Origin of the sequence: Glycomyces paridis, from assembly GCF_004912155.1 — a bacterium.
GTDB classification, from domain to species: Bacteria; Actinomycetota; Actinomycetes; order Mycobacteriales; family Micromonosporaceae; genus Glycomyces; species Glycomyces paridis.
On record NZ_STGX01000006.1, the window covers coordinates 202675 to 259231 of the forward strand.

Consider the following 56557-nt stretch of genomic DNA (forward strand, 5'->3'; position numbering starts at 1 on the left):
ACGATGGTGGCACACCGCGTGCCAACTTCGACCTCCGACCGGCCGGGCAAACGCGGCCGTACCCGCCTGGAGTCCCATTAGGACGCTGCCGTCGCAGGTCACGGCGGTTCGGGGACCCAGGGCGCGGTCGCGCGACTCGATACTGAGGCGGACCGAACCCTTCGTCAAGGAGTAGTGCCCATGCGCCTCGTCCAACGATTCCTGATCGCGGTCGCGCTCGTCGCCGCCGCGATCTTCGTCATCCCAACGCCCGCGCAGGCGGGCGGCAACTACATGCGCGTCTGCTTCCCCGTCGGCGAGACCCCTTGGGGCACGACCATCTGGGACTGCTACTGGATCGAAGTCCCCGTCCTGGGGCCGAAGAACCCGTGGCCGCCCGAGTGCTGGGTGTGCGACCCCCAACTGGACTTCTGGAAGGACTACGTCGACCCCGCGGTCCTGCACGAGTTCGACGCGCTCCTGGGCAAGGGCTTCGGCCTGCTCGCCGAATCGCACCTGACCAAGGACGAAAAACTCGCCGAGGTGCTGCGCGCCCAGGCGACCGAGGTGCTCCTCGAAGCGGCCGCCGTGGTCGAGAAGTACCCGGCCGAGCTGTACCGGGTCGGCTGGGTCGACGTGGAGAACGGCAAGGAGTACTTCGAGCCCGACCCGCATCCGTGGCTCACGGGGCTCGGCAAGGAGCTCGCGGAGGGCACCGCCCTCATGCAGCAGGCCTTGAACGACCCGAAGAACGCCGACCTCGACAAGGCCATGGCCCACTTCGACGCGGCATACGAGAACCTGGCGGAACTGGCGGCGGTCTGAACGAGGCCGTCACATTCCGCTGAAGACCCGTCGGGGACGGGCCGGACACCGTGCGTCCGGCCCGTCCCCGACGCCCTGAGACCCCTCGCCAGTCACCGCCGATACCCGACGCCGGTCGCTCGACGCCCCGACGCCCCGACGCCCCGTTGGGGCGCACGCGGGTCGTCGCGGCGGGGTCGGCGCCGAGCCTGCGCGCCACCGCCTCGGCGCCGAGGCGCCCTTCGTGCGGGCGGACCACGGTCCACCAGAACGACTCCCCGAAGAACTCGGGCAACCAGGCATCCTGGAACAGGCGCAGGTAGTGGTCGATCTGCTCGGGACTGGGGCCTGCCATGGGCGGTGCCTTTCGACGGACGAGGGTGCGTCGGCGTCGAGGAGTCCTCGCCGGTCGCCGGGAGAGGCGAGCGGGATGCGAGCCGTCGGTGAGCGGATCTCGGACCCGCTGTCGCCGCGGCGAGACGCCCCTGCCTCCGCGCATCCTCGCAGAGTCGCCTTGGACGGCTTGCGGAACGGGGTTCACTTCAGGCCCGGTTTCCCCTAGGGTCGTCAGATGCGAACTCGAACACCCGTGGCGGCATTCGCCGCTCTCGCAATCATTCTGTCCCCCAACGCCTCTGCCAACGCGCACGGTTCGTCGCTGGACGACGAGCTCCTTGAGGAGAAGCTCCGGGCCTATGCGGCCGTGGGCGACTACGCCGCCTTGGCGGCGGTCGCCGACGGCGACGACTCGTGGACCGGCGCGGCCGGGAATCGGACCGTCGACGGCGACGACGAGGCCCGGAGCGACGACCTGGTCCGCATCGCGAGCCTCACCAAGTCGATGGTGGCCGTCATCGTCTTCCAGCTCGAGGCCGAAGGCGAACTCGACCTCGACGACCCGATCGCCGACCACCTCCCCGGCGTCCTGCCGTACGAGGAGGAGATCACGATCCGCCAGCTCCTGGGCCACACCGCGGGCCTGGGCGAGTACTTCTGGAAGCTCTACCCGTCGCTCGGCGAGGGCAGCATCGCCGACCTCGAAGCGCACCAGGAAGAGCACCACAGCGCCGAGGAGCTCATCGCGCTCGCGACCGAGGGGCCGCTCCTGTTCCCGCCGGGCGAGGGCTGGTCCTACTCCACCACCGGCTACCTCGTGCTCGGGCTCCTCATCGAGGATCTCACGGGCGACTCGCTGCGGCACCAGCTCAAGAAGCGCGTCTTCGCGTCGGCGGGCATGGACGACGCCTACTTCCCGCGCGCGAACAGCTCCGGCTTCCACGGCCCGCACACCACGCCGTACATCACGACGGGCGACCCGTCGCGGCCCTACCTCGACACCACCGGCTTCTCCCACTCGGTGTTCTGGGCCGGCGGCTCCGTGGTCGCCGACGTGGACGACGTCAACGCCTTCTACCGGGCCGCCGCCGACGGCACGCTGCTGACGGCCGAGCAGTTCGCCGAGGCCGTGGACTTCCGCGCGACGCCCTGGAGCTTCGACTACGGCCTGGGCTTCGTCGGCCTCAAGCCCGGCTGCCCCGGCGATCCGGACGAGATGTTCATGGGGCACACCGGCGGCGGCGTCGGCCACACCACCTATTCGTTCCATTCGCTGGACGGACAGCGTCAGGTGACGCTGACCTGGAACCTCGACAACTCGCACGGCACGGTCGATCCCGATGAGCTGCAACGCACTCAGGACGAGTTCATCGCCGCGGCGCTCTGCGGCACCGACACGGCCGCGCCTGCCGTGACGGTCGAACAGCTCACGGCACTCCTCTGACGGCTCGGCGCCGGGGCCTGGGCCCCGGCGCCGCTGGGCCGTCTACTCGGTTCGGCCGAGCCCGGCCGCTTCGGCTCCGCTCAACGGCGCCGGATCAGGGCCGTGACGTCGTCGGCGAGCTGGTCGGGGTTCCTGTCGCTCGTGTCGATGCGGTGGTCGCCGATCCGGTCGTTCTCCAATCGGGCCGCTTCGTCGTGCGCGGCGGCGATGCGGCGCTCCAGGGTCTCCTCATCGAGCCCGCGCAGGTCGTCGCCGGGGAGTTCGACGCCGATGCCCTTGCCTCGCATCCGGATCCGCTCGGCGAGCGTCTCGGGGCGGGCGTCGAGACGGAAGATCGCGGGTTCGCAGTCCGGTAGGGCGTCCAGGTAGTGCCGCGTCGTGGCCGCTCCCCCGCCGGCGCCGGAGACGACGAGGTGCTCCGATCCGGCCTCGCGGTGAGTCCGCCACAAGGCGGCGAGGTTGCGGGCCTTGAGCCGGTGGCCGTCCGGGTCGTCCTCAGAGGAGGGGCGGGACCAGCCGATCTGTGCGAGGTCGACGTACGAGGCCTTCACCCCCGCGTTCAAGAGCCGCAGGAAGACCCCGAAGGCCACCATGGACTTGCCGACGCCGGTCGGGCCGCAGACCCACGTCATAGGCGCCCGCTCACCGGGGCTGGGGAGCGGCGTCTCTCTCGGGGCTTCGATCGGGGTGTCGTCGGATGCCGCCGGGCCGGGCCAGTCGCCGATGCGGTCGCGGACCGCCCGCACCGCCTCCGCGACCGATCGTCCTCCGGTGTCGATGCGCAGCTCGGTGATCGGGTCGCGTTCGAGCGCCGCCGCTCGCGCGTCGGCGGGTTCGGCCAGCTCCTCCGAACCGCGTCCGATCAGCCGCTCACGGCGCTCCTTCGAGCCGACGGTGAGTTCGACGAGCGTCAGGTCGAGGTCCGGGACCTGTGCGGCGTACTCGGCGACCATCGCCGCGGAGCCGACACCGCCGGAGAGGATGAGGCACCTGGCGCCGACGTCGCGGAAGCCGGGCCAGACCGCGCCGACCCCGCGGGCCTTCACGCGCTCGTCGTCCCGGTCGCCGGGCCCGGCGGGGTAGGCCATGCCTACCTGGTCGCCGTCGACGTACGCGACGGGAACGCCTTCGGCGGCGAGCTGGTCGAAGAGCGCCCAAGCGGTCGTGGTCTTGCCGGAGCCGGCCGCGCCGGCGAGCCAGAGGAAGGGGAGGGATGCCATCAGGCGAGCGTAGGGGCCCGCGGGCGCTCCGGCAATCGCATTCTGTCGCGGTCTGAGACCGAGCGCACGGCGGACATTCTCGCTCAGACTTGACCTTGACACGGTGACAAGGTCTTTACTGGGTTCAAGGAGGTGGTCCCCGTCAACACCGCACACACGAACCCGCAGGTCACGAGGCTGATCGAGGCGCTCGCCGCCGAGAAGCCGTCCGCGCGGCTCAAGGCCGCGCTCGCGATCGGCACCGACGCCGACCCGGCGCTGGCCGACGCGCTCGTCGCCCGCAGCGCGGTCGAACCGGACTTCTACGTCCGCGACATGCTCACCTGGGCGCTGACGCGGCTGCCGTCCGCGCTCACCGTGCCGAAGCTGCTCGCCGAGCTGCGCACCGGGGCCTCGCAGGCCCGGAGCCAGGCGCTCCACACGCTCTCCAAGATCGGGGACCAGGCCGCCTGGCCCGCCGTCACGCCGTCGCTGCTGCGCGACCCCGACGACGAGGTCGCCCGAGCCGCCTGGCGCGCCGCCGTCGCACTCGTCCCCGAAGGGCACGAAGCCGCCCTCGCCGAGGAACTCGTCTCACAGCTCGGACGCGGCGACCGCGAGGTGCACCTCAGCCTGAGCCGCGCGCTCGCGGCCCTCGGCGAACCGGCCGAACCGGTTCTGCGGGCGGCCGCGGCGAGCGGCGACGCCGCGGTGCGCGCCCACGCCGAGGCGACCGAGCGGCTCATGCGCGACCCCGAGGCGAGCTTCGAACTCGGCGTCGACCACGCGAAGCGCATCATCGCGCTCGGCGGCGAGGGCTGACCGGTGCTCATCGGCGAGGTCGCGCGCCGCTCCGGCGTGAGCACCAGGATGCTCAGACACTACGACTCGCTCGGCCTCGTGCGCCCGACCGGCCGGACCGTCGGCGGCTATCGCGAATACGCCGAAGTGGACATACGCCGGATCTTCCACGTCGAGAGCCTGCGGACCCTGGGCCTGTCGCTGCGCCAGATCGGACGCGTCCTCGACGACCCCGCCTTCGCGCCCTCAGCGCTCATCGGCGACCTCATCGAGGCCACCGAGGCACGGCTGGAACGCGAACGGGAACTGCTCCGGCGCCTGCGCGCCGTCGACGCCTCGGCACCGGACGGATGGGAAGAGGTGCTCGGCATCGTCGAACTCCTGCAAGGCCTCGGCTCGCCCAGCGCCGCCCGGCGCCAGCAGGCCGTCCTGGCGCCGCAGGCGCAGGCCCCGGGCGACGTGCTGGCCGAGGCGATCCTCGCCGAGTCCGACCCGAACGTGGCGGGAGCCTTGCGTTGGGCCGCAGCGCGGTCCGAACAGGACGTCGCCGAGGGACTCGCGGCGGGCCTGGCCTCGACGGACGTCGAGATCCGCAGGCGCGCCGCGCAGGCGCTCGCCGAACTCCCCGGAACGGAGGGCGCCCTCAAGGAGGCCCTCGCCGACCCGGACACCGCGGTCCGCGCGCACGCGGCGCTGACGCTGGGCAGGCGGGGCGAGGCCGAGGCAACCCCGGTCCTCATCGGACTCGTGGTGGAGGGGGCCAACGACGTGGAGGCCGCCGAGACACTGCGGGCCTTGGCGATCGGAAACGAAGCGGCGGAACGGATCGCGGACGACCTGGCGGCCGAGCTCGCCGCGCCGGGCAGGAGCGCGGCCGAACGGCTGCGCCTGGTCCAGGCGCTCGCCGAACTCCCGGCCGAGACGGCCGTGCCGCAGCTGCGGCGCTGGGCCGCGGACGAGGACCGGGCCGTGGCGAGGACGGCGGCGGCCCTGGCGGACATGATCGCGGCGCGAGAACGCGCTCGCGATTGAATGGGTGTCCGCGTTCGAACCCTGAGAGAGGACGAGACCCATGGCCGATGCCGCGGCACCCCGCACCCCGACCCGACGGCGGATGTGGGAGCTGATCCACGCCGAGCGTGCCGCGCTCGCCCGCGATCTGGCCGGGATCGATGACGAGCGCTGGCGGACGCCGTCGCTGTGCGAGGGGCTGACCGTGCGGCAGGTGGTGGCGCACCTGACCGCGGGCGCGAGCCTGGGCTGGGGCCGGTGGATGGCTGGGGTGGTCAAGTGCCGCTTCGACTTCGACAAGATGGTCGCGATGCGCCTGGCCGAACAGGAGGGCCGGAACCCGGCCGAGACGCTGGAACTGTTCGAGCGGGCGACGACGAGCACCGCCCACGCGATCCCGCTCAAGCCGCTGCTCGGCGAGACGATCGTCCACGGCGAGGACGTCCGCCGACCGCTGGGCATCGCACGCGCCTACCCGATCGAGACGGTGACCCTGCTGGCCGGGTACTACAGCCGGTCGGATTTCGTGGTGGTCGCCAAGAAACGTGTGGCCGGCCTGCGCCTGGTCGCCGACGACGGCCCCTTCGAGACGGGCGCGGGCCCCGTGGTCACCGGGCCGACGCTGGCCCTGACGATGGCGATGACCGGACGATCGGCCTACTGCGACGAGCTCGAAGGCGACGGCGTCCCGATCCTGCGCGAGCGCTGCGAGACGATGTAAGCCGGCGCGAGGACCGCCTTGAAGGTCCGTGCCGCCGCAGTCCACCGGCGTTTCGCGCCGGTGGGCGAAGTGTTCGCGGAGGTCGGCGGCGAGGGTCTCGGGGACCTGGTGGGCGGGGTGGTGGCCGCCGCGCGGGTGGCGCTTCCAGAACACGATGTTCGCGTGGTCGCGTTCGGCGAGCGGGCGGATCGACTCGAACACGTCGCCGTCGAAGACGGACACGCCGAGCGGGACGGTCGTGGGCGGGAGGGGCCGGTGCGCAAGGCGGGGTTCGCGGTAGCCGGTCAATGCGGCCGTTCCGGCGGTGTTGGTGAGCCAGTGCAGGGTCGTGTGGGTGAGGGCGTAGTCGTCGGTGACGCCGTCGTAGAGCTGTAGGTTCCAGGCGAGCTGCCCGGCGGGCGAGTCGGCGAGGGCGTGGGCGAGGGTCTGGGGCTGGGTGGCCTGCATGGCCAGGTAGGCGCCGGAATCGCGCAAAAACCGCTCAGTGCGTTCGAGCCGGGCGAGGTCGTCGGGTCCGAGGCCCGCGACCTCGCGGCGGTCGGGCGAGGGCAGTGAGAACACCTGTGTCACATGGACGGCGGTGACGTGGACGGGGTCGGCGCGGCCGAGTTCGAGCGCGATCGCGCCGCCGATGTCGTTGCCGTGGACGCCGTAGCGCCGATGGCCGAGGCGGGCCATGAGGTGGGCGAGCGCGCGGGCGGTGCGGCCCCGGTCCCAGCCGGGCTCGCGGATCGGCCCGGAGTGGCCGAAACCGGGAAGCGAGGGTATGACCAGGTCGAACGCCGGGTCGCCTTCGGTCAGCGGCGCGATGAGGTCGAGGTGCTCGAAGACCGACATCGGCCAGCCGTGAAGGAGCAGGAGCGGGAACGCTCCAGGAGTCTCCGAGCGCGCGTGTACATAGTGGAGGTCGATGCCGTCGATGCGGATGCGGTACTGCGGGTGCGCGTTGAGGGCCGCTTCGTGCCGCCGCCAGTCGTAGCCGTCCCGCCAGTACCCGATGTGGTCGCGCAGGCGCGCGAGCGGCACGTCCCATGCCCCGTTCGAGGGCAGGTCCTCGGCGAAGCGGGCGCGCCGCAGTCGTGTACGCAGGTCGTCGAGCTCGGACTGATCAATGTGGAGTTCGAAAGGCACGGCGCCGTTCACGTGCCTTGCGCTTCGCCTTCGAGGGCGTCGAGCGTGTCGGCGAGGAGCCGGAGGGCTTCGAGGGCGGCGGCGGCGCGGACGTCGCCGATGGTGTCGCAGAGGCGGTCGGCGAAGGCCGCGTGGGCGGGGTCGATCCGGTGCACGGCTTCGAGTCCCGCCGCGGTGGGCGCGACCAGTTTGGCGCGGCGGTGGGCCGGGTTGGGCCGGTACTCGACCATGCCCTTGGCGGCGAGGAGGTCGGCGATGCGCTGGACGCTCTGGCGGGTGATGCCCATCGCGCGGGCGATGCCGGAGACCGGCAGCGGCGCTTCGAGGACGGCGCCGAGGACCTGCCAGTGCGCGGCGGTGAGTCCGACCGGCGTGGCGAGGGCGTCGGCGACGTCGAGGAAGCGCCCGTTGAGCCGGAAGGTGGTGAGCGCCAGGCCGGACAGGAGTTCCTGGCGTTCGCTCACGCGTCCGCTCCGACCAGCTCGTAGTACCCGGCGGGGTCGCCGAGGCCGTAGAGCTTGTGCCAGGAGGCGAGGACCTCGGGCGTGTACAGGTCGAGCGCGGCGAAGACCTCGCGCGCGAAGTCGACCGGAGCGATGCCGGTGGCGGTGATGAGGCCGCGGTCGGTGACGGCCGGCGCGTCCTGGTAGAGGGCGGCGCCCTTGGAGCCGAACGCCTCGGTGAACTCGCGGGCGTTGCTGGTGTGGCGGCGGTCGTCGAGGAGGCCTTCGGCGGCGAGGCCGCCGGTGGCGCCGCAGATGGCGGCGACGGGGACTCCTGCGTCGAGGAAAGCGCGGGCCTTCGCGGCGAACGCGGCGTTGTCGCCGGTCAGCCACGTGCCAGCGCCCGGCAGGATCAGCATGGCGCTGTCGGCGGGTTCGAGGTCGGCGAGCGCGAGATCGGGCGTGATGCGCATCCCGCCCGCGGTGGTGACCGGAGCGAGGGTCGCGCCGACGGTGCGGGTGGCGTACCGGCCGGGCTCGCGCTGCCACTGGCCGTTGTTGATGTGGGCGGTGGCGTAGCCGACCTCCCAGTCGGCCAGATCGTCGTAGACGGCCACGTGCACGTTGCGGGTCATGGCGGTTCCTCTCTCACGGATATGACAGCACACTACCATGTTGACAACATGCTGTCAAACATTCTCACCGGACCCGGAAGGAGGGCCGCCGGGAGACAGGCGCCTCAGGCGGGCGACTCCCATTCCGGCAGCAGGTCGTCGACCATGCCGAGGTCGCGCGCGGGATAGGCGGCAAGGAGGGCGTCGAGGACGCCGCCCACGTTGAAATCGGCGTCGCCGAGCCGGTCACTGCGCACGATCGCCCCGCCGAAGCGACCGTCGAGCCGTTGAAGGTAGATGTTCTCGCCCTGGAAACTGAGAACCCCGCGGACCTGCGGAAACTCCTCGAAACACGCGGCCGCGGCAGTGAGCATGTCGGCGAAGGCCGCCGCCGCGTCTTCGAGGGGGATCCGCTTGTACTCGCGGAAGCCGACCGAAAGCACGGTGTCGACACCGAGGAGCGCGGTCATGTACGGGTCGTCGTAGTCGGTGCATTCGATGGCGGTGACCTGGAGTTCCCTCCGGGCGGCCATGCCCGGCGAGCCGGGGCTCTCGTACCGGCGGTCGCAGCCGAGCCGGTGGGCGAAGTAGTCGAGCGCCGCGGCGGCGCTCATGAACGGCGTCGCGTCCAGCCGGTACTCGATGGCCAAAACTGCTCCCTTATGGAATGTCAGGTCAGGTCGGCGAGCGCCGTTTCGAGTTCGGCGAGGTAGGCCTGGCTGGCGGGGGCGGCGTCGAGGAGGGAGTCGGTGAACAGGTCGACGTACTGCCGTTCGGCGGCGGCGCTGTAGCCGGCGGTCGCGTCGCATTCGGCGATCACGGCCGCGGCGGCGAACTCCTCGGCCTTGACGGTCTCGTAGCGTTCGCGGTCGGCGTCGGTGATGTCCGACTGGCGGTACTCGGTCACGCCGTCGGCGGTCTCCTCTGCGGATTCGGGCAGGTAGCGGTCGCGCCACTCGTCGCCGAGGTCGAGGCCGCCGAATTCGGAGAAGCCCCATTCCTCGTGCCCGGCGTCGGCGAGGCAGCTGAGGAGGTCGTCGGCCTCGGGGAGGTCGGTGAACGGCAGCGAGGCGAGGTCGCGGGCGTCGAGTTCGATCGCCGGGCCCCACACCCATTGCGAGCCGAAGCCGCTGTCGACCTGGCGCGGCTCGCCGTGGAGGCCGGTGAGGACCTCGCCCCGGCAGCCGCCCGGGCTGTCGGCCACGGTGTCGGCCGAGACCCACTCGCCGCCGGGCAGCCCCAGCGCCTCCCAGTCATCGGAGGAGAGGACGCTCGCGGCCTTGCTGGTCGCGGCCCAGTCGGCGCCACGGTAGGCGGTCTCCCAGGCCATCTGGTCGATCGCGGGAAGGTCGTCCCAGCCCGCACCGGCGGCCTCGAACTGCGAGAGGTCGATGACCGTCCATTCACCAGTGTCCTCTTCAGACTCCGTGCTGCGTTCGACCTCGTTGCGGTCGATGCCCTCCTGGTCGCCGTAAGTGTCGGCGTAGCCGAGCCAGTAGCCGAGCGCCCGTACTTCGGCCTCGGCCGCGTCGGGGAGCCCGACCGGGTCGGCGAGGTGCGCGAGGGATTCGCTCGGCGAGGGGCCCCTGTGGCTCCAGAGGCCGGTCATCGACTCCACGTTGTGGGTCGTGAAGCCTTCGGCCTCAAGGCATTCGATGATGCGCTCGGTCTCGGCCACGCGCAGCGCCGTCTCGGCCTCGGCGACCCCCGCGGCGAGCGCGTCGAGAGCTTCGAGGCCGTCCGGCGGGTCCTGCGCGGGCACGGGGTCCTCGGCTGCGGCGGCGCAAGCGGTTGCGGCGAGGAGGACGAGGAGGGGCGGGCCGATTCGGGGGGATCGCACGGCGGGGGTTCCGTTCGCTTGGCGGACAACGACTGCGTCTCGAAGGGCCGATCCTACCGAAAGCGGGCGGGACCGTCGGGCCGCCGCCGGTCGGCCCCCGCGCGGGGGCCGACCGACTCGCGGTCAGCTCCGGTTGACGGTGACGGTGAACGCCTCCAGGACGCCGAAGCGCTCGAAGTCCCCGTCGCCGGTCTCGCGGTACAGCGCGACCGAGTCCTCCAGTTGGTATACCTGGTCAGGACTGGGCCCGGCCGGACGCTCGTGTAGCGGACGGCCGCGGGCCGGGGCGACCGGGCCGGTGGATACTGGGACGGTGCGAGCGGGACGCCTGGTGTCGATGCTGCTCCTGCTGCAACAGCGCGGGGGCATGACCGCCGAGCGCCTCGCGGGCGAGCTGGGCGTCTCGGTGCGCACCGTCTACCGCGACGCCGAAGCCCTTGCGGCCGCTGGCATCCCGATCTACGGGGAGAGCGGCCACGCCGGCGGCTACCGGCTACTGGAGGGCTACCGCACCAAGCTCACCGGTCTCACCCGCGGCGAGGCCGAGGCGCTGGCGCTCACCGGCGTCCCCGAGGCCGCGGCCGACCTGGGGCTCCAGACCGAACTGGCCGCGCTCGAACTCAAACTCTCGGCCGCCCTCCCGCCCGCGCACCGCGAACGCGCCGAGGAGGCGCGGCGGCTCTTCCACCTCGACGTCACCGGCTGGTTCCAGCGCGCCGAACCCGTGCCCTTCCTGGCGCTCATCGCGAACGCCACATGGGAGCGGCGGCGGCTGCGCGCGACCTACCGGCGCTGGGCCGAACCGCACGTGGTCGAACGCGAGATCGAGCCGCTCGGGCTGGTCCTCAAGGGAGGACGCTGGTACCTGGTGGCGGCGAACGGGGGCGGCCCGGCGCACCTGTACAAGGTGACGAACCTCCTCGCCGCCGAGGCGACCGGGACGACCTTCGAACGGCCCGCGGACTTCGACCTCGCCGACTGGTGGGCCCGCCACCTCGACGACTTCGACGCCCGCCGCTATCTCGGCGAAGCCCTCGTCCGCTTCTCCCCCGACGCGGTCGCCCGCGCCGCCGACAACCTCGACGCCGACACCGTGGCCGCCATCGGCGACGGGCGCCCCGACGAGCACGGCTGGACCGTCGCGACCATCCCCATCGAAACCGACGCCCACGCCGCCGGCGAACTCCTCCGCCTCGGCGGCGCCGAAGTCCTCGAACCGCCCTCGCTGCGTGCCCTCATGCGCGACCTCGCGCAAGAGGCCGCGGCCCTCCACGCTTGACGGTCACTCCCGAGCGCGGCCGCTCCCCCGCAGCGACACCGCCACAGCCGCCGTGACCAGCGCGCACACGGCGCCGAGCAGGTAGAACCCGTAGCGCACGTGCGTGGCGTCGGCGAGGAACGCCACGGCCACCGTCATCACCGCGCTCAGTCCCAGGCCCGCCGCGTTCACCGCGCCGAAGAGACGCCCGGCTCGGTGGCCGGGGACGGCGGCGAGCAGGAGCGAGCGCATCCCGACCCTGGAGAGCCCGACCAGGAACGCCGCGAACGGAATGCACACCAGCAGCGCCGCCAGGTGCAGCGGCAGCACGAACGACAGGAGCGCGCATCCGATCCCGCCCGCGACCGCCGTGCGCAACTGCCCGTGCCGGCCGCTCACCCTCGTGTACAGCGCCGCGGCGACGCAGAACCCCAGTCCCGCAAGGGCGTCCACGAGCCCGTACACGCCCGCGCCCCGCCCGAACCCCTCGTAGACGAGCACGATCAGGGTGGTGTTGCTGACCATCGTCATCACCTGGCAGAGCGCGTACAGCAGCCCGAGCCGGACCAGCGGCGCGTCGGCCGGGCCGGCGTCGGCGGCGCTCTCCACAGTGGCCGACTCGACCCGGGGTGCCCGGCGCAGCGCCCACATCGCGGCGGCCGAGGCGAGGAACGTCGCGCCGTTGAACACGAACAGCGGCGTGGTGCCGACGAAGTGGATGAGGAACCCGCCGATCGAGGCCGCCAGGAGCATCCCGAGCTGGAGGACCATCTCGTAGTGGGCGCTGAAGCGGGCGACGCGGGAGGGATGCACCCGTTCCTTGATGAGCGCGTTGCTCGCGGGCATGAACATCGCGGCGAGCAGCGCCAGCGCGAAGGCCGTGGCGTAGGCGACCGGCCCGGGTTCGCCCCCGGCGATCATCCAGGCGGGCAGGACCAACGCGGCGGCGGCGCTGGCAAGGTCGGCGGCGAGGCAGAGGGTGCGGCGGTCGAAGCGGTCGGCGACGGTGCCGAACCACAGCGAGAGCAGCGCGGGCGGGACGGAGACGGCGATGAAGAGCCAGCCGACGGCGAGAGCGCTCTCGCCGGTGGTGAAGACGAGGACGGCGGCGGCGACGAGCTGGATGCCGTTGCCGAGGCTGGTCGCGAAGGTGGCCGGGAGGAGGAGCCGTTCGGCGCGGCCGACGGGCGGCAGGGCGGTCGCGGCGGCGCGCGGCCGGGCGGTGATCGTCATGTCCGAGAGGATGCACCGGCTTCGCTGACAACTCGTGTCAGTGAAGCGGAGTGAGGCCGGTCACGGCTGCTGCGGTCAGTTGCCTTCGAGGTAGGCGAGGACGGCGAGGACGCGGCGGTTGTCGTCCTCGGACTGGCCGAGGCCGAGCTTGCGGAAGACGTTCGCGGAGTGCTTGCCCACGGCCTTCTCGGTGACGAACAGGCTCGCGGCGATCGCGGCGTTGGTGCGGCCCTCGGCCATGAGCCCGAGCACTTCGAGCTCCCGGGGGGTGAGGGCGTCGAGGCGGTTGCGCTGGCGGCCGAGGAGGCGGGCGACGACCTCGGGGTCCATGGCGGTGCCGCCGGCGGCGACGCGGCGCAGGGCCTCGATGAACTCGGTGACGTTGGAGACGCGGTCCTTGAGGAGGTAACCGACGCCGCCGCGCCGGTCGCCGAGGAGTTCGCGGGCGTAGAGCTGCTCGACGTACTGGGAGAGGACGAGGATCGGCAGGGCGGGGATGTGGCGGCGGGCCTCGATGGCGGCGCGCAGTCCCTCGTCCTTGAAGGTGGGCGGGAGCCTGATGTCGACGACCGCGACGTCGGGGCGGTGCTTCAGGAGCGCGGCGAGGAGGGCGGGGCCGTTGTCGACGGCCTCGACGACGGTGCAGTCGTGGGCTTCGAGCATCCGGGTGAGGCCGTCGCGCAGCAGCGAGTGGTCTTCGGCGAGGACGACGTCCATCGGGCTCCTGTGTGGTCGGCGGCCGCGCGGTGCGCGAGCGGTTCGGTCGGTGTGTCGGCGCTGGTCCCGGTCAGGCGGCCTCGGCGGGATGGTCGGCCCCGCGGACGGCGGTGGCGGCGGGGATGCCCATGGTGACGACGGTGGGGCCGCCTTCGGGGCTGGAGACGTCGAAGGTGCCGTCGAAGGCTGCGAGGCGGCGGCGGACGCCGTCGAGGCCGCCGCCGGGGGCGATGTCGGCGCCGCCGCGGCCGTCGTCGCGGACCTCGATGACGACCCGGTGGCCGACGCGGCCGACGATGACCTGGACCTGGGTGGCCTCGGCGTGCTTGGTGATGTTGGTGAGGACCTCGTTGGTGGCGAAGTACGCGGCGGCTTCGAGCGGCTGCGGGAGCTTGTCGCCGAGCCGGTCGACGACGGAGACCGGGAGAGGGTGGTCGAGGGCCATGGCCTGAAGGGCGCCGGTGAAGCCGCGGTCGGCGAGGACGGGCGGGTGGATGCCGCGCACGAGCTGGCGGATCTCCTCGAGGGCGTCGGAGCAGGCCTGGCGGGCCTCGCCGACGAGCGCGGCGGCCTTGTCTGGGCTGCCGTGTTCCAGGAGCTCCTCGGCCATGCCGAGGGTGAGGCTGAGGGCGGCGATGCGGGCCTGGGCGCCGTCGTGGAGGTCGCGTTCGATGCGGCGCAGTTCGGCGGCGGCGTGGTCGGCGGTCTCGTCGCGGGCGAGGCGCAGCTCGGAGACGCGGGCGGTGAGCAGGGCCTTGGCGGTGGGGCCGAGGAGGAGCACGCCGAGGTGGGAGTACCAGCGCAGGAACAGCTCGCCCCAGCGCCACCAGGCGGCGCCGCAGGCGAGGGCGAGCGGCACGAGCATGAGGGTCTTCGCGGGGGTGTCGAAGTCGTAGAAGCCGAAGTCGTTGACGACGGGGATGGGCGCCGAGTGGAAGACGGTGACCAGCAGCAGCGGCTGCACGAGGTAGTAGACGGCGACGCCGAAGACGCCGAGGTAGAGGAGGTTGACGAGAAAGCCGAGGGTCGCGTCGATGGCGAGCCAGGAAACGTCGCGCCAGGTCGCGGCCTCGCGGACGAGCAGGAGGGCCTGCTGGTCGATGCGGGTGCGCGGCCGGGTCCGGTAGGGGGCGGGGATCTGGACGCCGAGCTGCTCGCCGATGATGCGCCGCTGGGAGTTGGCCCAGACGCGGATGGCGAGGAGGACGCCGACGGCGAAGGGGATGCCGACCCAGAACACGACGAGCGCGCCGGTGACGATCGCGGCGACCAGGAGCACACCGGCGACGACCGTGAGGCTGAAGCGCAGGACCGACCAGCCGGGTAGGGCCAGTCGCCGCGTGATCGGATTCGCCGGCATCGACATGGTGGCCCAAGCGTACCCGGCGGCGGCGCTGCGACCTGCGGCGCGACCGCCGAACGGGCGCCGGTCACCCGTCGGGGGCCGCAGCCGGACCGTTGCGGGAGGTGACGGGACGGGCGCGAGTCCACCCGTGAGCAGGGGTCGCGGGCGCTCCGGCGGGGCCGGCGTCAGTCGAGGACGCGGGCGATCGAGAGGCCGTCGTAGCCCTTGACGCCGACGGTCTGCATGACGGTGCCCTCCAGCTTCGGGTGGGCCGCGACGCGCTCCAGATAGGAGCGGACGCCGCGCACGTTGGGGTCGCGGCTGAGGCCGTCGGCGACCGCGCCGCCGCGGACCACGTTGTCGGCCACGATGAGGCTCCCTGGCCGGGTGAGGCGCAGGGCCCATTCCAGATAGGCCGGGTAGCCGCCCTTGTCGGCGTCGATGAAGACGAGGTCGAACGGCTCGGGCGCCTCGGCGGCGAGCGCGGGGAGGCTCTGCCCGGCGTCGCCGACGCGGATCTCCACCGTCCCGACCAGTCCGGCGCGGGCGACGTTCCCGCTGGCGACCTCGGCGTGCCTGGGGCTGTACTCGAGGCTGACGAGGTGGCCGTCGGCGGGCAGGGCCCGCGCCATCCAGATCGCGCTGTAACCGCCGAGGGTGCCGATCTCCAGGATGCGCCGGGCGCCGAGCGTCTTGGCGAGCAGGTACAGGAGCTTGCCCTGGGCGGGCGAGATCGAGATCGGCGGGAGGCCCGCGCGCTGCGCGGCCGCGGTCGCCTCCGCGAGTACCTCGTCCTCGCCGACGAGCAGCGAGCCGAGGAATACGTCGACTTCGGTCCATTGCGCCTGACCCATGGTTCGCCCCTTCCGAGGTGTCCGAGAACTCCGGTGAAACGCTATCACCGCGGCCGGGCCCGACTCGCCTCGATAAAACCGGACTTTCGCCGCCGCCGCGGACCGGTCGTTGCGGCCCCGTATCGGAGAACGCGGAATGGTACCGCTAATGGGTGAAGCCTGTTGTTGTAATTACCGCATTGACGGAGGATGAAGGGTCGTCTTTTGTCAGACTTTGCCCCTGTATCAACGGAACGCGCCGGGCTCGGTCTTGCTGATCGTCGTACGGTGCAACGGCTTGAATGATAGACCTGAATCACGACTTGTTCGCGACCGAGAATCCGGCTCTCCGGTGCGGCGGCGGACTGGAATGACGACCGGCTTCGGGGGGAGCCGGTCGCACACTGGGGGGTATCGCTATGAGCATGGCACGATCGGCGACCGTCGACATCGGCACCACCATGCGGCTCGTCGCGCCCGATTTCGCGACGGTGAGTGTGCGCGCGAGTCTGCGCTACGACCCGGACGATCCCTACGCGGTCTGCGTCATGTTCCACCCCGACGGCACCGACGCCGACCAGGTGGCCTGGTCGTTCTCCCGCGAGCTGCTCGCGAAGGGCCTGGAGGAGCCCACGGGGATCGGCGACGTGCGGGTGTGGCCCTGGACGACGCCGCGGGGCGAGTCGGTGGCGCTGGCGCTCTCCTCGCCCGACGGGAACGCCCTCTTCGAGATCAACCGCGGGGTGGTGCAGCGCTTCCTGCGCCGCGCCTACAGCCTGGTGCCGCGCGGGCGCGAATCGGGCTATGTGGACATGGACACCACCCTCACGAAGCTCTTGGCCGGGGGCGTCTGAAGCGCTTTTCCAGCCATCGCGAAAGGGCGGACCGGGATGCCCGGTCCGCCCTTTCCGTCGTCTGTTCCCGTGCGCTTCGAACGCCGGGTGTCCTTTCAGTTGCGCAGCAGCGCCGTGGTCTGGGCGGCGATCTCGCCCTCTTCGTTGGTGGGGACGACCATGACGGTGATCGGGGAGCCCGGGGTGGAGATGACCGGTCCCCCGGCGGCGTTGGCGGCCTCGTCGAGCCGCACCCCGAGCGCCGTCAGCGACCCGAGGGCGCCCGCGCGCACCTCGGCGCTGTTCTCGCCGATCCCGGCGGTGAACGCGATCGCGTCGGCCCCGCCGAGCGCGGCGATGTACGCGCCGATGTACTTGCGGATGCGGTAGCAGTAGATCTCCAGCGCGATCTGGGCGGCGCGGTCGCCGCCCTCGGCGGCGGCCTCGACCACGCGCATGTCGATCTGCCCGGCCAGCGCGAGCATCCCGGACTCCTTGTTGAGGGCGTCGTCGAGGTCGGCGAAGCTCGCGCCGGTGCTGCGGTGCATGTGGAAGACGATGGCCGGGTCGATGTCGCCCGAGCGGGTGCCCATGACGAGGCCTTCGAGCGGGGTGAGGCCCATGGAGGTGTCGATGGAGCGGCCGCGTTCGACGGCGGTCACCGAGGCGCCGTTGCCGAGGTGGGCGACGATCACGTTGACCTCTTTGGGGTGCCTGCCGAGCATTTCGGCGGCCTTGCGGGAGACGTAGGCGTGCGAGGTGCCGTGGAAGCCGTAGCGGCGCACGCCGTGGTCCTCGCGCCAGGAGGCGGGGACGGCGTAGAGGTGGGCCCTCTCAGGGACGGTGGCGTGGAAGGCGGTGTCGAAGACGGCGACCTGGGGCAGGCGCGGGAAGAGCTTGCGGGCGACGCGGATGCCTTCGAGGTTCGCGGGGTTGTGCAGGGGCGCGAGGGAGGAGAGCCGGTCGATGGCCGCTTCGACCTCGTCGTCGACGACGACGGGCTGCACGAAGCGCTCGCCGCCGTGGACGACGCGGTGGGCGACGGCGATGAGCCCGGCGTCGGCCAGGGGCGTGCCGTGCTCCTCGAAGGCCGCGACGACGGCTTCGAGCCCGGCGGCGTGGTCGGCGATGTGCGCGGTGCGTTCGGTGCGCTCGTCGCCGTGCCGGTGGGTGAGGATCGACTCGGACTGCCCGACGCGCTCGATGAGGCCTGAGGTGGACGCCTGGAGGGTCTCGCCGTCGACCAGCTGGTACTTGATCGACGAGGACCCCGAGTTGACCACCAGGACCGGTGCGCTCATGGAAGTTCCCCTTCTCGGCCCGACCGCGGGCTCAGTCCGTCCGGCTCGCCTGGATGGCGGTCAGTGCGACGGTGTTGACGATGTCGGGCACGGTCGCGCCCCGGGACAGGTCGTTCACGGGCTTGCGGAGGCCCTGGAGGACCGGGCCGACGGCGATGGCGCCGGCGGAGCGCTGCACGGCCTTGTACAGGTTGTTGCCGGTGTTCAGGTCGGGGACGATGAAGACGGTGGCCTTCCCCGCCACTTGCGACTGCGGTAGCTTCGTGCCCGCGACGCCGGCGTCGGCGGCGGCGTCGTACTGGATGGGCCCCTCCACCGGGAGGTCCGGTCGGCGGGACCGGACGATCTCGGTGGCCTCCCGGACCTTGTCGACGGCTTCGCCGCGGCCGGAGGTGCCGGTGGAGTAGGAGAGCATCGCCACGCGCGGTTCCACGCCGAACTCGGTGGCGGTGTCAGCAGAGGATAGCGCGATGTCGGCGAGCTGCTCGGCATCGGGGTTGGGGTTGACGGCGCAGTCGCCGTAGACGAGGACGCGGTCTTCGAGGCACATGAAGAACACCGAGGAGACAACGGCCACTTCGGGATTGGTCTTGATGATCTCGAAGGAGGGCCGGATGGTGTGGGCGGTGGTGTGGACGGCGCCGGAGACCATGCCGTCGGCCATGCCGGTGTGGACCATCATGGTGCCGAAGTAGGAGACGTCGGCGACGGTGTCGTAGGCGGCCTCGACGGTGACGCCCTTGTGGGCGCGCAGTCGCGCGTACTCCTTCGCGAAGCGTTCGCGGATCTCGTGGTCGCCGGGGTTGAGGATGGCGGCGCGCCCGAGGTCGACGCCGAGCTGCGCGGCCTGGGAGCGGATGGCGGACTCCTCGCCGAGGAGGGTGAGGCGGGCGACGTCGCGGCGCAGGAGGATCTCGGCGGCCTGAAGGATGCGCGGTTCGGCGCCTTCGGGGAGCACGATGTGCTTGTCGAGCGCTTTGGCGCGTCCGAGCATGGAGTGCTCGAACATGATCGGGGTGACGACGGTGGGTTTGGACAGTGCGAGGCGGTCGAGGAGGTCGTCGCCGTCGACGCCGGCGGCGAAGTCCTCGAGGGCGCGGGTGATCTTGCCCTGGCCGCCGGCGGCGAGGGAGCCGGCGACGTCGCCGACGAGGTTGGCCATGTCGAAGGTGTCGTGCGGGACGAGGGCGATCGGCAGGCGGGAGTCGAGTCCGGCGACGATGTCGAGGATCTGCGGTTCGGGGCGGATGCCGCCGGTGAGGAAGACCGCGGCGAGGCTGGGGGTGCCTTCGGCGAGGTGGGCGGCGAGGAGGCCGAGGAGCACTTCGGAGCGGTCGCCGGGGAGGATCACGGCCTTGTCGTCGGCGAGGCGCGTGAGGAGGTTGGGGAGGGTCATGGCGGCGACGACCACGTCGCCGACGGTGCGGGTGAGGACCTCGGGGTCGCCGGAGATGAGGGTCGCGTCGGCCGCTTCGACGAGTTCGGCGACGGTGGGGGCCTCGATGGCGGGGTCGTCGACGATGACGCCGGTGCCGGGGTGGGCGGCCTTGACGAGGTCGGCGTCGGCGGGGTCGACGCGGTTGACGACGGTGCCGATGACGGTCGCGTGGTCGGCCTCGGCCTGGGCGACGCCGAAGCGCAGGGCGGCGGCGATGTCGGCGGGGGTCTTGCGGTAGCCGGTGATGACGAGGAGCAGGGGCGCGGCGAGGTTGACCGCGACGCGCGTGTTGAAGGTGAACTCGACGGAGGCGGCCACATCGGAGTAGTCGGAGCCGACGACGAGGACGAACTCGTGCCGGTCGGCGAGCGCGTGGTAGCGCTCGACGATCCGGGTAAGCGCCGCGTCGGCGTCGTCGCGGACGTCGGAGTAGGTGACGCCCACCGAGGCCTCGTAGGGTTCGGTGAGCCGGTAGCGGTCGCGCAGCAGGGTGATGACGGGGTCGCCCGAGGCGGTGTCGGCGTCGCGGACGATCGGCCGGAAGACCGCGACGGACCCGGCCCTCCTGGTGAGGAGGTCCATGACGCCGACCGCGACGGTCGACTTGCCGCTGTTGGGGTCCAGACTGGCGAGAAAGAGACTTTGAGCCACGGCTCCAACGCTATCCACCCCGTGCGACCCCCGCAGCCGATCTGCGCCCGGGCTCACCTGTGAGCTTGGGCCCGCGTATGCGGCGCGTCGGTGATGAAGGTCGAGGCGTCTACCATCCCCAACCCCCACCCACCCGGGGAAAGGTAGGCCCATCCTTCCGCGCGGGTCCGACAAGAACGCCGCTCGGCGGCGCCGGAGTCACCCGAAAGTGTGGGCGGCAGGTGCGCCGGGCCGGGCGCCGCCGGGTCGCTCGGGGACGGTGCCCGTGACGGGCGGTCAGTCCTCGAAGCCGCCTTCGGGGACCGGTTGGGGCGGCGGGGCGCCGACGTAGCGGGCGCGGGGGCGGATGATCTTGGAGTCGCGGGCCTGTTCGAGGATGTTGGCGCTCCAGCCGACCACGCGGCTCGTGGTGAAGGTGGGCGTGAACATCGGGCGCGGGACCCCGGAGAGCTCCATGACCACGCCCGCGTAGAACTCGACGTTCGTGTAGAGCTTGCGGCCGGGCTTGACCTCGGCGAGGATCTCGACCACGCGGCGCTCGACGGTCTTGGAGAAGTCCACGATGTCCCCGCCGAACTCGGTGGCGACCTCCCGCAGGTGGTTGGAGCGCGGGTCCTCGGTCTTGTACACGTTGTGCCCGAAGCCCATGATGCGCCGCCCGGCCTCCAGTTCGCCGCGGATCCAAGCGTCGATGTTGTCGGGCCCGCCGATGGCGTCGAGCGCGTCGAGCGCCCGCGCGGGCGCGCCGCCGTGCAGCGGCCCCGAGAGGGCGCCGATCGCGCCGACGAGGGCGGCGCCGACGTCGGCGCCGGTGGAGGCGATGACGCGGGCGGTGAACGTGGAGGCGTTGAAGCCGTGGTCGATCGTGAGGATGAGGTAGTGCTCGATCGCGCGCGCGGCCTCGGCGGTGGGGACCTCGCCGGTCATCATGTACAGGTAGTTCGCGGCGTAGCCGAGGTCGGCCCGCGGGTCGAGCGGGGTCTCGCCGCGGCCGAGGCGCCACATCGCGGTGAGGACGGCGGGCGTGACGGCGCAGGCGAACAGGGCGTCCTCGGCGCGGGCGTCCTCGTCGATGTCGAGGACCGGGCGCATCGGGCGGGCGGCGCACGCGGCCGAGAGGGCGGTGCGCAGGCCGTCGAGCGGGGAGGCGCCGACGAGGTGCGGGAGGAGTTCGCGCAGCTGCGGGGTGAGCGCGCGGTGGGGCGCGACGCGCTCCTTGAACGCGGCGAGCTGGGCGCGGGTGGGCAGCGCGCCGTGGGTCATGAGGTACCAGACCTGCTCGAAGGAGCAGTGGCGGGCGAGTTCGACGGCGTTGTACTGGCGGTAGTGGTAGAAGCCCTCCTCGCCGCGGACGTCGCCGATCTCGGTGTCGGCGACGATGACGCGGTCGAGGCCTTTGGGGACTTCGATGAACTCGGTCATTGGGAGCTCCTCCTCGGCGAGGCCTGTGACCTGGACGTTGACGAACCGTGGCGGCCCGTCGCGGTCGCCTGGCGCGACCGGTCGCCGGTGCCGTCCGATTCGCTTGAAAGCCTACGGGATTTCGCCTGGGCCGGGCTTGAACGACGGCGCGCGATCGCGTCGCGGTCGCGGCGGCGGCGCCTTCGGCGGCTCGTGGTGAGACCGGGGTCGCCGATTCGGCGATGCGGGTTGACCGGCCGGGCGCGGGCCTGAATGATGGTGGGGCGGTCGGCGGTCCGGCCGTGCACGGCCACCCTCTGATGTGATTGGTCTGAGATGGAAGACAACTTGGGCGCCGCCCCCGGCGTCGTGGTCGGAGTGCTGCTCCTCATCGCCGCGGTCATGTGGTTCTCCCCCGGGGCCCGCCACAAGTTCCGCAAGGCGACGATGTGGCTCGTGATCGTGGCGGTCGCGATGATCATCATCTTCGGCTATCTGAACGCGGGCCAGCAGAGCTGACTCCGGCGCCCTTCGCCCGCCGGGACCGAGGGGCGTCTTCCCTGTTCAAGCGTGATCGTGGAAAAGTCGACCCCTTGAACGGAACAGATCATTCCGGTCTGCTATAGTGGAATCAAACGTTCCGTTCCACTGAACTCGGACCTCCGGAGGCAGCCGTGACCATCGCAGTCGACACCCCGCCCACCGCCGCGGACGACGCCGTCGGCGCCCGGGCCGACGCGCCCGCGCCCTTCCCGCGGCGCTGGCTCGGCCTCGTCGCCGTCCTCGCCGCGACGCTCCTCAACCTCCTCGACGCCTCGATCGTGAACGTCGCCGCGCCGGCGATCCGCACCGACCTCGGCGGCACCGCCGCCACCCTCCAGTGGCTCGCCGCCGGGTACACCCTCGCCCTCGCCGTCGGCCTGCTCACCGGCGGGCGCCTCGGCGACATGTTCGGGCGCAGGCGGGTCATGCTCGTCGGCCTCGTCGGCTTCCTCGCCGCCTCACTCGCCTGCGGCGCGGCCGGGTCCATCGAGACCCTCCTGGCCGCGCGGGTCGTCCAGGGGATCTTCGCGGCCGTCATGGTGCCGCAGGGCTTCGGGCTCATCCGCGACATGTTCGGCCGCGACATGGGCAAGGCCTACGCAGTGTTCGGGCCGCTCATCGGCCTCGCCACCATCGCCGGACCCGTCGTCGCGGGCCTCCTGGTGGACGCCGACCTCCTCGGCACCGGCTGGCGCTCGATCTTCCTGGTCAACCTGCCCCTCGGCCTCGCCGCGCTCGTCCTGGGCGCCAAGGTCCTCCCCGCCGGGGCGCCCGCCGCGAAGGGCCTGCGGCTCGACCTCGGCGGGGCGCTCATCGCCGCCGCCGGGATGTGCCTGCTGCTCGTGCCGCTCGTCGAGGGCCGCGAACTCGGCTGGCCCGCCTGGTCGATCGCCATGGTCGTCGCCGCCGTCCCGGTCCTGGGGCTCTTCGCGTGGACCCAGGCCCGCCGCGCCCGGACGGGGCGCACCGCGCTCATCGAGCTGAGCGTCTTCGCCAAGCGCTCGTACACCTCCGGCATCGCGTTCGTGGTCGTCTTCTTCGGCTCCATCACCGGCTTCTCGCTCGCCGTCGGCCTGTTCTTCCAGCTCGGGCTCGGCTTCGGACCGCTCAAGGCCAGCATCGCCATGGCCGCCTGGGCGGTCGGCGCGTTCATCGGCTCCGGCGCCAGCGCGGGCCTGGCGCCCCGGCTCGGCCGCGGGGTGCTCCACCTGGGCCTGGGCCTGATGACCGCCGGGCTCGCGGTGGTGTGGCTCCAGTTCGGCGCCGAGACCGCGCCGGGGACGTGGGCGCTGTCGCCCGCGCTGCTGGTGTACGGGATCGGGATGGGCATGATCTTCGTGCCGCTGTTCGGGATCATCGTCGGCGACCTGGAGGACCACGAGGTCGGTTCGGCGGCGGGCCTGCTGGAGTCGTTCCAGCAGGGCGCGGCGGCGCTGGGCGTGGCCGGGCTGGGGACGGTGTTCTTCGGCCGGTTCGCGATCGGCGGCGGGGCGGCCGAGGCGATGGGCGCGGCGCAGTGGGTGGCGGGCCTGACGGTCGCCTTGACGGTGCTGGCGTTCCTGGTCGCGTTCGGGCTGCCGAAGCGGGCGAAGGCCGATCACTGAGTTTCGGCGTGCCGACCGGCCGGGCCCTCGCGGGCGCGGCCGGTCCGCTCGCGTTCACGGGAAGCGGATCAGAACGAACCGCTCTGTTCCAGTTAGGATGCCATCATGACCGACAAGCCGATGAGCGGGCGCAAGGCGCAGGCGGCCCGCAACGACAAGCTCATCCTGGAGGCCGCGCACGCGGTGTTCGTGGCCGATCCGGCCGCGCCGATCGCCGAGGTCGCCAAGCGCGCGGGGGTCGGCATCAGCGCGCTGTACCGGCGCTACCCGAGCAAGGAGGACCTGCTGCGCAAGCTCTGCGCGGACGGGCTGCACCGGTACATGGAGCTGGTGCGGGAGGCGCTGGACGACGACGGCGACCCGTGGGAGGCGTTCTGCGCGTACATGCGGGGCGTGGTCGCGGCGGACACGCCGTCGATCACGGTGCGGCTGGCGGGGACGTTCACGCCGAGCGAGGACATGTTCAAGGCGGCGGTGGAGGGCGACGAGCTCAACCGGGCGATGCTGGAGCGGTTCAAGTCGGCGGGGGTGCTGCGCGAGGACGTGGCGAACGGCGACTTGCAGATGGTCACCGAGTCGGTCTGCTCGATCGAGATCGGCGACGCGGAGCGGACCCGGGCGGTGCGCCTGCGGACGCTGGAGCTGCACCTCCAGGCGCTGCGCGCGCCGGGGTCGGGCCCGCTGCCGTCGACGCCGGTGACCGACGAGGAGATGGGCGCGCGGTGGGTCCCGCCGGGGGCCTCCTGGGAGGGTTAGCAGGGTGAGCCGGTGTGTTCGGTTCCCTTGCGCCCGTTAGGAGAAGTCCTCGCGGAGGGTCTCGGCGAGTTCGCGGAAGCGGTCGCAGCCGGTCATGTCGGCGAGGCGGCCGAGCTGTCCGATGTGGATGCGGTGGTACTTGGGGGACTGCGCGATCGGGTTGTCCTGGACGCGCATCCCGTACCAGGAGGCCGCGCCGGGCACCCGGAGCCTCGGCACGTAGTGCAGGACGGTGGCGGCGGCCCTGTTGAACAGGGTGAGGGCCTCGTCGGTCTTGGTGGCGTGCCAGTAGTCGTAGAGCCCGTACATGGCGAAGACGTGGCCGTTGAGGACCCGCATCGGCTCGACGTCGCCGGCGTACTCCTCCAGCCAGGTGAAGCCCTCGGCGTCGGTGAAGGTCACCCAGTCCTCGGCGTCCTCGTCGAGGAGGGTGGCGAAGACGCCGTCGGCCACGTCGAGCCAGCGGGGTTCTTCGGCGAGCGTCCACAGGCGCGTGGACAGGGAGAGCAGGAGGCCCTGCGCCATCGCCGAGCGCCAGGGCGCGTGGATGGTGTTGGCGGCGTCGCCGTGGAGGGGGAAGTCGAAGCCGTACTGGAGGACGTACCCGTTCGCGGCGCGGTCGAGCAGGTCGCGGGCGTTCGCGTCGGCGAGCGCGAGCTTGCCGAGGTCGCCGGTGGCGCGGTACTCGCCGAGGAGCGACAGCGCGAACTGGGTCTGCTGGACCGGGTGGCGGTAGCGCTTCCCGGCGCGCTCCCAGAGGTTGATGCCCCAGTCGTCGGTGGGGAGGGGGAGCGCGACGTCGCGGTGGTACGGGTCGATCCCGGAGGTCAGCGCGAAGTCGGTGATTCGGGGGTCTGGCTGCTGCATGTCCGGGGTGCTTCCGTTGCGGTGCGGGCGGGGGCGGTACGGGGTCCGACCGGTCGGACGGGTGCGGACAGCGTACGGGCGCAAGACGGTGACAGGGGTGAATGCGGCATGAACTTCACCGGAAGAGCTGCCGACCGGAACGCCGTACGACGTACGGCGGGTTGCAGTCCCGTATGCCGTACGGAGCACCAATCCCGTACGGCATACGGAGAGAAGACCTCGTACAAAGTACGAGGCACGCTGTACGGCGAAGTCATTCCGTACAAGGTACGGCGAGGCGACTCCGTGCGGTGTACGGCGTTGAAGCGGGGCACGCGAAAGGGCCCGGCATGACTGCCGGGCCCTTCGGATCTGAGCGGACGACCGGGATCGAACCGGCGACCTACACCTTGGCAAGGTGTCGCGCTACCAACTGCGCTACGTCCGCATTCGCGGGGTTGCCCCCTGAACGAGCATTACTGTATCGCATCGCCGGGCGGCGCCCCGTGGGGCCTTGGCCCCGGTTGGGGCGCGGCTCACGCTGCGGGCGGTTCGGCGGGGCCGAGGCCGAGGGCGGCCAGGGCCGCGTCGTCGAGGCCGTCGATCGCGACGGGGTGCTCGCGGTGGGCCTCCCAGTCGCCGCGGCCGAGTCGCCAGCGGCGCTCGGTGCGGCGCTCGCCCTTGACGACGAGGTGGGCGATGCCGTCGGCGCGGTAGCCGAGGCGGCGCGAGACGCCCTGCGAGGGGCCGTTGCCCTCCATCGAGGCGCTGGTGGCCCACTCGGCGCCGAGGCCGTCGAAGGCGAAGGCGAGCACGGCGGCGCGCATCTCGGTGCCCAGGCCCCTGCCGTGGTGGGCAAGGCCGAGCCACGAGCCGGTGAGGACCTCCCGGGTCAGGGCGAACTCCTTGGCGGCGATCTCCTGCATGCCGATGACCGCTCCCTCGTGGACGGCGACGAACGGCAGGGTCCAGTCCTCGGGGGCGGCCGACATGACGGCGCGCATCTGGTACTGGACGGTGGCGCGGCCCCGTTCGAGGGGCGGGGCGTCGGTCCAGGGCTCGGCGAAGGGCATGAAGGACGGGTCGTGGATGCCGGCCGCGGCCTGGTCGGCGAGCGCGACGAGGTCGTCGAGGTCGGGCACGCGCAGTTCGAGGCGCTCGGTGCGCAGGCGGATGCGGTAGACCGGCAGGTAGTCGGCGAGCGTCACGACTCCTCCTCTTTCTCTTCGGGGCCGAGCTCGTCGCCGAGGCCGAGCATGTCGAGGACGTCGGCGTCGAGGCCTTCGACGGCGACGTCGTGGCGGCGGTGCGCCTCCCAGTCCTCGCGGCCGACCCGCCAGCGGCGCAGGTGGCGGCGCTGGTCCTGGACGACGTGGAACTCCTCGCCGTCGGGCCGGTAGCCGAGCCGCTTGGAGACGCGCTCCGAGGGGTCGTTGCCGACGTAGGAGCCGCTGCGGGCGGTCTGGGCGCCGAGGCCTTCGAAGGCGAGGTGGAGCACGGCGGCGCGCATCTCGGTGCCCAGGCCCTTGCCCTGGTGGGCGAGGCCGAGCCACGAGCCTGAGTCGACCTCGCGGGCGAGGGCGAAGCGCTTCCCGGCGACGACCTGGGTGCCGATCACCTCGCCGTCGCAGAAGACGACGAACGGGATCGCCCAGTCCTCGGGGTCCCAGCGGCCGATCGCGCGGTGGTACCAGATGGCGACGCCGCGGCGGATCGCCTCGGGCTCGCCGACCGTCCACGGGTTGGAGAAGGGCATGAAGCCGGGGTCGTGGACGCCGTCGGCGGCGAGGCGGGCGAGCGCTTCGAGCTCGCCGTAGTCGGCGAGGAGGCGCAGTTCGAGGCGCTCGGTGCGCAGGCGGAGCCTGAGGATCGGGAGGAGGTCGGCGAGCATGGGTCGATTCTGGCGGCGCGTGGGCGATGCGGCAATCGATTAAGCCGGACCCGCGGTTGCAGCATCGGCTGACATGTGTCAGACTTTTCTTACATACGACAAGGATGGTTGATATGCCGTCGGAGGAATTCTCGCCGCAGGCCCTGACGGGCCCGGTGCTGCTGGCCGCCTGCGGGGCGCTGGCGAACCCGCACCGGCTGCGCATCCTCGGCGCGCTCGCGGACGGGCGGCAGTACGTCAGCCGCCTCGCCCGCGACCTGGGGATGAGCCGGCCGCTGCTCCACATGCACCTCCAGAAGCTCCAGGCCGCGGGCCTGGTGCGCGGAGAGCTGGAACTGGCCGAGGACGGCAGGGCCGTCAAGTACTTCGAGGCGGTGCCCTTCGCACTGGAGGTCACCCCGCAGGTCATCAGGGCGCTGGTGCCCACGCTGCCCGACCCCGCCCCGCCGCGGGCGGGCGACAAAGGAAAGGACACTGAATAATGGCCATGGAACAAGCCGGAATGCTGTTCGCGTTCGGATTCCTCCTGCTCATCACCGCCATCGTGATCACGGTGATCCTGGCGTTCACCACCACCTCGAAGGCGAAGGCCTCGGCCGCCCGCGAGGCGAACTACCGCGAGCTGGCCGAGAAGGCGAGCCTCGACTCCTCCGAGATCCGCGCGTCGCTGATCGAGGTCAAGAGCCGGCTCGCCTCGGTGGAGCGGATGCTCAAAGAGGTGGAATGACGCCCGGGGTCGGGCGCGGGGAATTCTCGTGAATCACGGTCAACCCGCGCCCGATGCGGCACGCTCGGACGCATGGACACGTCTCACGGCGCCGCCGCGCGCACCGCGCCGCTCTCCGAAGAGGAGCTCGACCGCATCGACGCCTACTGGCGCGCGGCGAACTACCTCACCGTCGGCCAGATCTACCTCCTCGACAACCCGCTCCTGCGTGAACCCCTGCGCGCCGAGCACATCAAGCCGCGCCTGCTCGGCCACTGGGGCACCAGCCCCGGCCTGAGCCTCATCTACGCGCACCTCAACCGCTGCATCACCGCCCGCGGCCTCGACATGATCTACGTGACCGGCCCCGGCCACGGCGGCCCCGCGATCGTGGCGAACACCTGGCTGGAGGGCACCTACCCCGAGCTGTACCCCTCGGTTGGCCACTCCGAGGACGGGATGCGGCGCCTGTTCCGCCAGTTCTCCTTCCCCGGCGGCATCCCCTCCCACGTCGCCGCCGAAGTGCCCGGCTCCATTCACGAGGGCGGCGAACTCGGGTACGCACTCTCGCACGCCTACGGGGCCGCGTTCGACAACCCGGACCTCACGGTGGCCTGCGTCGTGGGCGACGGCGAGGCCGAGACCGGCCCGCTCGCCGGGTCCTGGCTCTCCAACGTGTTCCTCAACCCCGTCTCCGACGGCACCGTCCTGCCGATCCTGCACCTCAACGGCTACAAGATCGCCAACCCGACCATGTTCGCGCGCATCTCCGACGAGGACCGCGTGTCCTTCTTCCGCGGTGTCGGCTACGAGCCGTTCATGGTCGAGGGCGACGACCCCGCCGAGGTGCACCAGTCGCTCGCGGCGACCTTCGACGCGTGCTTCGACCGGATCGCCGAGGTCCGCGCCGACGCGAGGAGGCGCGCGAACGGGGCGCCGGTGCGCCCCCGCTGGCCGATGGTGATCCTGCGGACGCCGAAGGGCTGGACCGGTCCGTCCGAAGTCGACGGCCTGCCGGTGGAGGGCACGTGGCGGGCACACCAGGTCCCGCTCGCGGGCGTGCGCGACAACCCCGAGCACCTCGCGATGCTGGAGGCGTGGATGCGCTCGTACCGGCCCGAGGAGCTGTTCGACGCCACCGGCAAGCCCGTCGAGGGCCTGCTGGGGCTCCCGCCGCGCGGCGAGGCGCGCATGAGCGCCAACCCGCACGCCAACGGCGGCCTCCTGCTGCGCGACCTCGTGCTCCCCGACTACCGCGAGTACGGCGTGGCCGTCGAGGGCCACGGCCGCACCACCGCCGAGGCCACGCGGGCGCTCGGCGCGTGGCTGCGCGACGTCATCGCCGCCAACCCCGACCGCTTCCGGCTCTTCGGGCCCGACGAGGTCGAGTCCAACCGCCTCGACGCCGCCTTCGAGACCACCGACCGGCAGTGGGAGGCCGAGATCCTGCCCACCGACGCTCACCAGGCCCCGCACGGGCGCGTCATGGAGGTCCTCTCCGAGCACCTGTGCGAGGGCTGGCTGGAGGGCTACCTGCTCACCGGCCGCCACGGCCTCTTCACCTCCTACGAGGCGTTCATCCACATCGTCGACGCCATGTTCAACCAGCACGCCAAGTGGCTCGACGCCTCGCGGGCCATCCCGTGGCGCCGCCCGATCGCCTCGCTCAACTACCTGCTGTCGAGCCACGTGTGGCGCCAGGACCACAACGGGTTCTCCCACCAGGACCCGGGCTTCATCGACCACGTCATGAACAAGAAGCCCGACATCGTCCGCGTCTACCTGCCGCCGGACGCCAACACCCTGCTGTCCACGATGGACCACTGCCTGCGCTCGCGGCAGTACGTCAACGTGGTGGTCGCCGGGAAGCAGCCCTCGCTCCAGTACACGAGCATGGACGAGGCGGTGCGCCACTGCGAACGGGGCCTTGGGATCTGGGAATGGGCCTCCACCGACGAGGGCCGCTCGCCGGACGTCGTGCTCGCCTGCGCCGGGGACGTGCCGACCCTGGAGGTCCTCGCCGCCGCCGACATCCTCCGCAAGGCCCTCCCCGACCTCAGGGTCCGGGTGGTCAACGTCGTGGACCTCATGCGCCTCCAACCCGACACCGAGCACCCGCACGGCCTCGGCGACCGCCAGTTCGACACGGTCTTCACCACCGACCGGCCGGTCCTGTTCGCCTTCCACGGCTACCCGACGCTCATCCACCGCCTCACCTACCGGCGCACCAACCACGACAACATCCACGTGCGCGGCTACAAGGAGGAGGGCACCACCACTACGCCGTTCGACATGGTCATGCTCAACGACCTCGACCGGTTCCGCCTCGTCATGGACGTCGTCGACCGCGTCCCCGGCCTCGGCCCCAACGCCGCCGGGCTGCGCCAGCAGATGGTCGACGCCCGCCACGCCGCCCGCGAGCACACCCGCACCCACGGCGAGGACCAGCCCGAGGTCGCGCAGTGGAGCTGGCCTGGTTAGCTTGCGCCCCAATATAAGACCATGTAGACGGTTTCGGCTCGCCCCTTGAGCCGCACGTGCACACCTGGTAGACCTGACGGGAGGCGTACTCGCGAACCCCCAGGAGGCTGCACGTGGCGAAGGTCAGGCCCGGTCGCGTCGTGGCCGACCACGACGAGGACCTCGTGGTCTTCACGGTCGGCGTACGGATCAACAAGCTCTGGAAGGTCGGCAGGTGGCTGCCGGTCCTCGCCTCGATCCCCAAGATGCTGCGCGAGCTGGAGGACCCCGAACTCGGCCTGCTCGACTCCCGCGTCATGGTCGGCGGCCGCGTCGTCGCCGTCGTCCAGTACTGGCGCAGCGCCGAACACCTCGAACGCTACGCGCACTCCCAGGTCCACTCGCACCGCGGCTTCTGGAAGCGGTTCAACCGCGAGGTCAAGGACAACGGCGACGTGGGCCTGTGGCACGAGCTCTACCGCGTCCCCGCCGGCGCCCACGAGACCTCCTACGTCAACATGCCGCCCTACGGTCTCGCCAAGGCCACCAAGGAGAAGGACGCGGCCCGCACCGACCCCGACGACCACCACCACGAGACCGGCGGCGTCCACTGAGTCACGCCCGCCGCCCGGCGGCGCGGGCGAATGGCGAGGTGCACGGTCAGTCCGTGAGGCGGGCGAGGTCGCGGACGAGGGTCTCGGTGGCCCACTTCGTCTGGTGGGCGGTGAGTTCGGCGTCGAAGCCGCGGGGGCCGCACTCGGCGATGAGGATGAGCATGAGGTACATGCGGTAGAGCGCGAGGCGCCGCTCCTCCCCCGCCGTCAGGGCGCGGCCGAGGAAGCCGTCCACGACGGCGGCGAACTCCTCCTCGGGGACGAACTGGAGCGAGACGAGTTCGGCGATCGGGTCGCCGTAGAAGGCGCGCTCGCCGTCGATGAAGGCGCGCACCCGCCAGCCGTCCTCGGTGCGGTGCACGAAGATGTTGCCGTCCCACAGGTCGAAGTGGACGAGCGCGGGGCGGGTGACCTCGTCGAGGAGGGCGCGTTCGGCTTCGAAGAGGGCCGCGAGTTCGGGGACGGGGCGCGGCGGGGTGAGGTCCTGCTCGGCGATGTCGGCGAGGACGTCGCCGACCATCGCGAGGAAGGACTCGCCCCAGGTGTCGGCGACGGTGCGCCCGCTCGCGCGCGGGTAGCCGAAACGCTCGCCGGTGACACGCGCGAACAGGGCGCCGGTGGCGCCGATGTCGCGGCGCAGGTCGAGCCGTTCGGCGTCGGTGAGCTCGTCGCGGACCTTGTGCGGAAAGCGGCCCTCGACGCGGTCGATGATCATGACGCCGCCCTCGGGGTCGCCGTGCCACAGCCGCGGCATCGGCACGCCCGCGGCGATCGCGCGCTCGAAGCACTCGATCTCGGTCGCCATGAGGTCGACCTCGTAGCGCAGCAGCTTGAGGCCCTTGGCGGGGGCGACCTTGACGACGAGGCGGCGCCCGTCGGCGGTGTCGAGCGCGTGCGCGGCGTTGAAGAACCCGTCGGTGAACTCCTCGTGCGCGGTGAACTCCAGGTCGGGGCCGAGGCGGTCGCGGACGAGGGCTTCGACGGCGGCGCGGTCGAGGCGCGGGCGGATGGCGATCTCCATCGCGCCATTCTCGCCGCGCGGAGGGCGGGTGGCAATCGGTAATACGGACGGAGCGTCGGTCCGCTTGTCCCGCACCGTCGCGGGCCGTAGCGTGGACCGACACTCGTCGATGGGAGGCGGCCATGACCGAAGCGTCTGCGCCGGTCCTGCGGGGCCTGCGCCCCGGGGACCTGGGCTGGATCGTCTACAGCCAGGGCAAGGGGTACGCGGAGCACTACGGCTGGAACGGCGAGTACGAGGCGCTGGTGGCGCGGATCGCCGCCGACTTCGCCGCCGCCCACGACCCCGAGCGCGAGCGCGGCTGGATCGCGGAGATCGACGGCGCCCCGGTCGGGTCGATCGTGTGCGTCGACGCGGGGTCGGGCACGGCGAAGCTGCGGCTGCTGTGGGTCGAGCCGTCGGCGCGCGGCGCTGGCGTCGGGGCGATGCTCGTGGAGGCGTGCGTGGCATACGCGCGCGAACGCGGCTACACGTCGATGGAGCTGTGGACGGTGTCGATGCTCGCCGCGGCGCGGCGCCTGTACCAGGCCGCGGGGTTCACGCTGACGAGCGAGGAGCCGGTGCAGCTGTTCGGGCAGGAGGACCTGACCGGGCAGGTGTGGCGCCTGGAGCTGTGAGCGGTTCGGCGGCGGGGCCCCGCGGGGCCCCGCCGCCGCGGCCGTCACCGCGCCTTCAGCGCCGCCATGCGCGCCTCGATCTCGGCCTCGTCACCGAGGGAGTCGAGGTCCTCGAACTGGTTGTCCAGCGAGGACATGGCGATCTCCTGCTGGCCGCGGACCTTCGCCTCCTCGCGGCGGACCTTCTCCTCGAAGCGGCTCACCTCGCTGAGCGGGTCCATCACGTCGATGCTGCCGAGCGCCTCGGTGACCTGCTTCTGCGCCTGCGCGGTCTTCTGCCGCGCCGCCAGACTGCTGCGCTTGGACTGGAGCTCGGCGAGCTTCGACTTCATCGTGGTGAGCGACTGCTTGAGCTTCTCGACCACCTCGTTCTGGCTCGCGATGACCGGCTCGGCGTCCTTCATCTCCTTCTCGAACCCGATCTGCTTGCCGAGGGCGACCTTCGCGAGGTTGTCGAAGCGGTCGGCCTCGGCGGTGTTCCCGGACTCGCGGAGCTGGTCGGCCTTCGCGCTGGCGTTGCGGGCCTTGGTGCCCCACTCCTCGACGGCCTGGCGGTCGGACTCGTGGTCGTCCTCCATGAGCCGCAGGTTCCCGATGGTCTCGGCGATGGAGCCCTCGGCGTCGGCGATGCTGTTCTTGTAGTCGCGCTCCATCTGCGCGAGCATCTTCTCCGGGTCCTCGGCGTTGTCGATGACGTCGTTGATGTTCGCCTTCACGAGCTGCCCGATCCGCCCGAAGATCGACTGCTTCTTGGTCATGCCCCCTCCTAGGGTTCGACACGGTCACGGGACGCCCGGCGGGCCCCCGGGTTCAGAATCGGCCGCCGCCCCCGCGCCTGCCGCGGGTCGCGCCGCCGCCGAAGGAGCCCGCGCCGCCGCGCCGGCGGCCCGAGCCGCCGGAGTAGCCGCCGCCGAAGCCCCCCGAGGACCGGCCGCCGCCGCCGAGCATCCCGCCCAGGAGGATGCCGCCGAGGATCGCCCCGGCGTTCGAGCCTCCGGCCGGTCCGCCCTTGTTCGGGTTGCTCGGCGCGAGGTAGCCCTGGACGTCGCGCTGGGCGGCGGCCGAGGCGGCGTTGGCGAGCTCGTCGGCCCGGTGCCCGCGCTCCAGCGCCTGGACCGGGTCGGCCTCCCTGAGCGCCAGGGCCTGCGAGAGCTCCTGCTTGGCCTCGTTGAGGCGGGTGCGGGCCTGGGGGCCGACGGCGCCGCGGTTGGTGTTCACGTAGTCCTCGACGGCCGCGGTGGTGCTCTGCGCGCTCATGAGGACCCGGTCGAGCTGCTCGTGGGCGCGCTGGGCGTTCTGCACCGCGTCGCGCAGCGCCGCCAGTTCGCGGTCGAGCTCGGCCGAGGCCCGTTCGAGGGCCGCGACGGATTCGAGCGGGTCGACCGGGCCTTCGGCGGCGCGGATCTCGGCGGCGACCTCGCGCAGGCGGGCGGCCTTCGCGGCCGTCTCCGGGCCGGTGCGGGCGCCGGCGGCGAGGCGTTCGGCCTCGGCGGCGTCCGCGTCGGACTCGTCCAGGAGGGCGGGCAGCCGCGCGGCGGCGGCGTCGAGCTCCTCAGAGCGGCGCAGGACCGCGTCCACGGCCTGCTCGGCCTGGGCGGTGGCCTCCTCGGCGGCCCGGACCTGGACCGCGGCCCGGCCGCGCTCCTCGGCGGCCACCGCGCCCTCGGCCTCGGCGAGGCGCTCGCCCGCGAAGCGCAGGCGGTCCTCGGCGGTGGCGGGGAAGTCGCGGACGGTGGCGACCGCGGAGGCGGCGTAGCGCCCCTGGAGCGCGCCGATGGCCTCGCGGGCGGCGACGAGTTTAGGGGCGAGGGCGGCGCCGCGCTCCCTGACGGCGGCGGCGGCTTCGGGGGCGCGGCGTCCGAGGTCGCGGAGCCGCTCGAACCCGGCGGCCTTGTCGTCGAGGCCCTTGTTGGCCTTGACGAGCTTGTCGATGACGGCCGCGAGCATCTCGCGGCGCTGCGGCTCGGTCTCGGGCACGTCGTCGTCGAGTTCCTGGCGGAGCTTGAAGGAGTCGCCGAGCCCGGCTCTGGCGGCGGCGAGGGCCGCGGCGAACGCGGCGGTCTGGTCGGCGCCGAACTCGGCCTCGGCGAAGCCGAGCTCCTGCTCGCTGGTGCGGATGGCGTCGTCGGTCTCGACCAGGAGCCGGTTGGCCTCGGTGTTCAGCTCCTCGGTGCTCAGCTTGCGCTGCTTGGCGGCGCTGGGGGCGCCGACGGCCTTGGCGGTGCGGCGGCGGCGCCACACGACGACGAGGATCACGACGGCGGCGAGCGCGAGGAGGACGAGGACCCACACGATCGCACTGGAGGAGCCGGAGGCGCTGCCGCCGGTGGCGGCGGCCTTGTAGCCCTCGGCGGCGCCGATCGCGGCGCCCGCCCAGTCCTCGTCGGCGAGTTCGGGGGCGATGCGCCCGGAGGCGACCTCGTTGAGCTGGGAGTCGGTGAGCGGGAAGCCCGCGGCGACCGACCAGGTGTAGCGGCGCTCGCCGGTGGCGATGACCAGGAGGAGGTCGTCGGTGCCCAGGCCCGAGTCGACGGCGGTCGTGTCGGCCCACTCCTGCGGCCGGTAGCCGCCGAAGTCCTCGATGTAGGCCACGAAGAGGCCGATGCCGGTGTCGGCCTTGAGGTCCGCGATGGCGTCCTCGATCTGGTCCTCCTGGCCCGTGACGGCGCCGACCTGGTCGGTGACCTCGCCGGTGAGGACGATCGGCGCGGTCGCCGCCGCCGGGGTGGCGAAGGAGAGGAGGGCGAGGCCCGCCAGCGCCGCCAGCGCCGCCTGGATCGAACGCATCCGCACGCACCCCCTTGGTCGGAATCGGTGTCAGTCTAGGAGCGAATGCCCTGTTCAAGCCGTGGTATCGAGGATTTGGGCCGGAGGACGGGACCGGAGTCGGCGGGTGGTCCGCGTCACGGGAGAAATATTCGGGGGCCGTGCGGCGCTGTAGGTGTCATTAGCACTCTCGGGTTGGGAGTGCTAATCCTGAGGAAGGGGACAGCCACCATGATCGTTCGCTACCAGCACCCGCAAGCCGCGTACCGCCAGATCGACCAGCACTTCAACCGCGAGTTCGAGCGTCTGGTCCGGCTCGGCTTCAAGCGCGCCGCCGTGCAGAGCTCGCTGCGCGCCGACGTCTACACCGAGGGCGAGGACCTCGTGGTCACCGCCGCCGTCCCGGGCGTGAGCCCCGAGGACGTGACGGTGGAGGTCGAGGGCCGCAGGCTCTCGATCACCGCCGAGCGCAAGGCGCGCGAGGCCGCCGAGGGCGACCGCTATCTCGTGCGCGGCCTGTCGGCCGGTTCGTTCAGCCGCGAGTTCACGCTCCCGGAGGGCACGAGCGCCGAGCAGGTGAGCGCCGAGGTCGCCGACGGGCTCCTCCAGGTGCGCGTCGCGGGGGCGGTCAAGCCGGCGCCGCAGGCGCGGCGCATCCCTGTCAACGGCGTCGCGCCGGTGATCGAGGGCGCGGCCGAAGAGGCGACGGACGAGGCCGCGGCCGAGTAGGTCCGTGAGAGGAACGCCGAAGGGCCCCGGAGTGATCCGGGGCCCTTCGCCGTGCGCGCGTTCGTTTCGAGGGCTCCCGCTCCGGCGTCCCACCCCGGTGCGGTCTTCCTGCGGCCGGAGTCCCCCTCTCCCGCCGGTGCATCCACTATTCAATGTTTATATGGAAGTACTTTCACTGGGTCCACCGCTCCGTTCACGAGAGCGAGGACTATCAACTGCTCATTGGTGTCGACGTTCAGTCGTGTTCTCAATTCGCGGAGGAGGCGCCTCAGGTGGGTCGGTGTGAACCCCAGCCATTCGGCCGCCACTTCCTGATTGGGTGCTGATATGAGACAACAGAGGAGTCTGGATTCTTCCTTTGAAAACTGCTGTGACTGCCGGGACTGCACACGCTTCTCCTTCGCCGCGTGGACGGTGGGTTTCCTGGCCACTGTTGGAACGATCGATGAGAACCTGCGACCGTAGCGTAGCAAGTGGTCGACATTCGAGGGGTTCAAGCGCGCGGCGGACCACGTTGCGCGCCAACAATAAGCACACTGGCACCTCCTGTTCCTCAGGTCCCTTGCGGGGTCGCGGGGCTCGGTGATGTTCGGTTTCGAACACGAGTGTGGCAGGTCCGACCCCCCTCGTCTAGATTGAGGGTAGACCGACATCGCACATACGGCAGGACAGTTCCCCGGCACTATTGGGGGAACCTGTCGCGACTTGACCGTATGCTCATCCGACCCCAGCTGAAACCAATTATTCGACGGCCCTACCCGGTCGCTTGATTCGTGCTGCCTGAAATCATCGGGGCGCGCCGACGTGCATGCTCCCCGCAATCCCGGAACATTCATTCGGAGGTTTGTAACACAATGGAAATCACTCCACAAGAGACTGGTAAGTTCGGCGCGATCGTGACCGGCTTCGACGCCGCCACCGCGACCGCCGAGGAGCTCCAGCGGATCAAGGACGCCGTCTACGCCGACCGGATCGTCCTGCTCAAGGACCAGGCCCTCGACACCGGCGGGTTCGTCGGGCTCGGGCGCGCCCTCGGCGAGGTCGAGACCTACTACGAGCCGATGTACCACCACCCCGAGCACGCCGAGGTCTTCGTTTCCTCGAACGTGCCGCAGGACGGGCAGCAGGTCGGGGTGCCGAAGACCGGGAAGTTCTGGCACGCGGACTACATGTTCATGCCCAGGCCCTTCGGCCTGACGCTCATCTACCCCCAGCAGGTGCCCGAGAAGAACCGCGGCACCTACTTCATCGACATGAGCGAGGCCTACGAGCGCCTGCCCGAGCACCTCAAGCTCGCGGTCAAGGACACGTACTGCCTGCACAGCCCCCGCAAGTACTTCAAGATCCGGCCCAGCGACGTCTACCGGCCGATCGGCGAGATCTACGAGGAGATCGAGCTCAAGACGCCGCCGGCGAAGCACCCCACGGTGTTCGAGCACCCCGTGACCGGCCGCCCGGTGCTCTACGCGAGCGCGGGCCTGACCTACGCGATCGAGGACGCCGACGGCAACGACCTCGGCGACCTGCTCGAACAACTGTTCGAGGCCACGGGCCAGACCGACATGACCTTCCCCGAGGACGTCGTGCACCTCCAGACCTTCGAGCGCGGCGACCTCCTCGTGTGGGACAACCGGGCCCTCATCCACCGGGCCCTGCACACCACGACCCCCGAGCCGGCGGTCTCGTTCCGCGTAACCGTGCACGACGACCACCCGTTCTACGCGCAGGCCGACGCCTGATGGCCACAGCCCAGGAGTCGTCCACCCCGCTCGGCAGTGCTCAGCTCGACCGTGCACATCACGACGGTGCACTGCTCGACCGTGCCCTGCTCGACCGTGTCCTCAAGGTCTACAAGCCGCACTGCCGGTACCTGCAATCCGCACAGGTGCCGCCCGGGGACGCGGTCCGAGCGGCGTGCGAGTTCGAGATCCCGGAGTCGTGCTACATCGACGACACCGGGCACTTCAACTCCGTCGAGTTCAACATCTGCTACAACCAGGCGCTCTACTGGCTCGTCGCGACGTCGGTGCGCGACCGGCTCCTGCCGGTGCTGTCCGGCTGGTCGATGGACGACTTCTGGGCACGCCAGCTCCCCGACATCTACATCGCCGCGTACGAGGCCGTCTTCCGCGCCCCGATGCGCGGCCGGGAGCTGTTCCACGGCGAGCTGGAGGTCAAGCGCGCCAAGGTGCGCCGCGCCTCGGCGGGGCGCCCGGGCGTGGTCTGGCTCGACACCGCCTGCCGCTTCTGGGAGGACGGCGGCGGCAACGCCGACGGCCGCATCCGCATCGCGGTCACCAACCTCCCCGAGGAGGACGATGTCCGCCCCTGAACCGCCGCTCAGCGGCGAACTGCGGCGCCTGCCGCTGGCCGAGCGCAGGGATGCGCTCCGCGAGGCCGTCCACGCCGAGTTCCGGACCGTGCTGTTCCTGTCCGCGGACGACCAGGTGCCCGAGGACGAGGACTACTTCTCCCTCGGCGTCACCTCCATCGGCCTGATGGAGATCAAGGACCGGCTCGACGAGCGCCTGGGCGCCTCCATCAGCGCCGCCGCGCTGTTCAACCACCCGACGGTCGAGCAGTTCATCGAGCACCTCGTGGCCGACGTGCTCGCCGACCAGTTCACCGCGAGGCAAGCGGCGCCCACGGCGCCGGGGAATCCGCAAGGGAGACCATGATGAGTGCAGGAACGTCCGCGAACGAGCCGATCGCCATCGTCGGCGCGGCGGTCAACATGCCCGGCCCGAACCGGGACCTCGACGGCTTCGCGGCGTTCCTGCGCGAAGGCCGCACCGCCTCCGGGCCCGTCCCGGCCGACCGCTGGGACGCCTCGGCGCTGGAGGCGACCCCCTACGGCGCCTTCATCGAAGGGCTCGACCAGTTCGACGCCCGGTTCTTCGGCATCTCCCCGCGCGAGGCCGACTATATCGACCCGCAGCAGCGACTGGTCCTGGAGACCTCCTGGCGGGCACTGGAGTCGGCCGGCGTCGACACCGCGCCGCTGCGCGGCGGCAACGGCGGCGTCTACATGGGAGTGAGCTGCGTCGACTACGCCGTGGAGGTCGAGACCCTCGCCTACGAGGACCTCAACGCGCACGTGGGCACCGGCAGCGCCCACAGCGCCGTCCCCGGCCGCGTCTCCTACTTCCTGGGCTGGCGCGGCCCCAGCGTCGCCTTCGACACCGCCTGCTCCTCCTCGCTCGTCGCACTCCACCAGGCCGCGCAGGGACTGCGCCTGGGCGAGTGCGACATCGCGCTCTCCGGCGGCGTCAACGCCATGCACCACCCGCGCAACCACATCATCTTCACCGAGGCGGGGATGCTCTCGCCCGACGGGAAGTGCAAGACCTTCGACGACGCGGCCGACGGCTACCTGCGCTCGGAGGGCTGCGGCGTCGTCGTCCTCAAACGCCTCGCCGACGCCCGGCGCGACGGCGACACCGTGCTGGCCCTCATCCGCGGCTCCGCGGTCGGCCAGGACGGCGCCAGCGGCGGGCTCACCGTCCCGCACGGCGGCGCCCAGGAGCGCGTCATGCGCGCCGCGCTCGCCTCCGCCGGGCTCGGCCCGCTCGACGTCCAGTACGTCGAGGCGCACGGGACCGGGACCTCGCTGGGCGACCCGATCGAGATGGGCGCCGTCCAGGCCGTCTTCGGCGCCCCGCGCGAGCGCGCCGAACCGGTCCTGGTCGGCTCCGTCAAGACCAACCTCGGGCACATGGAGCCCGCCGCCGGGATCTCCGGGGTCCTCAAGACCGTCCTCCAACTGCGCGAGGGCACCGTCTTCCCGCACGTCAACTTCGCGAACCCCTCGCGGCACATCCCCTGGGACCGCTACGCGGTCGAGGTGCCCACGAGCCCGCGCGCCTGGCCGGGCGAGTCGCGGCGCGCCGTGGTGAACTCCTTCGGCTTCCAGGGCACCCTCGCGAGCGTCGTCATCGAGCAGGCCCCGCCGCCCGAGCCCGCGCCGAGCGTCCCCGATCCGGCCGCCGCCGTGTTCACCCTCTCCGCGCGCACCGAGACCGCGCTCGACGCGCTCGCCGCGGCCTACCGCGAGCACCTCGCCGCGCACCCGGACGCCTCCGTCCACGACCTGTGCCACACCGCCAACGTCGGGCGCACGCACCTGCCCGAACGCCTCGCCGGGGCCGTGCGCGACCTCGCGGGCCTCGACGCGCTCCTGGCGCGCGGACGCGGTGAGAAGCGCCGCCCGCGCAAGGTGGCTCTGCTCTTCACCGGCCAGGGCGCCCAGTACCCGGGCATGGGCCGCGACCTCTACCGCGAGTTCGCCGTCTTCCGCGACGTCCTCGACGAGTGCGACCGCCGCCTCGAACCCCACCTCGGTCTGTCCATCAAGGACATGATGTTCGGGGAGGACCCGGAGCTGCTGCGCCGCACCGGGTACGCGCAGCCCGCGCTGTTCAGCCTCGAATACGCGCTCGCGAAACTGTGGCAGTCCTTCGGGGTGCGCCCCGACGTCCTCATCGGGCACAGCATCGGCGAGGTCGCCGCCGCCGCGGTCGCCGGGCTCTTCGACCTGCCCGACGCGGTCGCGCTCGTCGCCGCCCGCGCCCGCCTCATGCAGTCGGTGACCGCCGAGGGCGCCATGGCCGCCGTCGCCGCCCCCGTCGAGGAGGTCGCGCCGCTCCTGGAAGGACACGACGACCTGGCCCTGGCCGCGGTCAACTCCCCGCGCCAGTGCGTCGTCTCCGGCGCCGCCGCCGCCGTCGCGGCCGTCGCCGAGCGCCTGCGCGCCGACGGGCACGACGTGACGCCGATGCGCGTCTCCCACGCCTTCCACTCCCCGCTCATGGCCGAGATCCACGACGACCTCGTCGCCGCCCTCTCCGGCATCCGCTGGCGGGAGCCGGAACTGGGCCTCGTCTCCAACGTGACCGGCGAGCGCGCCGTGTTCGAGGAGATCGCCACCCCCGAGTACTGGGCCCGGCACCTGCTGTCCCCCGTGGACTTCAAGGGCGGCATGGAGGCCATCGTACGCCGCGGCGCCCACTGCTTCATCGAGGTCGGCCCCTCCGCCGTCCTCACCGGGCTCGGCCGCTCCTGCACCACCGGCGGCGACCACGTCTGGGCCGCGAGCCAGCGCCGCGACGACGCCGAGACGGCGATCCGCGAAGCCGCCGCGAAGGTGTACGCCGCGGGCGTCAACCTCGACTGGACGGCCTTCCACGCCGGGCGGCGCCGTCCCCTGGTCGCCCTGCCCGAGTACGCGTTCGAGCACCGCAGGCACTGGCTGCCCGCCGCCGGGCCGGCGCGCGGCGCCGCCTCCGGCGCGGCGCACCCGCTCCTGGGCACCGAGACCACCACGACCGAGCAGCACGAGGCGGGCGTGCGGGAGTTCGCCGCCGAACTGCGCGCGAACGCGCCGGAGTACCTGGCCGACCACGTGGTGGCCGGGCAGACGCTGTTCCCCGGGGCCGGGTACGCCGAGATCGCGCTCGCGCTCCAGGACGCGGTGTTCGGGGAGAACCGGCGCCCGATCGAGGGCCTGCGCATCCACGAGCCGCTGCTGCTGGGCGAGGAGCCCACGGCGGTGCGCACCTGCCTGCGCTCGGTCGCGGGCGGCGGGGCCGAGGTCGAGATCGTCTCGGTCGCGGGCGGAGCCGAGCGGCGCCACGCCACGGCGCGGATCGCCCCGGCGAGCGGCACCTTCGGGGAGCTGAGCCTCGTGGAGGAGCTGCGGGCCGCCGACGTCCCGGGCGTCGCGATCGGCGCCGACGAGTTCTACGAGCAGCTCGCCGAGCTGGGCCTGGAGTACGGGCCGCGGTTCCGGCTCGTGACCGCCGTGGCGCGGACCGGGCGCGGCACCGCCGCCGGGACGCTCGCGGCGGCCGACGCCGCCGGGGTCGAGCAGCTGCCACCGCCGGTCATGGACTGCGCGATGCAGTCGCTCGTGGCCGCCGTGGACGGCGGCGAGACGTACCTGCCGGTCGGGTTCGGGCAGGTGCGGCTGTTCAAGAAGCCCAAGGGCGCCTTGCGGAGCCTGGTGCGCCTGCGCGAGCCGGCCGCGGGCGAGGACGCGGACCTGTGCGCCGACGTGGTGCTCCTGGACGCGGGCAACGCGCCCGTATTCGTCCTCAAGGGACTTGAACTCAAGCGCATGGCGCAGTCGGCGAACCGGGCGCCGATGGTGCACGAGACCCGCTGGCTCAAGCGCTCGCTCGCGCAGGTCGCGCCGCAGTCGGGGACGCGCCGCGTGCTCCTGGTCGGCGCCCTCGCCGCGGACTTCCCCGGGGTGCGGCTCGCCGAGGCGGGCGTGCGCCTGGAGGCGGCGCCCGACGCCGCGGGCGCCGAGGTGCTGCTGTCCCACCAGACCACCGACGCCGCCTGGTTCTGGACCCGCGGCGAAGGGGCCGAGGGGATGCGCGAGGCGACCGAGCGGAACTTCCGCGACCTGCTGCGCTTCGCGTCCGCATTGGACGCCAGGGCGCCCGAGGCGCGGCTGTGGCTGGTCACCGAAGGGGCGCAAGTGGTCCCGGGCGACCGCACCGCGGGCCGCGACGTCGGCGACCTCGCGGCGGCGGCGCTGTGGGGCTTCGGGCGGACCATGCGCAACGAGTACCCGCGCCGCCGCGTGACCCTCGTGGACCTGGCGCCGGGCGGCTCGCGCGAGCCGCTCGCGGACGAATGGCTCGCGGGCGAGGGCGGCACCGGCGAATCGCAGGTGGCGCACCGCGACTCGGGGCGCCACGTGCGCCGACTCGTCAGCCGCCCGCCCGTCGACGGCGCCGCCGTGGCGCTCGTGGTGGACGAGCGGACCGGCACCGTCGCCACCGCGCCGCACGAGAGCGCCGCACCGGTCGGCGACGAGGTCCGCGTCCGCGTGCACGCCGCCGGGCTCAACTTCAAGGACGTCCTCAACGCGCTCGGGATGCTCCGGCGCTACGCCGAGGACGCCGGGATCGAGTACCGGCCGCTGCCGCTGGGCTTCGAGGGCGCGGGCACCGTGCTCGACGCGGGCCCCGACGCCGCCTTCAAACCGGGCCAGGAGGTCGTCTTCAGCCACCTCGGCGCGCTCAAGGGGACGGTCACCGTGCCCTCGGCCGCCGCGGTCCCCAAACCGGCCGGACTCTCCTTCGCCCAGGCCGGCGGCATCGCCAGCGCGTTCCTGACCGCGCACCACTCGCTGCACGGGCTCGCGGGCCTGCGGCCCGGGGACACGGTGCTGGTGCACGCGGCCGCGGGCGGGGTCGGGCAGGCCGCGGTGCAGCTCGCGAAGCTCGCGGGCGCCGAGGTGTACGCGACCGCGAGCCCCGGGAAGCACGCGCTGCTGCGGTCCCAGGGCGTCGAGCACGTGTGGAGTTCACGGAACCTCGACTTCGCCGAGGGGATCCTGGAGCGCACGGGCGGACGCGGCGTCGACGTGGTCGTCAACAGCCTCAACAAGGACTACATCCCGGCGGGCGTCAAGGCGCTCGCCGAGGGCGGGCGGTTCGTGGAGCTGGGCAAGATCGGGATCTGGTCGCCCGAGCGGTTCGCCGCCGAGCGCCCGGACGCGTCCTACTTCAACTTCGACCTCAGCGAGGTGCCCGAGCCGGAGCTGACGGACCTGACCAACCGCATCCTGCGCGAGGTCGCGGACCTGTTCGACCGGGGCGACCTGTCGCCGCTGCCGACGACGGTCTACGGGCTCGACGAGATCGAGGAGGCCTTCGCGGTCTTCGGGCGCGGGGCGAACGTCGGCAAGCTCGTCGTCGCCTTCGCCGACGACGAGGCCCCCGCGGCGGCGCCGCTGGCGGTCCGGCCCGACGAGACGTACCTGATCACCGGCGGTTCGGGCGCGCTCGGGCTGGTCGCGGCGCGCACGCTCGTGGAGCTCGGCGCCCGGCGGATCGCGCTTATGAGCCGCCGGGCTCCCGAAGGGGGCCTTCCGGACTTCGGCGAGGGCGTCGCGGTGGAGCACCTGGCCGGGGACGTGGGCGAGGCCGCCGACGTGCACCGGGTGGTCGAGCTGCTGAAGTCGGGACCGCACCCGCTCGGCGGGGTCGTGCACGCCGCGGGCGTCCTGGACGACGCGCCGATCACCGAGCAGACCTGGGAGCGCCTGGCGACGGTGCTGGGCCCCAAGGCGTTCGGCGCGCACCTGCTGCACGAGGCGCTCGCGGGGCACCCGCTGCGGTTCTTCGTGTCGTACTCGTCGGTGACGTCGGTGCTGGGCACGCCGGGGCAGGCGAACTACGCCGCCGCGAACGCCTGCCTCGACGAGCTCATGCGCTGGCGGGCCGCCGCCGGCGGTGCGGGCTTCAGCGTCGGCTGGGGACCGTGGGCCGGGGCCGGGATGGCCGCGCGGCTGGACGAGCGCGCGGCCGAGGGGATCGCGCGGCGCGGCGTCAAGGCGCTGCGGCCGCGCGCGGCGATGCGGGCGCTGCGCGAGGCGCACGCCAGGCCGATCGCGCACGCGCTCGTCGGCGAACTGGACTGGGCGGCGTACGTGGCCGCGCAGACCGGCGAGGACCCGCTGTTCCACCTCGTGGCGGCCGACCGGCCGAAGGCGGCCGAACTCGACCTGGAGGCCCTGCGGGCCGCCGACGCGGGCGAGCGCGTCGCGGCGATCGGCGAGCTGCTGCGCGGGGCGATCCGCGACGCGCTGCACTACGACGAGGCCGAGACCGTCGACCCCGACGCGCGCTTCTCGGAGCTGGGGCTCGACTCGCTCATGGCCGTGGAGCTGCGCAACGCGCTGGAGGCGGCGTTCCGCAGGCCGCTGCCGGCGAGCCTGGTCTTCGACCACCCGTCGATCCCCGAGCTGGTGGCGTTCCTCGACGGCGAGCTCGTCGGCGCGGACGCCCCCGAAGCGACTGCGGCCGAGTCGCTCTCGGACGAGGCCGCCGCCGCGGAGCTCGAAGCGCTCAGGGGCCTGGCATGAGCATGAGGGCGTACATCGACTCGCTGCGGGAGCTGTCGCGGCCGCAGCTGGAGCTCATGCTCGCGCGGCGGCGCCGCGAGGAGACCGAGCCGATCGCGGTGACGGGCATGGGATGCCGCTTTCCCGGCGGGATCGACTCGCCGGAGGCGCTGTGGCGCCTCGTCGGCGCCGGGTCGGTCCTGGCGACGAAGGGGGCGGGCCCGCCGGTGGACGGGCGCGGGCGCCCGCGCTGGAACCTGGAGGCGCCCGACCTCGCGCCGATCGCGGCGGTCCTGGGCGACGGGGCCTACCTCGACGGGGTGGACCTGTTCGACCCCGGCTACTTCGGCATCACCGAAGCCGAAGCGCCGCACATGGACCCGCAGCAGCGCGTCCTGCTCATGGCCGCGGCCGAGGCGCTCCAGGACGCGAACCTCACCCGCGCCGGGCTGCGCGGCTCGCGCGTCGGCGTCTACATCGGATCGAGCACGGTGGAGTACCAGGTGGCGCGGTTCCGCAACGGGGCCGGGCCGGAGGGCATCACCGCGCACTCGGCCTCGGGCGCCGCACTCAGCGGGCTCGCCTCGCGCACGGCGGTCGCCCTGGGCCTCAACGGACCCGCGCTGACGGTGGACACCGCGTGCTCCTCGGCGCTGGTGGCGCTGCACCTGGCGGTGGGGGCGCTGCGGCGGCGCGAGTGCGACACCGCGATCGTCGGCGCGGTGCACCTCCAGCTGTCGCCGTGGACGACCGCGGCGTTCGCGGCCACCGGGGCGCTCTCGCCGACCGGGTCGGCGCGGCCCTTCGCCGCCGACGCCGACGGGTACGTGCGCGCCGAGGGCTGCGGCGTCCTGGTGCTGCGCAGGGAGAGCGAGGCGGGCGAGGGCGCGTACGGGCTCGTGCGCGGCACCGCCGTGCACCAGCACGGGACGCGCTCGGACCTGACCGTGCCCTCCGGGGCGGGCCAGCTGCGGGTCATCGAGGACGCGCTCGCCGCGTCCGGTGTGGACCCGGTGCGCGTCGACTACGTCGAGGCCCAGGCGAACGGGCTGCGCCTGGCCGAGCAGGTCGAGCTGGAGGCCCTCGCCGAGGTCTACAAGGGGCCGGTGCGGCTCGGGTCGAGCAAGGCGAACCTCGGGTACCTCGAGACCGCCTCGGGCGCTTTGGGACTCATGAAGGCCCTCCTGGCGCTGCACCACGACGTGATCCCGCCGCAGCCGGGTGGCGGCCCCCGCTCCCCCGGCATCGCCGAGCACCTCATCGTCCCCGAGGAGCCGATGTCGTGGCCCGGCGGCAGCGACCGCTTCGCGGCCGTCAACGCCGCCGGGTTCACCGGGACCGGCGCGCACGCCGTCCTCCAGGGCGCCGCCGCGCCGCGGCCGCCGGGCGCCCCGTCCGGCCCGGTGCCGCTCGAACTTTCCGCGCACAGCCGCGAGGCCCTCGCCGCCACCGCGGCCCGCCTGCTCGACCACCTCGAACGGCGCGAGGACTGGGACCACGCCGAGGTGTGCCGCACCCTCGCGCTCGGCCGCGACCGCAAACCGGTGCGCTACAACGCCGTCGTCGCCGGGAGGCACGAGCTGCTCGACCGGCTCGCCGCGGCCGTCGCGGGCCGCCCGGGCGAGGCCGCCGCGACCGCCCACGAGTGGGAGGAGGGCGGGCGGATGCTCCGCCTGCCGCCCGACGCCTTCGTCTGCGAACCCTACTGGCTTGAGGAGTGCCGATGGCGCTGACACCGATCCACCACCCCGAACTGCGCACGGCCGTCGACACCGTCGGCTTCCACGCCGGGCGCCGCCCCGACCACCCCGCGATCGTCTGCCAGGGGCGCACCGTCACCTGGGAGGCCCTGCACCGCGAGAGCAACCGCACCGCGCGGTCCCTCGCCGCCGCCGGGCTCGGCGCCGGCGACCGCGTCGCCTACCTGGGCAAGGAGTCCGAGCACTACTACGAGCTGTTCTTCGCCTGCGCCAAGGCCGGGGTCGTCCTCGTGCCGGTCAACTGGCGCCTGGCCGGGCCCGAGGTCGAGTACCTGCTGCGCGACTCCGGCAGCGTCCTGGTGTTCGCCGAGGCCGAGTACGGGCCGCTCGTGGAGAAGGTCACCGGGACGCTGCCGCTGCGCCCGGACGTGGTCCTCGTGGACGGCGGCGCCGACCGCGGCGCGGGCCTGCGCCAGTGGAAGGGCGACGCGACCTACGCGAACCTCGTGTTCACGCCCGGCCCCGACGACCCGGTCGTGCAGATCTACACCAGCGGCACCACCGGGATGCCCAAGGGCGTCGTCCTCGCCCACCGCAGCTTCTTCAAGGTCCGCGACGCGCTCGCCGGGGCGGGCGAACGCTGGGTGGACTGGTACCCCGAGGACGTCAGCCTCATCGCCATCCCCGGCTTCCACGTCGGCGGCCTGTGGTGGGCCATGCAGGGCTTCAACGCCGGAGTGACCAATGTGGCCATGCCGATGTTCGTCTCCGAGGACGCCGTGGCGCTCATCCGCGACCTCGGCGTCACCACCACCTGCATGGTCCCCGCGATGCTCCAGATGGCGCTCTCGGACTCCAAGGACCACAACGACTTCGCGACCCTGCGCAAGGTCACCTACGGCGGCGCGCCGATCGCCGAACCGCTCCTCAAGGCCTGCCTCGACGCGATGGGCTGCGAGTTCGCACAGTTCTACGGGCTCACCGAGACCGGCAACACCACCGTGTGCCTGCCGCCGGAGGCCCACGTCCCCGGCAGCCCGCTCATGGCCGCCGCCGGGCGGCCCTACCCCGGCTTCGCCGCCGAGATCGTCGACGAGGACGGGAAGGCGCTGCCGACCGGGGAGGTCGGCGAGATCCGCGTGCGCACCCCCGCCCGCATGATCGAGTACTGGAACCTCCCCGAGGCCACCGAGTCCACACTGGTCGACGGCTGGATCCACACCGGAGACGCCGGCTACATGGACGCGGACGGCTACGTGTTCGTATGCGACCGCATCAAGGACACCATCATCGTCGCCGGAGAGAACGTCTACCCCGCCGAGATCGAGAAGGCCATGTGCGAGCACCCCGCCGTGAGGGAGGCGGCCGTCGTCGCCGTGCCCGACAATCGTTGGGGGGAGACCGTCCACGCGGTGGTCGTCCTCGAACCCGGCGGCGAGGCGACCCCGCGCGAGATCACGGTCTTCCTGCGGGAGCGCATCGCCGACTTCAAGCTCCCCACGGGCTACGAGTACATGGACCGTCTGCCCCGCAACCCCAGCGGGAAGATCCTGCGCCGCGAGCTCCGTGAGAAGCACTGGACCGGCCTGTCACGCCGAGTGAACTGAGGAATCGGATGCGCACCGCTGAAAAGACCGTCTCGCTCTCCCTGCGCGCCCTCGCGGGCGCCTCACCGCGCCTCGCCGGGCGCGCCGCCTTCTACCTCTTCTGCCGCCCCATGGGCCGCGGCAAGGTCCGCGAGCACGAGCGGGCCGTCTACGACCGCGCCGAGCGGTCCGCGATCACCGTGGACGGCAACGAGGTCGTCGTCTACCGCTGGGGCGGCGGCGAACGGCCCGTGGTCCTCTCCCACGGCTGGGGCGGCCGCGCCTCCCGCTTCGCCGACCTCGTCCAGGCCCTCCTCGACCGCGGCGTCCCCGTGATCGCCTTCGACGCGCCCGGCCACGGCGAGTCCGGCGGCACCGGCACCCACATCCTCCAGTTCGAGGCCATCTTCCAGCGCCTCTACAAGGACCACGGGGCCTTCCGCGGCACCGTCGGCCACTCCTTCGGCAACCTCGGCATGTTCAAGGCCCTGCGCTCGGGCGTCGAGGCCGAACGCGTCGTCTCCGTCAACGGCGTCTGCGACTTCTTCCACCTCCTCGACGTCTTCGCCGAACGCCTCGGCCTGAACGAACGCGTCAAGCAGGACCTCCGCGAGCGCTCCGAACGGCTCCTGGACTCCGGCACCGACATCTGGGACACCTTCTCCGTCTCCCACGACCCCGACCGCGTCCAGGCCCCGATCCTGGTGGTGCAGGACGAGGACGACGACACCGTCGACCCCGGCCAGGCCCGCCGCATCACCGCCGCGTTCGCACCGCGCGCCCGCCTCATGACCACCGAGGGCCTCGGCCACCGGCGCGTCCTGCGCGACCCGGCGGTCATCGCCGCCGTCGCCGACTTCGTGGAGGGCGACCATGACTGACCCCGCACCCGCCGCCGTCATCGCCGGCGTCGGCGCCTGGGTCCCGCCGCGCGTGGTCACCAACGACGACCTCGCCGCCCGCATGGACACCTCCGACGAGTGGATCCGCACCCGCACCGGCATCCGCAGCCGCCACTTCGCCGAACCCGGCACCGCCACCTCCGACCTCGCCGTCGAGGCCGGACGCCGGGCCCTCGCCTCCGCGGACGTCCACGTCGACACCGTCGTGGTCGCCACCATCACCCCCGACCAGCAGCTCCCGCACACCGCGCCGCTCGTCGCCGAGCGCCTCGGCCTCGGCGGCGCCGCCGCCTTCGACGTCAGCGCCGCGTGCAGCGGCTTCGTCTACGGCCTCGCCGTCTGCGCCGGACTCATCGCCGCGGGCACCTCCCGCGCCGTCCTGTTCATCGGCGCCGACACCTTCTCCACCACCCTCAACCCCGACGACCGCACCAGCGCCGTCATCTTCGGCGACGGCGCCGGAGCCGTCGTCCTGCGCGCCGGGAACGCCGCAGAACCCGGCGCCCTGGGCACCTTCGACCTCGGCAGCGACGGCGGCCAGTGGGAGCTGGCGACCATCCGCGGCGGCGGCTCCCGCCAGCGCCTCGCCGCCGCGCCCTTCGACCCCGCCGACGAGTACTTCGCGATGGAGGGCAAGGCCATGTTCAAACAGGCCGCGCTCCGCATGGCCGACTCGGCGCGGATCGTCGCCAAACACGCCGGATGGCGCATCGAGGACGTCGACCGGATCGTCTCGCACCAGGCGAACCTGCGCATCGTCGAGCAGGTCGCCTATGAACTCGGGGTGCCCGCGGCGCACTGCCTGTCCAACATCGACAGCGTGGGGAACACCGTGGCCGCCTCCATCCCGCTGGCGATGGCCGACGCGGTCGCCAAGGGCGACCTGCGGCCCGGCCACCGCGTCCTCGTCCTCGCCTTCGGCGGCGGCCTCACCTGGGGCGGCACCGCCGTGCGCTGGCCGAGCCTGCGGCTCGCCGACCCGACCCTTCCGAACACTAGGAGTGCGAACCCATGACCGACCTCTACCGACGCCTGGGAGAGCTGCTGGTGCAGCGCTGCGACGTGCAGCCGGGCGACCTCTCCCCCGAGACGACCTTCGAGCGGCTGGGACTGAGCTCGATGGACCTCGTCACCCTCGCGATGGCCTTCGAACGCGAACTGGGCGTCGAGGTCGACGAGGACGACTTCCCTCCGGACTGGACGCTCGTCGAGGCCGCGCGGCACCTGGAGAAGCGGGTCGCCGAGCGCCCGAACCCCCTTGAGAGGACCTGAAGATGACCGAAACCTGCCCCATGCACCAACAGCCGACCGTGCTCTACGACGAGGACTTCTTCGCCGACCCGTACCAGGCGTACGCGGCGCTCCACGAGGACGGCCCGGTCCACCGGGTCTACCTGACCGACGGCGTGCCGGTGTGGCTCGTCACCGACTTCGAGGCCGCCCGGGACGCGCTGCGCGACCCGCGGCTCTCGCGCCGCGACCGCCACGCCGGGGAGGGCCTGAAGAGCCAGGTGCTGCCCGAGCCGCTGCGCACCGGGAACCTCCTGGTGGAGGACCCGCCCGAGCACACGCGGCTGCGGCGGTTCATGAAGTTCGCGTTCACCGCCAAGCGGGTCGAGGCGATGGAGCCGTGGGTCAGGGCCCATGTGGACGAGTGCCTGGACGCCGTGGTCGAGGGCGAAACCGACCTCATGGCCGCGCTCGCCGCGCCGCTGCCGATCAACGTGATCGCCGAGCTGCTCGGCGTCCCCGAGGAGCACCGCGGGAAGTTCCGCGAGTGGGCCGACGCCCTGCTGGGCGACGACCGGCAGGCCGCCAACGCGGCGGGCGGCGAACTCCTCATGTTCTGCGTGGAGCTCATACAGATCAAGCGGGCAGCGCCCGGCGACGACCTCATCTCGGCATGGCTGTCGGCCGCCGACGAGGAGGGCGACGCGCTCAGCGGCAACGAACTGCTGGGCATGATCTTCATCCTCGTCGTGGGCGGCTTCGACACCACCGTCGGCGCCATCGGGAACGTCGTCGCGGCGCTGCTGGGCGACCCGGCGAACGTCGCGACGCTGCGCGAGCACCCCGACCTCATCCCCGCGGCCGTCGACGAGCTGCTGCGCTACGACGGGTCGGTGCACTCCAGCGTCCGCTACTTCGCCATGGAGCCCATGGAGATCGGCGGCACGAAGATCGACACCGGGGACGCCGTCGTGGTCGCCATCGGCGCCGCGAACCAGGACCCGAAGCACTACCCGGAGCCGCGCACGCTCGACTTCGGACGCGACAAGGGCCGCAACCTCGCCTTCGGCAACGGCCCCCACCACTGCCCGGGCGAACACCTGGCCCGGCTGGAGATCCACCTGTCCGTCGAGGCGCTCCTGCGCCGCTTCCCCGCGATCGCGCTGGCCGAGTCGAGCGAGAAGCTCGCCTGGCGGCGCTCGCACATCGTCCGGGTCCTCAAGCGTCTGCCGGTCGTCGTCTGAATGGCCCCGCGCGAAGGGCGCCTGCTCGGCGTCAGCGATCTGCACGTCTCGCACGGTCCCAACCGTGCGGTCGCCGCGGCGCTGGCGCCGGGCCACCCCGACGACTGGCTGCTGGTGGCCGGGGACGTGGCCGAGCGGGTCGAGGACGTGGCCGAGACCCTGGCGCGGCTGCGGGAGCGGTTCGCGGCGGTGGCGTGGGCGCCGGGGAACCACGAGCTGTGGACCGTGCGGGGGGGCGAACCCCAACGCGGGCAGGAGAAGTACGAGGAGCTGGTGCGGCGGCTGCGGGCCGTCGACGTGCTGACCCCCGAGGACGAGTTCGCGGTGTGGAAGGGCGAGGGCGGGCCGCTGGCGGTCGCGCCGCTGTTCCTGGGCTACGACTACACGTTCCTGCCGGAGGGCTGCGGCACGCCCGAGGAGGGCCTGGCGGCGGCGCACCGCGCGGGCGTGGTGTGCACCGACGAGTACCTGCTCGAACCCGATCCGCATCCGAGCCGCGCAGACTGGTGCCGGGCTCGCGTGGCCGAGGCCGAGTCGCGCCTGGAGGGCTGCGACCTGCCGCTGGTCCTGGTCAACCACTACCCGCTGGTGCGCGAGCCGACGCGGGCGCTGCGCCACCCGGAGTTCGCGCAGTGGTGCGGCACCGAGCTCACCGCCGACTGGCACCGGCGCTTCCCGGTGGCCGCGGTCGTCTACGGCCACTTGCACATCCCGCGCACCACCTGGCACGACGGGGTGCCGTTCCAGGAGGTCTCGCTCGGCTACCCGCGCGAGCACGGCGGCCGCCCGTACGCGCCCCGCGAGCTGCTGCTGGGCCCGACGTGATCGCCGGTCTGCTGCCGGCCGCGGCGGTCTGCGAGGAGACGCGCGGCGACGCCGACGAGCGGGAGCTGTACGAGCAGGAGCGGGCGCTCATCGCCGGGGCCGTCCCCCGCAGGCGCGCCGAGTTCGCGACCGTGCGGGCCTGTGCGCGAAAGGCTTTGGACCGCATGGGGATCGCGCCGGTCCCGATCCTGCGGGGCGAGCGGCGCGAGCCGCTGTGGCCGCCGGGCGTCGTCGGCTCCCTCACGCACTGCGCCGGGTTCCGGGCCGCCGCGCTCGCGGACGCCCGCGACCTCGCGGCCCTCGGCATCGACGCCGAACCCCACGCGCCGCTGCCGGAAGGGGTGCTCGGGGCGGTGACGCTGGCGCCGGAGCGGAGGATGCTCGCGGCGCTCGCCGAGACGGACGGGGGCGTGCACTGGGACCGGGTCCTGTTCTCCGCCAAGGAGTCGGTGTTCAAGGCCTGGTTCCCGGCGACCCGCCGCTGGCTCGGGTTCGAGGACGCCGAGGTGGTGCTGGAGCCCGGCGGGCGCTTCGTCGCGACGGTGCTCGCGGCGGAGGCGCCGTTCGCGGGCTTCGAAGGCCGGTGGGCGGTGCGGGACGGCGTGATCGCGACCGCGACGGCCGTGGAGGCCTAGGGGGTGTTGGCCAACCCCTGACGGCCGCTGGCCGGTCCATTTGCCCGCTCGCTTCGTTGTCGGCCCTTTGGATACAACCCCGGTATCCAAAGGGCCTTCCGCGGCCTCGGCGACGCTTGCGAGCCGTAACTGTGCAGAGTGAGCGAACAAATGGCCTCGGCCATCGACTCGCCGGGGGTTTGCAAACACCCCCTAGGAGCCGTCGAGCGCGCCCCGGTCACCACCCCGGGACCTTGCGGGCGCGCTCGACGGCGGGTCTCAATCGGCCGCGGCCGTCTCGGGTTCGGCGGCGGCGCTGCGCGGGATGACGGTGAGCGCGATGAGGACGGCGGCGCCGAAGAGCACGGCGCTGAGCGTCAGGCCGAGCCCGTAGCCGTCGTTGAGGGTCTGGGGCGTGACGGTGTCGCCGGTGCGCTCGTTGGCGGCGGTGCCGAGGGCCGCGAGGCCGAGCGAGGCGCCGATCTGCCGGGAGCTGTTGAGCAGGCCCGAGGCGGTGCCGTTCTCGCTCGGGGCGACGCCCGCGGTGGCGATGGAGACCACCGGTCCGAGGCAGAGCCCGAGGCCGAGGCTGGTGACGATGGCCGGGCCGAGGATGTCGGCGAGGAACGACCCGTCGGCGCTGATGAGCCCGAACCACGCGAAGCCGACCGTCGCCATGAGCCCGCCGCCGACGAGGAGCGTGCGGGCCGCGACCTTGTACCCGAGCCGGACCGAGATCACGGCGCCGACGACCACGCCGAACGCGAACGGCAGGAACTGGACGCCGGTCCTGGCCGCGCTCGTGCCGAGCACCACCTGGAGGTACAGGGACGCGAAGTAGAACGCCGCGGCCATCGCGGCGCCGAGGAGCAGGTTGTAGAGGTTCGCCCCGGCCACCGAGCGGTTCGTGAACAGGCCCAGGCGGATGAGCGGGTCGCGGGTCGTCGTGCGCTCGTTATGGACGAACGCGGCGAGCAGCACGGCCGCCACCGCGAGGGTCCCGAGCGTCTCCCATGAGGTCCAGGCGTTCTCGTCGGTGCGCACGACGCCGAACACGAGCAGCGTCATGCCCGCGGTGGCGAGGACGGCCCCGAGCACGTCGGGGCGCCCGCGGCGCTCGGCGGGCGGGTCGGCGGCGATGCCGCGCCAGGCCAGCGCGAGTGCGATGGCGGCCATCGGGACGCTCACGAACATCACCCACTCCCAGCCCGCGTACTCGGTGAGCAGGCCGCCGATGAGGACGCCGAGGGCGCCGCCGGCGGCGCTCATGGCGCTCCACACGCCGAAGGCGCGGATGCGGGCCCTCCCGGAGGGGAAGGTGGCCGTCAGCAGCGCGAGGGCGGCCGGGGCGAGGACGGCGGCGCCGATGCCCTGGGCGGCGCGGGCGGCGACGAGGTGGCCCGGTTCCTGCGCGAAGCCGCCCGCGAGGGAGGCGAGGCCGAACACGGTGAGGCCGATGAGGAGGATGCGCTTGTGCCCGTAGAGGTCCGCGATCTTGCCGCCGAGGAGGAGCAGGCCGCCGAAGGTGAGGGCGTAGGCGTGGACGACCCAGGTGAGGCCCACGGGGCTGAAGCCGAGGCTCGTGCCGATCTCGGGGAGTCCGAGGTTCACGACCGACATGTCGACGGAGACCATGAACTGCACCACGGCCACCGCGGCGAGGACGAGGCCCGTCCGCACGGTCGGCTCGGCGGCCGTCCCGCTCGCTGGTTTCACGCTGGTCACTCGCTACTCAACTCCTCTGCCGGGTTTGCGTGTAGAGTTTTGGAACATGTTCCGAAACTACCACGCGGGCCGCTCCCCCGTCGAGCGCGGCGGCCCGGCGCCGCCGCAGCGGGCCGGGGCGCGGCATGATGGACGGGTGACGCGAACGAAGACGCCCGGCCGCACCGGCAGGCCGCCGGTGACCTCCCGCGCGCAGATCGTGGCCGCGGCCCGGCGCCTCATCGACGAGGGCACCTGGGAGGGCCTGACGATCCGCCGCCTCGCCGCCGAACTCGGCATCGGCGCCACGACCCTCTACCACCACGTGCGCGACAAGGAGGAGCTGCTGCTCCTCCTGCTCAACGAGTGCACCGACCAGATCGCCCTCCCCGAACTGCCCGAGGACCCCCGCGAGCGCATCGTCGCGGCGGCCACCGCGATCCGCGACGCCCTCGCCGAATGGCCTTGGGCCGCAGAGGTCCTCGCGGTGGACGGCTTCATCGGCCGCCTCGGCGAGCCCGCCCTGAAGCTGGTCGAGACCGTCCTCGACGGCGCCGCGGCGGCGGGCTGCTCCCCCGAGCAGTCCGTGCACCTGTTCCGCTCGCTCTGGTACTACACCGTCGGCGAGATCCTCGTCCGCGCCGAACCGAAGGGCCCCGGCACCGCCCCCGCCGACCGCGACGCCTTCTTCGACGCCCTCGACGCTTCGGTCCTCCCCCGCCTCGCCGCCATCGGTGAGCGCTGGACGGACCTGGCGGCCCGCGACCGCTTCGCCGAAGGCCTGCGCGCCTTCGTGGACGGCCTCCTGGCCCAGGCCGAGGAGGAGCGGAAGGGTAACCGGCCGTAGCGGAACCGGTCCTCCCCGGCGGGCCCCTCGGGCGGCACGCCGCCGTGCACGCCCGGATCATCGCGCGCGGGCGCGCCGGGCAAACACCGAGCGAACGCGCCCGGATCGCCGTGCAAGACCGTGCCGGAGATACGCCCGCCCGGATCGCCCTGCCGTGGGAAACCGGCCGCCGAGTACCCGGCCCGCCGCCGACGATCGACCGCGTACCGCAGGAGAACCGGCCGAGGCGGTGGCGTTCCGAAGCCCGCTCAGGCGCCCGTCCTCCTCCGCCGATACCCCGTGGGTGTCGTGCCGTGAGCTCGGGCGAACTGGCGGGAGAAGTACATCGGGTCGTCGTAGCCGGACTCGCGGGCGACCGTCCCGACCGCCAGGTCCGTGCCGTCGAGGAGCTCCCGGGCCCGCGCCATGCGCAGCCCCACCTGGAACTGGAGCGGGGAGACGCCGATCCGCTCGCGGAACAGGGCGCTGAGCTGCGAGGCGCTGAGGCCGACCATCGACGCCAAGGCCTCCACCGAGGTCCGGCGCGGCGCGGTCGAGCGCAGGTGCGCCGCCGCCCGCTCCAGCGGGCTCGGGCCCGGTCCGGGCTCACGGCGGCCGGTCGCCGCGACCTCGGCGAGCGCGTGCCAGGCCGCGCCCGCGGCGCGGGTCAGGCCCGCCGTGGTCAGTCCGGCGTCGAGGGCGTCCACGGCCTGCGCGACGAGGCTCGCGACCGGCGCCGGGTCGCGCAGGTGCGTCACAGGGCCACCCGCGGCCTCCCGCGCGCCCAGCACCAGGTCGCGGGCGTCGGAGCCGGTGAAGTGCAGCCACCACAGCGTCCAAGGGTCCGCTTTCGACGCGCCGTACGCGTGCGGCACGCCCGCCTCCAGCAGCACCGCGCCGCCCCGGGCGACGGCGAAGTCCGCCTCCCCCGCCCGGCACCAGCCTTCGCCGCCGGTGCACACCAGGAGAATCTGCTCGCGGGCGCCGCGGGGCCGCGAGCGCCCGTGCCTTGCAGCGTGAGGAAAGTAGCCTGCGTCCGTGACCAGCAGCTTCCCTGCCACCGGGTGCGCCAGCGCCGCGTCGACCACGGGCCGGGGCACGACGAACATGCGCTGCCCCGCGAAGCCGTCGCGCACCGGTCCGGCCGTCGGTTCGTCCATGCCTTCCAGTGAAACGACCA

General features: G+C 72.5%; 50 protein-coding genes, 1 tRNA gene and 1 pseudogene. 30 read left to right on the forward strand and 22 right to left on the reverse strand.

The features are described from left to right. Positions 1 to 180: 180 nt before the first annotated feature. Positions 181 to 804 carry a hypothetical protein gene (locus E9998_RS10180; RefSeq protein ID WP_136529595.1) on the forward strand — a complete coding sequence of 208 codons (624 nt, stop codon included), beginning with the start codon at positions 181 to 183 and terminating at the stop codon, positions 802 to 804. A gap of 550 nt (positions 805 to 1354) precedes the next feature. Next, positions 1355 to 2563, forward strand: coding sequence for a serine hydrolase domain-containing protein (locus tag E9998_RS10185; protein ID WP_136529596.1), 1209 nt, complete (start codon positions 1355 to 1357; stop codon positions 2561 to 2563). 80 nt (positions 2564 to 2643) lie between these two features. On the opposite strand, the gene E9998_RS10190 is transcribed toward E9998_RS10185, so the two are convergent. Next, positions 2644 to 3783 carry an adenylyl-sulfate kinase gene (locus E9998_RS10190; protein WP_136529597.1) on the reverse strand — a complete coding sequence of 380 codons (1140 nt, stop codon included), beginning with the start codon at positions 3781 to 3783 and terminating at the stop codon, positions 2644 to 2646. Positions 3784 to 3915: 132 nt separating this feature from the next. On the opposite strand from E9998_RS10190, the gene E9998_RS10195 reads away from it, so the two are divergent. The 4 genes from E9998_RS10195 to E9998_RS26230 are packed head-to-tail and all read left to right on the forward strand — an operon-like array spanning position 3916 to position 6670. Then, positions 3916 to 4584, forward strand: coding sequence for a HEAT repeat domain-containing protein (locus E9998_RS10195; protein WP_136529598.1), 669 nt, complete (start codon positions 3916 to 3918; stop codon positions 4582 to 4584). A 3-nt stretch (positions 4585 to 4587) separates the two neighbouring features. Then, complete coding sequence (locus E9998_RS10200; RefSeq protein WP_136529599.1) at positions 4588 to 5595, forward strand: MerR family transcriptional regulator; 1008 nt, start codon at positions 4588 to 4590, stop codon at positions 5593 to 5595. Positions 5596 to 5635: 40 nt separating this feature from the next. Next, positions 5636 to 6295 carry a maleylpyruvate isomerase family mycothiol-dependent enzyme gene (locus E9998_RS10205; RefSeq protein ID WP_136529600.1) on the forward strand — a complete coding sequence of 220 codons (660 nt, stop codon included), beginning with the start codon at positions 5636 to 5638 and terminating at the stop codon, positions 6293 to 6295. An 18-nt stretch (positions 6296 to 6313) separates the two neighbouring features. Further along, on the forward strand, positions 6314 to 6670 hold the full coding sequence (locus E9998_RS26230) for a hypothetical protein (protein ID WP_240037555.1): 357 nt from the start codon (positions 6314 to 6316) through the stop codon (positions 6668 to 6670). Positions 6671 to 6874: 204 nt separating this feature from the next. Here the strand turns inward: E9998_RS26230 and E9998_RS26235 are convergent. From E9998_RS26235 to E9998_RS10230, 5 genes and pseudogenes are all read right to left on the reverse strand, one after another. Further along, positions 6875 to 7438: pseudogene (locus tag E9998_RS26235) on the reverse strand (epoxide hydrolase family protein); the annotation flags it as partial. Beyond that, complete coding sequence (locus tag E9998_RS10215; protein WP_136529601.1) at positions 7435 to 7890, reverse strand: MarR family winged helix-turn-helix transcriptional regulator; 456 nt, start codon at positions 7888 to 7890, stop codon at positions 7435 to 7437. The gene E9998_RS10215 and the pseudogene E9998_RS26235, both read right to left, overlap by 4 nt. Next, on the reverse strand, positions 7887 to 8504 hold the full coding sequence (locus E9998_RS10220; RefSeq protein WP_136529602.1) for a DJ-1/PfpI family protein: 618 nt from the start codon (positions 8502 to 8504) through the stop codon (positions 7887 to 7889). Before E9998_RS10220 ends, E9998_RS10215 begins: the two co-directional genes overlap by 4 nt. A gap of 104 nt (positions 8505 to 8608) precedes the next feature. Then, positions 8609 to 9133, reverse strand: a complete 525-nt coding sequence (locus E9998_RS10225; RefSeq protein WP_136529603.1) for a SitI3 family protein — start codon at positions 9131 to 9133, stop codon at positions 8609 to 8611. Positions 9134 to 9153: 20 nt separating this feature from the next. Beyond that, the gene (locus tag E9998_RS10230; protein ID WP_136529604.1) at positions 9154 to 10323 is read right to left on the reverse strand and encodes a hypothetical protein; all 1170 of its coding nucleotides are present in this window, start codon (positions 10321 to 10323) and stop codon (positions 9154 to 9156) included. A 313-nt stretch (positions 10324 to 10636) separates the two neighbouring features. On the opposite strand from E9998_RS10230, the gene E9998_RS10235 reads away from it, so the two are divergent. Next, positions 10637 to 11602, forward strand: coding sequence for a helix-turn-helix transcriptional regulator (locus E9998_RS10235; RefSeq protein ID WP_136529605.1), 966 nt, complete (start codon positions 10637 to 10639; stop codon positions 11600 to 11602). A 3-nt stretch (positions 11603 to 11605) separates the two neighbouring features. On the opposite strand, the gene E9998_RS10240 is transcribed toward E9998_RS10235, so the two are convergent. The 4 genes from E9998_RS10240 to E9998_RS10255 form a co-directional block, all read right to left on the reverse strand. Then, complete coding sequence (locus tag E9998_RS10240; protein WP_136529606.1) at positions 11606 to 12814, reverse strand: MFS transporter; 1209 nt, start codon at positions 12812 to 12814, stop codon at positions 11606 to 11608. A 75-nt stretch (positions 12815 to 12889) separates the two neighbouring features. Continuing rightward, positions 12890 to 13531, reverse strand: coding sequence for a response regulator (locus E9998_RS10245; RefSeq protein ID WP_136529607.1), 642 nt, complete (start codon positions 13529 to 13531; stop codon positions 12890 to 12892). A gap of 70 nt (positions 13532 to 13601) precedes the next feature. Then, positions 13602 to 14897 carry a sensor histidine kinase gene (locus E9998_RS10250; RefSeq protein WP_136529608.1) on the reverse strand — a complete coding sequence of 432 codons (1296 nt, stop codon included), beginning with the start codon at positions 14895 to 14897 and terminating at the stop codon, positions 13602 to 13604. 164 nt (positions 14898 to 15061) lie between these two features. Continuing rightward, the gene (locus E9998_RS10255; RefSeq protein WP_136529609.1) at positions 15062 to 15730 is read right to left on the reverse strand and encodes an O-methyltransferase; all 669 of its coding nucleotides are present in this window, start codon (positions 15728 to 15730) and stop codon (positions 15062 to 15064) included. Positions 15731 to 16128: 398 nt separating this feature from the next. Here E9998_RS10255 and E9998_RS10260 point away from each other — a divergent pair, with 398 nt between their 5' ends. After that, on the forward strand, positions 16129 to 16563 hold the full coding sequence (locus E9998_RS10260) for an SsgA family sporulation/cell division regulator (protein ID WP_091043033.1): 435 nt from the start codon (positions 16129 to 16131) through the stop codon (positions 16561 to 16563). 95 nt (positions 16564 to 16658) lie between these two features. On the opposite strand, the gene E9998_RS10265 is transcribed toward E9998_RS10260, so the two are convergent. The 3 genes from E9998_RS10265 to E9998_RS10275 all read right to left on the reverse strand — a co-directional run bounded on the left by E9998_RS10265 (position 16659) and on the right by E9998_RS10275 (position 21354). Further along, positions 16659 to 17843, reverse strand: coding sequence for an acetate/propionate family kinase (locus tag E9998_RS10265; RefSeq protein WP_136529610.1), 1185 nt, complete (start codon positions 17841 to 17843; stop codon positions 16659 to 16661). A gap of 31 nt (positions 17844 to 17874) precedes the next feature. Continuing rightward, complete coding sequence (gene pta, locus E9998_RS10270; protein ID WP_240037557.1) at positions 17875 to 19932, reverse strand: phosphate acetyltransferase; 2058 nt, start codon at positions 19930 to 19932, stop codon at positions 17875 to 17877. 276 nt (positions 19933 to 20208) lie between these two features. Next, on the reverse strand, positions 20209 to 21354 hold the full coding sequence (locus E9998_RS10275) for a citrate synthase/methylcitrate synthase (protein WP_136529612.1): 1146 nt from the start codon (positions 21352 to 21354) through the stop codon (positions 20209 to 20211). 315 nt (positions 21355 to 21669) lie between these two features. Between E9998_RS10275 and E9998_RS10280 the strand changes: the two genes are divergently transcribed. The 3 genes from E9998_RS10280 to E9998_RS10290 all read left to right on the forward strand — a co-directional run bounded on the left by E9998_RS10280 (position 21670) and on the right by E9998_RS10290 (position 24236). Continuing rightward, entirely contained in the window at positions 21670 to 21852 is a 183-nt protein-coding gene (locus tag E9998_RS10280; RefSeq protein ID WP_136529613.1) for a hypothetical protein, read from the forward strand. A gap of 155 nt (positions 21853 to 22007) precedes the next feature. After that, entirely contained in the window at positions 22008 to 23480 is a 1473-nt protein-coding gene (locus tag E9998_RS10285) for an MFS transporter (RefSeq protein WP_204745363.1), read from the forward strand. Positions 23481 to 23585: 105 nt separating this feature from the next. Continuing rightward, positions 23586 to 24236 carry a TetR/AcrR family transcriptional regulator gene (locus tag E9998_RS10290; RefSeq protein ID WP_204745364.1) on the forward strand — a complete coding sequence of 217 codons (651 nt, stop codon included), beginning with the start codon at positions 23586 to 23588 and terminating at the stop codon, positions 24234 to 24236. A 36-nt stretch (positions 24237 to 24272) separates the two neighbouring features. On the opposite strand, the gene E9998_RS10295 is transcribed toward E9998_RS10290, so the two are convergent. The 4 genes from E9998_RS10295 to E9998_RS10310 form a co-directional block, all read right to left on the reverse strand. Further along, positions 24273 to 25103: a D-glucuronyl C5-epimerase family protein gene (locus tag E9998_RS10295; RefSeq protein ID WP_136529614.1), complete on the reverse strand. Its 831-nt coding sequence runs from the start codon at positions 25101 to 25103 to the stop codon at positions 24273 to 24275. Between the two features lie 354 nt (positions 25104 to 25457). Further along, positions 25458 to 25530: transfer RNA gene (locus E9998_RS10300), tRNA-Gly, on the reverse strand. 88 nt (positions 25531 to 25618) lie between these two features. Then, positions 25619 to 26290: a GNAT family N-acetyltransferase gene (locus E9998_RS10305; RefSeq protein ID WP_136529615.1), complete on the reverse strand. Its 672-nt coding sequence runs from the start codon at positions 26288 to 26290 to the stop codon at positions 25619 to 25621. Continuing rightward, the gene (locus E9998_RS10310; protein ID WP_136529616.1) at positions 26287 to 26973 is read right to left on the reverse strand and encodes a GNAT family N-acetyltransferase; all 687 of its coding nucleotides are present in this window, start codon (positions 26971 to 26973) and stop codon (positions 26287 to 26289) included. The genes E9998_RS10305 and E9998_RS10310 overlap by 4 nt, the downstream gene beginning before the upstream one ends. A 113-nt stretch (positions 26974 to 27086) precedes the next feature. Here E9998_RS10310 and E9998_RS10315 point away from each other — a divergent pair, with 113 nt between their 5' ends. The 4 genes from E9998_RS10315 to E9998_RS10330 all read left to right on the forward strand — a co-directional run bounded on the left by E9998_RS10315 (position 27087) and on the right by E9998_RS10330 (position 30753). Then, a complete protein-coding gene (locus E9998_RS10315; RefSeq protein WP_136529617.1) occupies positions 27087 to 27455 on the forward strand; it encodes an ArsR/SmtB family transcription factor in 369 nt (122 codons plus the stop codon). Next, positions 27455 to 27700 carry a hypothetical protein gene (locus E9998_RS10320; RefSeq protein ID WP_136529618.1) on the forward strand — a complete coding sequence of 82 codons (246 nt, stop codon included), beginning with the start codon at positions 27455 to 27457 and terminating at the stop codon, positions 27698 to 27700. The genes E9998_RS10315 and E9998_RS10320 overlap by 1 nt, the downstream gene beginning before the upstream one ends. A 72-nt stretch (positions 27701 to 27772) precedes the next feature. Beyond that, positions 27773 to 30160, forward strand: coding sequence for a phosphoketolase family protein (locus E9998_RS10325; RefSeq protein ID WP_136529619.1), 2388 nt, complete (start codon positions 27773 to 27775; stop codon positions 30158 to 30160). Positions 30161 to 30273: 113 nt separating this feature from the next. After that, positions 30274 to 30753, forward strand: a complete 480-nt coding sequence (locus E9998_RS10330; RefSeq protein WP_204745365.1) for a DUF4188 domain-containing protein — start codon at positions 30274 to 30276, stop codon at positions 30751 to 30753. Between the two features lie 46 nt (positions 30754 to 30799). Here the strand turns inward: E9998_RS10330 and E9998_RS10335 are convergent, their stop codons facing one another. Beyond that, positions 30800 to 31774 carry a phosphotransferase family protein gene (locus tag E9998_RS10335; RefSeq protein WP_136529621.1) on the reverse strand — a complete coding sequence of 325 codons (975 nt, stop codon included), beginning with the start codon at positions 31772 to 31774 and terminating at the stop codon, positions 30800 to 30802. A 122-nt stretch (positions 31775 to 31896) separates the two neighbouring features. On the opposite strand from E9998_RS10335, the gene E9998_RS10340 reads away from it, so the two are divergent. Then, positions 31897 to 32391 (forward strand): GNAT family N-acetyltransferase, encoded by a 495-nt coding sequence (locus tag E9998_RS10340; RefSeq protein ID WP_136529622.1) that lies wholly within the window; start codon positions 31897 to 31899, stop codon positions 32389 to 32391. 44 nt (positions 32392 to 32435) lie between these two features. Here E9998_RS10340 and E9998_RS10345 read toward each other — a convergent pair whose 3' ends face one another. Then, a complete protein-coding gene (locus E9998_RS10345; RefSeq protein ID WP_136529623.1) occupies positions 32436 to 33149 on the reverse strand; it encodes a PspA/IM30 family protein in 714 nt (237 codons plus the stop codon). 52 nt (positions 33150 to 33201) lie between these two features. Further along, positions 33202 to 35178 carry a TPM domain-containing protein gene (locus E9998_RS10350; RefSeq protein WP_136529624.1) on the reverse strand — a complete coding sequence of 659 codons (1977 nt, stop codon included), beginning with the start codon at positions 35176 to 35178 and terminating at the stop codon, positions 33202 to 33204. A 210-nt stretch (positions 35179 to 35388) separates the two neighbouring features. Between E9998_RS10350 and E9998_RS10355 the strand changes: the two genes are divergently transcribed. The 13 genes from E9998_RS10355 to E9998_RS10415 all read left to right on the forward strand — a co-directional run bounded on the left by E9998_RS10355 (position 35389) and on the right by E9998_RS10415 (position 52868). Next, a complete protein-coding gene (locus E9998_RS10355; protein WP_158299770.1) occupies positions 35389 to 35886 on the forward strand; it encodes an Hsp20/alpha crystallin family protein in 498 nt (165 codons plus the stop codon). 854 nt (positions 35887 to 36740) lie between these two features. Continuing rightward, a complete protein-coding gene (gene scoE / locus E9998_RS10360) occupies positions 36741 to 37625 on the forward strand; it encodes a (3R)-3-[(carboxymethyl)amino]fatty acid oxygenase/decarboxylase (protein WP_136529626.1) in 885 nt (294 codons plus the stop codon). Next, the gene (locus E9998_RS10365) at positions 37625 to 38218 is read left to right on the forward strand and encodes an FcoT family thioesterase (protein ID WP_136529627.1); all 594 of its coding nucleotides are present in this window, start codon (positions 37625 to 37627) and stop codon (positions 38216 to 38218) included. The genes scoE and E9998_RS10365 overlap by 1 nt, the downstream gene beginning before the upstream one ends. Beyond that, entirely contained in the window at positions 38205 to 38564 is a 360-nt protein-coding gene (locus E9998_RS10370; protein WP_136529628.1) for an acyl carrier protein, read from the forward strand. The genes E9998_RS10365 and E9998_RS10370 overlap by 14 nt, the downstream gene beginning before the upstream one ends. Then, a complete protein-coding gene (locus E9998_RS10375) occupies positions 38564 to 44767 on the forward strand; it encodes a type I polyketide synthase (RefSeq protein ID WP_136529629.1) in 6204 nt (2067 codons plus the stop codon). The genes E9998_RS10370 and E9998_RS10375 overlap by 1 nt, the downstream gene beginning before the upstream one ends. Further along, entirely contained in the window at positions 44764 to 46479 is a 1716-nt protein-coding gene (locus tag E9998_RS10380) for a beta-ketoacyl [acyl carrier protein] synthase domain-containing protein (protein ID WP_136529630.1), read from the forward strand. The genes E9998_RS10375 and E9998_RS10380 overlap by 4 nt, the downstream gene beginning before the upstream one ends. Beyond that, positions 46470 to 48053, forward strand: a complete 1584-nt coding sequence (locus E9998_RS10385) for a long-chain-fatty-acid--CoA ligase (protein WP_136529631.1) — start codon at positions 46470 to 46472, stop codon at positions 48051 to 48053. The genes E9998_RS10380 and E9998_RS10385 overlap by 10 nt, the downstream gene beginning before the upstream one ends. An 8-nt stretch (positions 48054 to 48061) precedes the next feature. After that, the gene (locus E9998_RS10390; protein WP_136529632.1) at positions 48062 to 48913 is read left to right on the forward strand and encodes an alpha/beta hydrolase; all 852 of its coding nucleotides are present in this window, start codon (positions 48062 to 48064) and stop codon (positions 48911 to 48913) included. Then, complete coding sequence (locus E9998_RS10395; RefSeq protein WP_136529633.1) at positions 48906 to 49949, forward strand: beta-ketoacyl-ACP synthase III; 1044 nt, start codon at positions 48906 to 48908, stop codon at positions 49947 to 49949. The genes E9998_RS10390 and E9998_RS10395 overlap by 8 nt, the downstream gene beginning before the upstream one ends. Beyond that, positions 49946 to 50206 carry an acyl carrier protein gene (locus tag E9998_RS10400; RefSeq protein ID WP_136529634.1) on the forward strand — a complete coding sequence of 87 codons (261 nt, stop codon included), beginning with the start codon at positions 49946 to 49948 and terminating at the stop codon, positions 50204 to 50206. Before E9998_RS10395 ends, E9998_RS10400 begins: the two co-directional genes overlap by 4 nt. Before the next feature lie 2 nt (positions 50207 to 50208). Continuing rightward, positions 50209 to 51408 carry a cytochrome P450 family protein gene (locus E9998_RS10405; protein WP_136529635.1) on the forward strand — a complete coding sequence of 400 codons (1200 nt, stop codon included), beginning with the start codon at positions 50209 to 50211 and terminating at the stop codon, positions 51406 to 51408. After that, the gene (locus E9998_RS10410) at positions 51409 to 52233 is read left to right on the forward strand and encodes a metallophosphoesterase family protein (RefSeq protein WP_136529636.1); all 825 of its coding nucleotides are present in this window, start codon (positions 51409 to 51411) and stop codon (positions 52231 to 52233) included. It abuts the gene before it with no gap. Beyond that, positions 52230 to 52868 (forward strand): 4'-phosphopantetheinyl transferase family protein, encoded by a 639-nt coding sequence (locus tag E9998_RS10415; protein WP_136529637.1) that lies wholly within the window; start codon positions 52230 to 52232, stop codon positions 52866 to 52868. The genes E9998_RS10410 and E9998_RS10415 overlap by 4 nt, the downstream gene beginning before the upstream one ends. Before the next feature lie 258 nt (positions 52869 to 53126). Here the strand turns inward: E9998_RS10415 and E9998_RS10420 are convergent, their stop codons facing one another. Next, a complete protein-coding gene (locus tag E9998_RS10420) occupies positions 53127 to 54563 on the reverse strand; it encodes an MFS transporter (RefSeq protein ID WP_204745366.1) in 1437 nt (478 codons plus the stop codon). Positions 54564 to 54750: 187 nt separating this feature from the next. On the opposite strand from E9998_RS10420, the gene E9998_RS10425 reads away from it, so the two are divergent. Further along, the gene (locus E9998_RS10425; RefSeq protein ID WP_136529670.1) at positions 54751 to 55398 is read left to right on the forward strand and encodes a TetR/AcrR family transcriptional regulator; all 648 of its coding nucleotides are present in this window, start codon (positions 54751 to 54753) and stop codon (positions 55396 to 55398) included. A 248-nt stretch (positions 55399 to 55646) separates the two neighbouring features. Here E9998_RS10425 and E9998_RS10430 read toward each other — a convergent pair whose 3' ends face one another. Continuing rightward, on the reverse strand, positions 55647 to 56537 hold the full coding sequence (locus tag E9998_RS10430) for an AraC family transcriptional regulator (RefSeq protein ID WP_136529638.1): 891 nt from the start codon (positions 56535 to 56537) through the stop codon (positions 55647 to 55649). Positions 56538 to 56557 lie beyond the last annotated feature (20 nt).

Bases quoted from the DNA above. Each gene is read 5' to 3' on its own strand.
- E9998_RS10325 (WP_136529619.1), top strand. From the start codon at position 27,773: ATGGACACGTCTCACGGCGCCGCCGCGCGCACCGCGCCGCTCTCCGAA.
- E9998_RS10250 (WP_136529608.1), bottom strand. From the start codon at position 14,897: ATGTCGATGCCGGCGAATCCGATCACGCGGCGACTGGCCCTACCCGGC.
- E9998_RS10260 (WP_091043033.1), top strand. From the start codon at position 16,129: ATGAGCATGGCACGATCGGCGACCGTCGACATCGGCACCACCATGCGG.
- E9998_RS10430 (WP_136529638.1), bottom strand. From the start codon at position 56,537: ATGGACGAACCGACGGCCGGACCGGTGCGCGACGGCTTCGCGGGGCAG.
- E9998_RS10275 (WP_136529612.1), bottom strand. From the start codon at position 21,354: ATGACCGAGTTCATCGAAGTCCCCAAAGGCCTCGACCGCGTCATCGTC.
- E9998_RS10395 (WP_136529633.1), top strand. From the start codon at position 48,906: ATGACTGACCCCGCACCCGCCGCCGTCATCGCCGGCGTCGGCGCCTGG.
- scoE (WP_136529626.1), top strand. From the start codon at position 36,741: ATGGAAATCACTCCACAAGAGACTGGTAAGTTCGGCGCGATCGTGACC.
- E9998_RS10375 (WP_136529629.1), top strand. From the start codon at position 38,564: ATGAGTGCAGGAACGTCCGCGAACGAGCCGATCGCCATCGTCGGCGCG.
- E9998_RS10265 (WP_136529610.1), bottom strand. From the start codon at position 17,843: ATGAGCGCACCGGTCCTGGTGGTCAACTCGGGGTCCTCGTCGATCAAG.
- E9998_RS10310 (WP_136529616.1), bottom strand. From the start codon at position 26,973: ATGCTCGCCGACCTCCTCCCGATCCTCAGGCTCCGCCTGCGCACCGAG.
- E9998_RS10405 (WP_136529635.1), top strand. From the start codon at position 50,209: ATGACCGAAACCTGCCCCATGCACCAACAGCCGACCGTGCTCTACGAC.
- E9998_RS10205 (WP_136529600.1), top strand. From the start codon at position 5,636: ATGGCCGATGCCGCGGCACCCCGCACCCCGACCCGACGGCGGATGTGG.
- E9998_RS10355 (WP_158299770.1), top strand. From the start codon at position 35,389: ATGATCGTTCGCTACCAGCACCCGCAAGCCGCGTACCGCCAGATCGAC.
- E9998_RS10380 (WP_136529630.1), top strand. From the start codon at position 44,764: ATGAGCATGAGGGCGTACATCGACTCGCTGCGGGAGCTGTCGCGGCCG.
- E9998_RS10220 (WP_136529602.1), bottom strand. From the start codon at position 8,504: ATGACCCGCAACGTGCACGTGGCCGTCTACGACGATCTGGCCGACTGG.
- E9998_RS10390 (WP_136529632.1), top strand. From the start codon at position 48,062: ATGCGCACCGCTGAAAAGACCGTCTCGCTCTCCCTGCGCGCCCTCGCG.
- E9998_RS10365 (WP_136529627.1), top strand. From the start codon at position 37,625: ATGGCCACAGCCCAGGAGTCGTCCACCCCGCTCGGCAGTGCTCAGCTC.
- E9998_RS10245 (WP_136529607.1), bottom strand. From the start codon at position 13,531: ATGGACGTCGTCCTCGCCGAAGACCACTCGCTGCTGCGCGACGGCCTC.
- E9998_RS10185 (WP_136529596.1), top strand. From the start codon at position 1,355: ATGCGAACTCGAACACCCGTGGCGGCATTCGCCGCTCTCGCAATCATT.
- E9998_RS10370 (WP_136529628.1), top strand. From the start codon at position 38,205: ATGTCCGCCCCTGAACCGCCGCTCAGCGGCGAACTGCGGCGCCTGCCG.
- E9998_RS10350 (WP_136529624.1), bottom strand. From the start codon at position 35,178: ATGCGTTCGATCCAGGCGGCGCTGGCGGCGCTGGCGGGCCTCGCCCTC.
- E9998_RS10320 (WP_136529618.1), top strand. From the start codon at position 27,455: ATGGCCATGGAACAAGCCGGAATGCTGTTCGCGTTCGGATTCCTCCTG.
- E9998_RS10345 (WP_136529623.1), bottom strand. From the start codon at position 33,149: ATGACCAAGAAGCAGTCGATCTTCGGGCGGATCGGGCAGCTCGTGAAG.
- E9998_RS10295 (WP_136529614.1), bottom strand. From the start codon at position 25,103: ATGCAGCAGCCAGACCCCCGAATCACCGACTTCGCGCTGACCTCCGGG.
- E9998_RS10340 (WP_136529622.1), top strand. From the start codon at position 31,897: ATGACCGAAGCGTCTGCGCCGGTCCTGCGGGGCCTGCGCCCCGGGGAC.
- E9998_RS10410 (WP_136529636.1), top strand. From the start codon at position 51,409: ATGGCCCCGCGCGAAGGGCGCCTGCTCGGCGTCAGCGATCTGCACGTC.
- E9998_RS10335 (WP_136529621.1), bottom strand. From the start codon at position 31,774: ATGGAGATCGCCATCCGCCCGCGCCTCGACCGCGCCGCCGTCGAAGCC.
- E9998_RS10240 (WP_136529606.1), bottom strand. From the start codon at position 12,814: ATGACGATCACCGCCCGGCCGCGCGCCGCCGCGACCGCCCTGCCGCCC.
- E9998_RS10385 (WP_136529631.1), top strand. From the start codon at position 46,470: ATGGCGCTGACACCGATCCACCACCCCGAACTGCGCACGGCCGTCGAC.
- E9998_RS10400 (WP_136529634.1), top strand. From the start codon at position 49,946: ATGACCGACCTCTACCGACGCCTGGGAGAGCTGCTGGTGCAGCGCTGC.
- E9998_RS10280 (WP_136529613.1), top strand. From the start codon at position 21,670: ATGGAAGACAACTTGGGCGCCGCCCCCGGCGTCGTGGTCGGAGTGCTG.
- E9998_RS10180 (WP_136529595.1), top strand. From the start codon at position 181: ATGCGCCTCGTCCAACGATTCCTGATCGCGGTCGCGCTCGTCGCCGCC.
- E9998_RS10290 (WP_204745364.1), top strand. From the start codon at position 23,586: ATGACCGACAAGCCGATGAGCGGGCGCAAGGCGCAGGCGGCCCGCAAC.
- E9998_RS10315 (WP_136529617.1), top strand. From the start codon at position 27,087: ATGCCGTCGGAGGAATTCTCGCCGCAGGCCCTGACGGGCCCGGTGCTG.
- E9998_RS10190 (WP_136529597.1), bottom strand. From the start codon at position 3,783: ATGGCATCCCTCCCCTTCCTCTGGCTCGCCGGCGCGGCCGGCTCCGGC.
- E9998_RS10255 (WP_136529609.1), bottom strand. From the start codon at position 15,730: ATGGGTCAGGCGCAATGGACCGAAGTCGACGTATTCCTCGGCTCGCTG.